Source organism: Micromonospora endolithica (assembly GCF_003626595.1).
Taxonomy (GTDB): domain Bacteria; phylum Actinomycetota; class Actinomycetes; order Mycobacteriales; family Micromonosporaceae; genus Micromonospora; species Micromonospora endolithica.
The window spans coordinates 228725-285917 of sequence record NZ_RBAK01000003.1 but is presented as its reverse complement, the minus strand read 5'-3'; the positions used below and the strand labels follow the sequence as shown (position 1 = coordinate 285917).

54 protein-coding genes and 1 pseudogene (2 of these 55 cut by a window edge) are annotated in these 57193 nt (G+C 71.9%); 25 read left to right on the top strand and 30 right to left on the bottom strand.

Features of this window, described 5'->3' with window-relative positions; all coding sequences use genetic code 11:
- The 6 genes from topA to D7223_RS10515 form a co-directional block, all read right to left on the bottom strand.
- Positions 1 to 564, bottom strand: partial view of a type I DNA topoisomerase gene (gene topA, locus D7223_RS10540; protein WP_120727624.1) — the beginning only. It extends 2283 nt beyond the left edge of the window; only the first 564 of its 2847 coding nucleotides appear in the window; it begins with the start codon at positions 562 to 564; its stop codon lies off the left edge, out of view.
- A 391-nt stretch (positions 565 to 955) separates the two neighbouring features.
- Complete coding sequence (locus D7223_RS10535) at positions 956 to 1744, bottom strand: hypothetical protein (protein ID WP_120727622.1); 789 nt, start codon at positions 1742 to 1744, stop codon at positions 956 to 958.
- The gene (locus D7223_RS10530; RefSeq protein WP_120727620.1) at positions 1735 to 2277 is read right to left on the bottom strand and encodes a hypothetical protein; all 543 of its coding nucleotides are present in this window, start codon (positions 2275 to 2277) and stop codon (positions 1735 to 1737) included. The genes D7223_RS10535 and D7223_RS10530 overlap by 10 nt, the downstream gene beginning before the upstream one ends.
- Positions 2278 to 2390: 113 nt before the next feature.
- Positions 2391 to 4745, bottom strand: a complete 2355-nt coding sequence (locus tag D7223_RS10525; RefSeq protein WP_120727618.1) for a sodium-translocating pyrophosphatase — start codon at positions 4743 to 4745, stop codon at positions 2391 to 2393.
- Between the two features lie 317 nt (positions 4746 to 5062).
- The gene (locus D7223_RS10520) at positions 5063 to 5497 is read right to left on the bottom strand and encodes an ATP-binding protein (RefSeq protein WP_186832293.1); all 435 of its coding nucleotides are present in this window, start codon (positions 5495 to 5497) and stop codon (positions 5063 to 5065) included.
- The gene (locus tag D7223_RS10515) at positions 5497 to 5853 is read right to left on the bottom strand and encodes an STAS domain-containing protein (protein ID WP_120727614.1); all 357 of its coding nucleotides are present in this window, start codon (positions 5851 to 5853) and stop codon (positions 5497 to 5499) included. Before D7223_RS10515 ends, D7223_RS10520 begins: the two co-directional genes overlap by 1 nt.
- A gap of 140 nt (positions 5854 to 5993) precedes the next feature.
- Here D7223_RS10515 and D7223_RS10510 point away from each other — a divergent pair, with 140 nt between their 5' ends.
- The 3 genes from D7223_RS10510 (at position 5994) to D7223_RS10500 (ending at position 9316) form a co-directional block, all read left to right on the top strand.
- Positions 5994 to 8324 carry a DEAD/DEAH box helicase gene (locus tag D7223_RS10510; protein WP_420330306.1) on the top strand — a complete coding sequence of 777 codons (2331 nt, stop codon included), beginning with the start codon at positions 5994 to 5996 and terminating at the stop codon, positions 8322 to 8324.
- A gap of 85 nt (positions 8325 to 8409) precedes the next feature.
- Complete coding sequence (locus tag D7223_RS10505) at positions 8410 to 8613, top strand: hypothetical protein (protein ID WP_120727611.1); 204 nt, start codon at positions 8410 to 8412, stop codon at positions 8611 to 8613.
- Positions 8614 to 8737: 124 nt separating this feature from the next.
- Positions 8738 to 9316, top strand: a complete 579-nt coding sequence (locus D7223_RS10500; protein ID WP_120727609.1) for an LURP-one-related family protein — start codon at positions 8738 to 8740, stop codon at positions 9314 to 9316.
- Positions 9317 to 9628: 312 nt separating this feature from the next.
- On the opposite strand, the gene D7223_RS10495 is transcribed toward D7223_RS10500, so the two are convergent.
- From D7223_RS10495 to ssd, 7 genes and pseudogenes are all read right to left on the bottom strand, one after another.
- Entirely contained in the window at positions 9629 to 10045 is a 417-nt protein-coding gene (locus D7223_RS10495) for an Rv3654c family TadE-like protein (RefSeq protein WP_120727607.1), read from the bottom strand.
- Positions 10042 to 10407: a TadE family type IV pilus minor pilin gene (locus D7223_RS10490; RefSeq protein ID WP_120727605.1), complete on the bottom strand. Its 366-nt coding sequence runs from the start codon at positions 10405 to 10407 to the stop codon at positions 10042 to 10044. Before D7223_RS10490 ends, D7223_RS10495 begins: the two co-directional genes overlap by 4 nt.
- Positions 10404 to 10532 (bottom strand): DUF4244 domain-containing protein, encoded by a 129-nt coding sequence (locus D7223_RS10485; protein ID WP_208418639.1) that lies wholly within the window; start codon positions 10530 to 10532, stop codon positions 10404 to 10406. Before D7223_RS10485 ends, D7223_RS10490 begins: the two co-directional genes overlap by 4 nt.
- Positions 10533 to 10594: 62 nt before the next feature.
- Positions 10595 to 11404 (bottom strand): type II secretion system F family protein, encoded by an 810-nt coding sequence (locus tag D7223_RS10480; RefSeq protein WP_120727601.1) that lies wholly within the window; start codon positions 11402 to 11404, stop codon positions 10595 to 10597.
- Positions 11404 to 12156 (bottom strand): annotated as a pseudogene (locus D7223_RS34110) (hypothetical protein); the annotation flags it as partial. The pseudogene D7223_RS34110 and the gene D7223_RS10480, both read right to left, overlap by 1 nt.
- A gap of 758 nt (positions 12157 to 12914) precedes the next feature.
- A complete protein-coding gene (locus D7223_RS10470) occupies positions 12915 to 14117 on the bottom strand; it encodes a TadA family conjugal transfer-associated ATPase (protein WP_272948684.1) in 1203 nt (400 codons plus the stop codon).
- The gene (gene ssd, locus D7223_RS10465; protein WP_120727599.1) at positions 14114 to 15214 is read right to left on the bottom strand and encodes a septum site-determining protein Ssd; all 1101 of its coding nucleotides are present in this window, start codon (positions 15212 to 15214) and stop codon (positions 14114 to 14116) included. Before ssd ends, D7223_RS10470 begins: the two co-directional genes overlap by 4 nt.
- 294 nt (positions 15215 to 15508) lie before the next feature.
- Between ssd and D7223_RS10460 the strand changes: the two genes are divergently transcribed.
- The 9 genes from D7223_RS10460 to D7223_RS10425 all read left to right on the top strand — a co-directional run bounded on the left by D7223_RS10460 (position 15509) and on the right by D7223_RS10425 (position 23556).
- Positions 15509 to 16291 (top strand): VHL beta domain-containing protein, encoded by a 783-nt coding sequence (locus D7223_RS10460; protein ID WP_147252614.1) that lies wholly within the window; start codon positions 15509 to 15511, stop codon positions 16289 to 16291.
- A gap of 183 nt (positions 16292 to 16474) precedes the next feature.
- Complete coding sequence (locus D7223_RS10455; RefSeq protein ID WP_158610855.1) at positions 16475 to 16993, top strand: acyl-CoA thioesterase/BAAT N-terminal domain-containing protein; 519 nt, start codon at positions 16475 to 16477, stop codon at positions 16991 to 16993.
- Positions 16990 to 17598, top strand: a complete 609-nt coding sequence (locus tag D7223_RS10450) for an acyl-CoA thioester hydrolase/BAAT C-terminal domain-containing protein (protein ID WP_158610854.1) — start codon at positions 16990 to 16992, stop codon at positions 17596 to 17598. The genes D7223_RS10455 and D7223_RS10450 overlap by 4 nt, the downstream gene beginning before the upstream one ends.
- A 73-nt stretch (positions 17599 to 17671) precedes the next feature.
- The gene (locus D7223_RS10445; RefSeq protein WP_147252616.1) at positions 17672 to 17971 is read left to right on the top strand and encodes a hypothetical protein; all 300 of its coding nucleotides are present in this window, start codon (positions 17672 to 17674) and stop codon (positions 17969 to 17971) included.
- Between the two features lie 372 nt (positions 17972 to 18343).
- Positions 18344 to 19045 carry a Crp/Fnr family transcriptional regulator gene (locus tag D7223_RS10440; protein WP_120727590.1) on the top strand — a complete coding sequence of 234 codons (702 nt, stop codon included), beginning with the start codon at positions 18344 to 18346 and terminating at the stop codon, positions 19043 to 19045.
- 90 nt (positions 19046 to 19135) lie between these two features.
- Complete coding sequence (locus D7223_RS10435; protein ID WP_120727588.1) at positions 19136 to 19786, top strand: hypothetical protein; 651 nt, start codon at positions 19136 to 19138, stop codon at positions 19784 to 19786.
- Positions 19787 to 20665: 879 nt separating this feature from the next.
- Positions 20666 to 21301, top strand: a complete 636-nt coding sequence (locus D7223_RS32465) for a hypothetical protein (protein ID WP_147252617.1) — start codon at positions 20666 to 20668, stop codon at positions 21299 to 21301.
- A 148-nt stretch (positions 21302 to 21449) separates the two neighbouring features.
- Positions 21450 to 22163, top strand: coding sequence for an adenylate/guanylate cyclase domain-containing protein (locus tag D7223_RS10430; RefSeq protein ID WP_120727586.1), 714 nt, complete (start codon positions 21450 to 21452; stop codon positions 22161 to 22163).
- 673 nt (positions 22164 to 22836) lie between these two features.
- Positions 22837 to 23556, top strand: coding sequence for a hypothetical protein (locus D7223_RS10425; protein ID WP_147252618.1), 720 nt, complete (start codon positions 22837 to 22839; stop codon positions 23554 to 23556).
- 154 nt (positions 23557 to 23710) lie between these two features.
- Here the strand turns inward: D7223_RS10425 and D7223_RS10420 are convergent, their stop codons facing one another.
- On the bottom strand, positions 23711 to 24187 hold the full coding sequence (locus D7223_RS10420) for a creatininase family protein (RefSeq protein WP_120727583.1): 477 nt from the start codon (positions 24185 to 24187) through the stop codon (positions 23711 to 23713).
- Positions 24188 to 24234: 47 nt separating this feature from the next.
- Here D7223_RS10420 and D7223_RS10415 point away from each other — a divergent pair, with 47 nt between their 5' ends.
- Positions 24235 to 24645 (top strand): tyrosine-type recombinase/integrase, encoded by a 411-nt coding sequence (locus D7223_RS10415; RefSeq protein ID WP_238161793.1) that lies wholly within the window; start codon positions 24235 to 24237, stop codon positions 24643 to 24645.
- A 355-nt stretch (positions 24646 to 25000) separates the two neighbouring features.
- Positions 25001 to 25807: an HAD family hydrolase gene (locus D7223_RS10410; RefSeq protein WP_120727581.1), complete on the top strand. Its 807-nt coding sequence runs from the start codon at positions 25001 to 25003 to the stop codon at positions 25805 to 25807.
- A gap of 95 nt (positions 25808 to 25902) precedes the next feature.
- On the opposite strand, the gene D7223_RS10405 is transcribed toward D7223_RS10410, so the two are convergent.
- Positions 25903 to 26649 (bottom strand): Fic family protein, encoded by a 747-nt coding sequence (locus tag D7223_RS10405; protein ID WP_120727579.1) that lies wholly within the window; start codon positions 26647 to 26649, stop codon positions 25903 to 25905.
- A gap of 219 nt (positions 26650 to 26868) precedes the next feature.
- On the opposite strand from D7223_RS10405, the gene acs reads away from it, so the two are divergent.
- From acs to D7223_RS10385, 4 genes are all read left to right on the top strand, one after another.
- On the top strand, positions 26869 to 28863 hold the full coding sequence (gene acs / locus D7223_RS10400) for an acetate--CoA ligase (protein ID WP_120727577.1): 1995 nt from the start codon (positions 26869 to 26871) through the stop codon (positions 28861 to 28863).
- A gap of 302 nt (positions 28864 to 29165) precedes the next feature.
- Entirely contained in the window at positions 29166 to 31625 is a 2460-nt protein-coding gene (locus D7223_RS10395) for an immune inhibitor A domain-containing protein (RefSeq protein WP_120727575.1), read from the top strand.
- Positions 31626 to 31745: 120 nt separating this feature from the next.
- Complete coding sequence (locus D7223_RS10390; RefSeq protein ID WP_120727573.1) at positions 31746 to 32243, top strand: hypothetical protein; 498 nt, start codon at positions 31746 to 31748, stop codon at positions 32241 to 32243.
- Positions 32244 to 32320: 77 nt separating this feature from the next.
- Positions 32321 to 33253, top strand: a complete 933-nt coding sequence (locus D7223_RS10385) for an alpha/beta fold hydrolase (protein WP_120727571.1) — start codon at positions 32321 to 32323, stop codon at positions 33251 to 33253.
- Position 33254: 1 nt separating this feature from the next.
- Here the strand turns inward: D7223_RS10385 and D7223_RS10380 are convergent, their stop codons facing one another.
- Positions 33255 to 33620 (bottom strand): hypothetical protein, encoded by a 366-nt coding sequence (locus tag D7223_RS10380; protein WP_120728162.1) that lies wholly within the window; start codon positions 33618 to 33620, stop codon positions 33255 to 33257.
- Positions 33610 to 36324 carry an SseB family protein gene (locus D7223_RS10375; protein ID WP_120728160.1) on the bottom strand — a complete coding sequence of 905 codons (2715 nt, stop codon included), beginning with the start codon at positions 36322 to 36324 and terminating at the stop codon, positions 33610 to 33612. The genes D7223_RS10380 and D7223_RS10375 overlap by 11 nt, the downstream gene beginning before the upstream one ends.
- Positions 36325 to 36475: 151 nt before the next feature.
- Here D7223_RS10375 and mycP point away from each other — a divergent pair, with 151 nt between their 5' ends.
- Positions 36476 to 37765 (top strand): type VII secretion-associated serine protease mycosin, encoded by a 1290-nt coding sequence (gene mycP / locus D7223_RS10370; RefSeq protein ID WP_120727569.1) that lies wholly within the window; start codon positions 36476 to 36478, stop codon positions 37763 to 37765.
- A gap of 165 nt (positions 37766 to 37930) precedes the next feature.
- Here the strand turns inward: mycP and D7223_RS10365 are convergent, their stop codons facing one another.
- Positions 37931 to 38224: a WXG100 family type VII secretion target gene (locus D7223_RS10365; protein WP_120727567.1), complete on the bottom strand. Its 294-nt coding sequence runs from the start codon at positions 38222 to 38224 to the stop codon at positions 37931 to 37933.
- A gap of 28 nt (positions 38225 to 38252) precedes the next feature.
- Positions 38253 to 38573 carry a WXG100 family type VII secretion target gene (locus tag D7223_RS10360; RefSeq protein ID WP_120727565.1) on the bottom strand — a complete coding sequence of 107 codons (321 nt, stop codon included), beginning with the start codon at positions 38571 to 38573 and terminating at the stop codon, positions 38253 to 38255.
- 254 nt (positions 38574 to 38827) lie between these two features.
- On the opposite strand from D7223_RS10360, the gene eccE reads away from it, so the two are divergent.
- From eccE to rarD, 4 genes are all read left to right on the top strand, one after another.
- On the top strand, positions 38828 to 40681 hold the full coding sequence (gene eccE, locus D7223_RS10355; protein WP_186832294.1) for a type VII secretion protein EccE: 1854 nt from the start codon (positions 38828 to 38830) through the stop codon (positions 40679 to 40681).
- A 48-nt stretch (positions 40682 to 40729) separates the two neighbouring features.
- The gene (locus tag D7223_RS10350; RefSeq protein WP_120727563.1) at positions 40730 to 41116 is read left to right on the top strand and encodes a phage holin family protein; all 387 of its coding nucleotides are present in this window, start codon (positions 40730 to 40732) and stop codon (positions 41114 to 41116) included.
- Positions 41117 to 41180: 64 nt separating this feature from the next.
- Positions 41181 to 41669 (top strand): GNAT family N-acetyltransferase, encoded by a 489-nt coding sequence (locus D7223_RS10345; protein ID WP_120727561.1) that lies wholly within the window; start codon positions 41181 to 41183, stop codon positions 41667 to 41669.
- Positions 41666 to 42595: an EamA family transporter RarD gene (rarD, locus tag D7223_RS10340; RefSeq protein WP_120727558.1), complete on the top strand. Its 930-nt coding sequence runs from the start codon at positions 41666 to 41668 to the stop codon at positions 42593 to 42595. The genes D7223_RS10345 and rarD overlap by 4 nt, the downstream gene beginning before the upstream one ends.
- A gap of 31 nt (positions 42596 to 42626) precedes the next feature.
- Here the strand turns inward: rarD and D7223_RS10335 are convergent, their stop codons facing one another.
- Entirely contained in the window at positions 42627 to 43322 is a 696-nt protein-coding gene (locus D7223_RS10335; protein WP_120727556.1) for a zf-HC2 domain-containing protein, read from the bottom strand.
- Positions 43319 to 43813, bottom strand: a complete 495-nt coding sequence (locus D7223_RS10330; RefSeq protein WP_238161836.1) for a sigma-70 family RNA polymerase sigma factor — start codon at positions 43811 to 43813, stop codon at positions 43319 to 43321. The genes D7223_RS10335 and D7223_RS10330 overlap by 4 nt, the downstream gene beginning before the upstream one ends.
- 251 nt (positions 43814 to 44064) lie before the next feature.
- On the opposite strand from D7223_RS10330, the gene D7223_RS10325 reads away from it, so the two are divergent.
- Complete coding sequence (locus D7223_RS10325; protein ID WP_120727552.1) at positions 44065 to 46185, top strand: PhoX family protein; 2121 nt, start codon at positions 44065 to 44067, stop codon at positions 46183 to 46185.
- A gap of 88 nt (positions 46186 to 46273) precedes the next feature.
- On the opposite strand, the gene D7223_RS10320 is transcribed toward D7223_RS10325, so the two are convergent.
- A complete protein-coding gene (locus tag D7223_RS10320; protein ID WP_120727550.1) occupies positions 46274 to 47056 on the bottom strand; it encodes an IclR family transcriptional regulator in 783 nt (260 codons plus the stop codon).
- Positions 47057 to 47210: 154 nt separating this feature from the next.
- Here D7223_RS10320 and D7223_RS10315 point away from each other — a divergent pair, with 154 nt between their 5' ends.
- Positions 47211 to 48386 (top strand): MFS transporter, encoded by a 1176-nt coding sequence (locus D7223_RS10315; RefSeq protein ID WP_120727548.1) that lies wholly within the window; start codon positions 47211 to 47213, stop codon positions 48384 to 48386.
- Positions 48387 to 48449: 63 nt separating this feature from the next.
- Here D7223_RS10315 and D7223_RS10310 read toward each other — a convergent pair whose 3' ends face one another.
- The 8 genes from D7223_RS10310 to nuoH form a co-directional block, all read right to left on the bottom strand.
- Positions 48450 to 49535 carry a polyprenyl synthetase family protein gene (locus tag D7223_RS10310; protein WP_120727546.1) on the bottom strand — a complete coding sequence of 362 codons (1086 nt, stop codon included), beginning with the start codon at positions 49533 to 49535 and terminating at the stop codon, positions 48450 to 48452.
- A 97-nt stretch (positions 49536 to 49632) separates the two neighbouring features.
- A complete protein-coding gene (gene nuoN / locus D7223_RS10305) occupies positions 49633 to 51186 on the bottom strand; it encodes an NADH-quinone oxidoreductase subunit NuoN (RefSeq protein ID WP_120727544.1) in 1554 nt (517 codons plus the stop codon).
- A 52-nt stretch (positions 51187 to 51238) separates the two neighbouring features.
- Positions 51239 to 52771 (bottom strand): NADH-quinone oxidoreductase subunit M, encoded by a 1533-nt coding sequence (locus tag D7223_RS10300; protein ID WP_120727542.1) that lies wholly within the window; start codon positions 52769 to 52771, stop codon positions 51239 to 51241.
- 64 nt (positions 52772 to 52835) lie between these two features.
- Positions 52836 to 54791, bottom strand: coding sequence for an NADH-quinone oxidoreductase subunit L (nuoL, locus tag D7223_RS10295; RefSeq protein ID WP_120728156.1), 1956 nt, complete (start codon positions 54789 to 54791; stop codon positions 52836 to 52838).
- Positions 54792 to 54805: 14 nt separating this feature from the next.
- Positions 54806 to 55105 (bottom strand): NADH-quinone oxidoreductase subunit NuoK, encoded by a 300-nt coding sequence (gene nuoK, locus D7223_RS10290; protein ID WP_030486270.1) that lies wholly within the window; start codon positions 55103 to 55105, stop codon positions 54806 to 54808.
- Complete coding sequence (locus tag D7223_RS10285) at positions 55102 to 55872, bottom strand: NADH-quinone oxidoreductase subunit J (RefSeq protein WP_120727540.1); 771 nt, start codon at positions 55870 to 55872, stop codon at positions 55102 to 55104. Before D7223_RS10285 ends, nuoK begins: the two co-directional genes overlap by 4 nt.
- On the bottom strand, positions 55869 to 56510 hold the full coding sequence (gene nuoI / locus D7223_RS10280; protein WP_120727538.1) for an NADH-quinone oxidoreductase subunit NuoI: 642 nt from the start codon (positions 56508 to 56510) through the stop codon (positions 55869 to 55871). Before nuoI ends, D7223_RS10285 begins: the two co-directional genes overlap by 4 nt.
- A 1-nt stretch (position 56511) precedes the next feature.
- Positions 56512 to 57193, bottom strand: the 3' portion of a protein-coding gene (nuoH, locus tag D7223_RS10275) for an NADH-quinone oxidoreductase subunit NuoH (RefSeq protein WP_120727536.1). 665 nt of this gene lie beyond the right edge of the window; only the last 682 of its 1347 coding nucleotides appear in the window; its start codon lies beyond the right edge, outside the window; its stop codon occupies positions 56512 to 56514.

Below are 57193 nucleotides of genomic sequence, written 5' to 3'. Positions count from 1 at the left end.
CACGGACTGGACGCGGCCCGCCGAGAGCTTCGGCATGACCTTCTTCCACAGCACCGGGGAGACCTCGTAGCCGTAGAGGCGGTCGAGGATGCGCCGGGCCTCCTGGGCGTCGACCAGGTCGCGGTCGATCTCCCGCGGGTTGGCCACCGCCGCCTGGATCGCCGGCTTGGTGATCTCGTGGAAGACCATCCGCTTGACCGGCACCTTGGGCTTGAGGGTCTCCACCAGGTGCCAGGCGATCGCCTCGCCCTCGCGGTCCTCGTCCGTGGCCAGGAAGATCTCGTCGACCTCCTTGGCCAGCTTCACCAGCTTGCTGATCTGCTGCCTGCGGTCGGCGGAGACCACGTAGAGGGCGTGGAAGCCGTTGTCGACGTCCACCCCGAGCCGGGCCCACGACTCGCCCTTGTACTTCGCCGGCACGTCGGCGGCGTTGCGGGGGAGGTCCCGGACGTGGCCGAAGCTGGCCTCCACGACGTACCCCGGGCCGAGGTAGCCCGAGATCGTCTTGGCCTTCGCCGGTGACTCGACGATGACCAGACGGGTGGTTCCAGCTTTGCTCGGCACGTCTCTCTCCGACCTCACTCCTGCTCTCGGCCGTCCGGTGTCCGGCTTCGGATCACCCCCGCCGGCGACCCGACTGGTCCCCGGCGGTCCGGACGTCCAACGTAACGCGCCGGCCGCGTTTCCGGTTTCGCGGGCGACAAACCGCCCCGGCGGGACGGTCGTCCGTCACTCCGGCCGCACGTGGGCCGGACCGGCCGGACGGCGCCACCGTACACCGCGACCGTTACCGGAGGCGGGACACTGTGCCGAAGGCGGGCCATCGGCCGAGGCGAATCCGGCCGTTCACCACCGTCGGTGTCCGCTACCGGACACCCCCACCACCACCGGCCGGCCACCCGGCGGGCGCGAGCCGACCCGCAGGTCGGGGTCGGGTCGGCAGCGGGCGGGCCGGTCAGGAGCGGGCGGGCCACGCGGCGGCGGGGGCCGCCGGCGGACGATCGCCGACGAGTTCGGCCAGGCGGGCGAGTTGGCGGCGACCGGTGACCCGGTAGACCGGGCCGTCCGGGCCGGCCTCGATGGTGGCGTCGGGCAGGCCGACGGCGGCGAGCGCCGCGCCAACCGGCTCCCAGCACTCCTGGTCGACGGGGCCGAGGCGGAGCAGGACGGCCGGCGGCTCGGGCGTGCCGGCCGCGGCCAGCCAGAGCCTCAGCCGCCGGCCGTTGAGGTGGAAGCCGGCGGGGGGCCGCAGCGCCGGGCCGCGCAGCCACGCCGCCGCGAGCGGTTTCAACAGCCGGGTGTACGACGTGCGTACGGCGTGTCGCGCGTCGTCGGTCGCCGCCCAGTTCGCCGAGATGCCCCGCTGGGCCAGTTCCCCGACGAGCACGTGTACCCGCCAGGCCCGGTCCAGCAGCACCGACAACCGGGCGGTACCCCCCATCACGGACATCTCGGCGGGCCCGACGAGCAGGCCGGCGAGATCGGCGAGGGACGGGTCGGCGGCATCCGCGCCGAAGAAGGCGAGCTGCCGGGCGGCGTCGTCGTCCGGCGGGGATGGTGGGCCGTCCCGCTCCGCCCCGACCACTCCGGCGGACCCGTCCGGCTCGTCGGGCGGGCGGTCGTCCCGCCCGGGCGACCGGGACCGGCGGGCGGTACGCGGCGACGGAGCCTCCGCCTCGGGTGCGGGGAACAGCACCGGGAGCGCATCGGCCTCCGGCTGCCCACCCGGACCGTTCAGCGGCACTCGGGCACCTCGGCGAAGGCTCGCTTCAGCTCCTCGGAGTTGAGCCGGGTGGTGTCCAGCGCACCGGCGTCGTACTCCTTGTTGAGGGTCTCCACCGCGGCCCGCACGCCGTCGTAGAAGGCGGCGGGCTGCCCGGTGCCGAGGCCGTCGATGGTGTCGCGGGCCCGGCCGTACGCGTCGCGCATCTTCGCCAGCGACGTCCGGAACCCCTCGGACACCTCGGCGCCGTGCTCGGTCTCCGGGACGCCGGCCCGCTCGACCTCGCGCCGGGCGGTCTCGCTGGCCTGCTCCGCGCCGCCGAAGAGCCGCACCAGGTTCTCCTTCGCCTGCGCGGGGGTGGTCTGCGCCGTCATCTGCTGTTCGGTGCTGCTGGTCAGCCGGCTGATCTCGGCCCGCCACGGGCTCAGCGCCGAGCAGACCGACGCCGCCCACGCCTGCGGGCTCGGACCCCCGCCGCAACCGGCGGCGAGCAGGACGACCGTGGCGAGGACCACCGTGAGCTTTCCGGCGGCTGACGCCCGGCACGTACGCATGCGTTGCAGCGTACGGCGTTCCCCCGACGGAGGCACCGGTCGGTTTGCCGGGCCTGGACGCACCGGTCCCCGGCCGGCGGGAGGGCCGACCGGGGACCGCTGTGTCGTACGGATCAGGCGTTGACCGTCTCCGGCCGCTGGTCCGGGCTACCCGCCCCGGAGCCGCTGTCGGAGTCGGACATCACCACGCCCTTGCGCTTGCTGAACACCACCGCCGCGACGACGATCAGCGTCGCCACCAGGGCGATCGTGATCCGCAGGCCGGTGTTCCGGTCGTCACCGACGCTCCAGGCCACCACGGCCGGGGCGATCAGCAGCGAGACCAGGTTCATCACCTTGAGCAGCGGGTTGATCGCCGGGCCGGCGGTGTCCTTGAACGGGTCACCGACGGTGTCACCGATGATCGTCGCCTCGTGCGACTCGGAGCCCTTGCCGCCGTACGCGCCGTCCTCGACGAGCTTCTTGGCGTTGTCCCAGGCACCACCGGAGTTGGCCAGGAAGACCGCCATCAGCGTGCCGGCCCCGATGGCACCGGCCAGGTACGCCGCCAGCGCGCCGGGACCGAGACCGAAGCCCACCGCGATCGGGGCGAGGATGGCCAGCAGACCGGGGGTCATCAGCTCGCGCTGCGCGTCCCGGGTGCAGATGTCGACGACCTTGCCGTACTCGGGCCGCTGGGTGCCGTCCATGATGCCGGGCAGCTCGCGGAACTGCCGGCGGACCTCCATCACGACCGCGCCGGCCGAACGGGACACCGCGTTGATGGCCAGCCCGGAGAAGAGGAAGACCACCGCCGCGCCGATGATGAGCCCGACCAGGTTGCGCGGGTTCGCCACGTTCAGCGAGTTGAGGATCTCGCCGCCCACGTCGCCCACCCCGGCGTCGGCGTACGCGGTGCGCAGCGTGTCGGTGTAGGAGCCGAACAGCGCGGTGGCGGCCAGGACGGCGGTGGCGATCGCGATGCCCTTGGTGATCGCCTTGGTGGTGTTGCCGACCGCGTCCAGCTCGGTCAGCGTGCGAGCGCCGTGCTCGTCGATGTCACCGGACATCTCGGCGATGCCCTGCGCGTTGTCCGAGATCGGGCCGAAGGTGTCCATCGCGACGATCACGCCGACGGTGGTGAGCAGGCCGATGCCGGCCAGCGCCACCGCGAACAGGGACAGCGTGATGGAGCTGCCACCGAGCAGGAACGCGCCGAACACGCCGGCGCCGATGAGCAGCGCCGAGTAGACCGCCGACTCCAGGCCGACGCTGATGCCGGCGAGGATGACGGTGGCCGCGCCGGTCTGCGAACTCTTGCCGATGTCCTGCACCGGCCGCCGGTTGGTCTCGGTGAAGTAGCCGGTCAGCGCCTGGATCGCGGCGGCCAGCACGATGCCGATGACGACCGCGCCGATCGCCACGACCCGCGGGTTCTGGTCGACGTCGGTGAGGCCGCCCTCCAACTCGGCGAAGGTGGCCGGCAGGTAGGCGAACGCGGCGATGGCCACCAGCACCGCGGAGAGCACCGCGGAGAGGTAGAAGGCCCGGTTGATCGCGGTCAGGGCGTTGCGGTCGGACGCGCGCAGCCGGGTGATGAAGACACCGATGATCGCGACGAGCACGCCGACGGTGGAGATGATCAGCGGGAAGACCAGGCCGTCCTCGCCGAACGCGGCGCGGCCCAGGATGAGGGCGGCGACCAGGGTGACCGCGTACGACTCGAACAGGTCGGCGGCCATGCCGGCGCAGTCGCCGACGTTGTCGCCCACGTTGTCGGCGATGGTGGCGGCGTTGCGCGGGTCGTCCTCGGGGATGCCCTGCTCGACCTTGCCGACCAGGTCCGCGCCGACGTCGGCGGCCTTGGTGAAGATGCCGCCGCCCACCCGCATGAACATGGCGAGCAGGGCGGCGCCGAAGCCGAAGCCCTCCAGCACGGTCGGCGCGTCGCCCTTGAAGAGGATGACGACCAGCGCCGCGCCGAAGAGGCCGAGCCCGACGGTGAGGAAGCCGACCACGCCACCGGTGCGGAAGGCGATCTTCATGGCCGCCTCCCGGCCGCCCTCGCGCTGCCGCGCCGCCGAGGCGACCCGCAGGTTGGCACGGGTGGCCAGCCACATGCCCGCACCTCCGATGAAGGCGCTGAACAGCGCGCCGACCACGAAGAACGCGGACCGGCCGATCTTCACGGCGATCTCGCTGCCGTCGGTGTCGTGCACCGGCAGCAGGAAGAGCAGGACCACCGCGACGACCACGAAGATCGCCAGGGTACGGAACTGTCGGAGCAGGTAGGCCGAGGCGCCCTCCTGGACGGCCCCGGAGATCTCCTGCATTTTGTTGGTGCCCTTGTCGGCTGCCAGCACGGTTCTCGTCAGTGCGGCGGCGAAGACGAGCGCCACCAGCGCGATCACCGCGGCGATGACGACGTACGTGACATTGTTCCCGGTAAGGGAGATCCCGCCGCTCTCGGCGGCCAAGGTGTCGGACATCTGTGTCCTCCTGTGCCGAACCTCGCACCGGCCGGTGGAGACGCACCGGTCGGGGCCTGGATACGGAGTCGCAAGTACGCACCGATCCGGCCCGACAGTCCAGCGACGAATACCCATTCCCGCTGGCCGCAGGGCGGATCACTTGCTGACAACCCGGGTACTGTAGCCCTCCACAGTGTTGGAGGTCACACCGAGGGGCCACCGTGTCCGGATGATCTCCGTCGCTGTGTTATGAGGAAAAATCTGATATAGGGACCCGTCCATGACAACGAGGCCGCGCCCCGGCCGGGGGACGCGGCCTGGGCCGGAGTGACGACTCAGCGGCCGACCGGCCACACCATCCGGACCTCGGTGCCGATGCCCTCGTCAACCGGGCGCACCTGGAGGTCCTCCACGAAACCGGCGAGCAGCGCGAAGCCCACGCCGGTGGTCAACGCGTCCTCGCTGAGCGACTCCTGCGCCAGCTCGTCCGGGGCCAGCGCGGTGAGGCCGATGCTCGCCTCGATCGGCGCCCGGTCCACGACCCGCACCGTGTACGCCCCCGAGTCGTTCATCTCCACCAGCACCGGTTCGGCCACGCCGTACTGCCGGTGCAGGGCGACCGCCCGGGTGCACGCCTCACCGATGGCCAGCCGTACCTCGTCGAGCAGGCCCTCCCGGACCCCGGCCCGCCGGGCGACCGCGACACCGACCAGGCGCGCGGTGCGGACGTGCACCGGGGCCGGGGAGAAGGACAGCCGGACCGTGGCCATCACGCGCCGGCGCCGGCCGGGTCGGCGCCCACCGCCGCGTCGACCGTCGGGTGCAGCGGGAAGACCTGGTCGAGCGCGGTGATGCGGAAGATCTTGAGCAGCGGCTCCTTGTCGCAGACCAGCGCGAACGAACCCCCCGCGGTACGCAGCCGCTTGAGCGCGCCGACCAGCACGCCGAGCCCGGTCGAGTCCAGGAAGTCCACCCGACCCAGGTCCACCACGACGTGCCGGGCACCACCGTCGATCAGTTCGAGGAGCCGTTCCCGAAGGCGAGGGGCCGTGTAGACGTCCACCTCACCGCCGACCTCAAGCACCGTGTGCTCACCCACGGTGCGGGTCGCCAGCGACAGCTCCATCGGTCCTCCCTCGCAAGCCCCGTAAACTCTCCTGGGCATCTAACCACTACCCCCGGCGCGGCCCTCGGTCACCGCAAGGCTCCCCCCTTACCCAGGCCCCCGCCTTTTCATCTCCGAACACCAGTGCGAGAGTGCAGGACGTGTCGTCTCCAGCCATCCTGACCACGGGTCCCGGGCGCACCCCCGCCGACCTGTTGGGGCGGCTGCGCGCCCGCGGCGACGGCGATCCGGTCACCCACGTCGAGCGGGTGCCGTCCCGCGTCGGCGTTCCCGCGCCCTGGCCGGACTGGGCCCCGGCGGAACTGCGCGCGGCGTTCGCCCGCCGTGGCGTGATCGCGCCGTGGCGGCACCAGGCCGAGGCGGCCGGCCTGGCGCACGACGGCCGGCACGTCGTGGTGGCCACCGGCACCGCGTCCGGCAAGTCGCTGGCGTACCAGTTGCCGGCGCTGGCCACCCTGCTCGCCGACCCGCGCGCCACCGTGTTGTACCTGGCGCCGACCAAGGCGCTCGCCGCCGACCAGCTGCGCGCCGTCGCCGCGCTGGAGCTGGAGGGCGTCCGCCCGGCCTGCTACGACGGGGACACCCCGCGCGCCGAGCGGGAGTGGATCCGGCGGCACAGCCGCTTCGTGCTGACCAACCCGGACATGCTGCACCACGGCATCCTGCCCGGGCACGCCCAGTGGTCCGGGTTCCTGCGCCGCCTCACCTACGTGGTGATCGACGAGTGCCACACCTACCGGGGCGTGTTCGGCTCACACGTCGCGCACGTGCTGCGCCGCCTGCGCCGGCAGTGCGCCCGCTTCGGCCGTACGCCCGTCTTCGTGCTGGCCTCGGCCACCTCGGGTGACCCGGCCGCGGCGGCCGGGCGGCTCACCGGTCTGCCCGTCACCGCCGTCACCGAGGACACCTCGCCGCGCGGCGGGGTGACCTTCGCGCTGTGGGAACCGCCGCTGCTGCCGCACTCCTCCCCCGCCGCGGCGGACGATCTCGTCCAGGCCCGCCGTTCCGCGCTGCGCGAGACGGCGGACCTGCTCGCCGACACCGTCGCCGAGGGGGTACGCACGATCGCGTTCGTCCGCTCCCGGCGCGGCGCCGAGGTGGTCGCCGCGAACGCGCGGCGGGCGCTCGACGAGGCGGTCCCCGGGCTCGGTGACCGGGTGGCCGCCTACCGGGCCGGCTACCTGCGCGAGGAACGGCGGGAGCTGGAACGGGCGCTGCTGCACGGCGACCTGCTGGGGCTGGCCTCCACCAACGCGCTGGAGCTGGGCGTCGACCTGATCGGCCTGGACGCGGTGCTGATCTGCGGTTACCCCGGCACCCGGGCGTCGCTGTGGCAGCAGGCCGGCCGGGCGGGGCGCTCCGGGCAGGAGGCGCTCGCCGTGCTGGTGGCCCGCGACGACCCGCTCGACACCTACCTGGTGCACCACCCGGAGGCGCTGTTCGGCCGGCCGGTGGAGGCGACCGTGCTCGACCCCGCCAACCCGTACGTGCTCGGCCCGCAACTCGCCTGCGCCGCCGTCGAGGCCCCGCTGACGCCGGCCGACCTGGCCCTGTTCGGCGAGGGCGCGAAGGAGGCGGTGGACGCCCTGGTCGAGGCGGGTGCGCTGCGGCAGCGGCCGACCGGCTGGTACTGGCGACACCGGGAACGCCCCGAGGTGGACCTGCGCGGCGAGGGCGGCGCGCCGGTCTGCGTGGTCGAGGCGGCCACCGGCCGGCTGCTCGGCACCGTCGACGGCGGCTCGTCGCACTTCCTGCTGCACACCGGCGCGGTCTACCTGCACCAGGGCGTGTCGTACGTGGTCGACTCGCTCGACCTGGCCGACGGATGCGCGTTGGTGCACGCCGAGGAGCCCGACTGGTCCACCCACGCCCGGGACGTCACCTCGCTGTCGGTGGTGTCGGTGCGCTCGTACACCGACGCCGGTCCGGTCGGCCTGTTCCTCGGTGACGTGGACGTGACCAGCCAGGTCGTGTCGTACCAGCGGCGGCGGATCGCCTCCGGGGAGGTGATCGACACCCGGCCGCTCGACCTGCCGGCCCGGGAACTGCGCACGGTGGCGGTCTGGTTCACCCTGTCCCCGGAGTCCCTGGCGCGTGCCGGCGTCGACGCCGCCGACGTGCCCGGTGCGCTGCACGCCGCCGAGCACGCCGCGATCGGGTTGCTGCCGCTGATGGCCACCTGCGACCGGTGGGACATCGGCGGGCTTTCCACCGCCGCGCACCCGGACACCGAGGCACCGACCGTGTTCGTCTACGACGGGCACCCGGGCGGAGCGGGTTTCGCCGAGCGGGCGTACGGGACGGCGGCCGGTTGGCTGCGGGCCACCCGGGACGCGATCGCGGAGTGCGGGTGCGAGTCCGGCTGCCCGTCCTGCGTCCAGTCCCCCAAGTGCGGCAACGGCAACAACCCGCTGTCCAAGGCGGACGCGGTCCGGGTGCTCGACGTGGTCCTGGCGAACCTTCCCCGCTGAAAATGTTTCAGTGCATGAAACCCGTTCCGGACGGGCATGATGGGAGCGCTTCCATAGACAGACATCTGCCTGCCGAGGAGGACTGGTGGCTGACACCATCGCCGAGACCGTCGACCTGCTCTACACGATCGACCAGGACACACTCACCCCCGACCAGCAGATCGCGCTCGGTGCCGCGCTGGCCGCGCTGGCCCAGGCGGAACGCCTGGAGCAGATAAACGAACGGCTGCGCAGCATCCACCAGGTACTCAACGGATGGGCAATGCGCGCCACCGTCGACACCCGCTGACCCCGCACCACCCACCCCACCCCCGAGCCTCGTCGATCTGGATCGACGGAGCGAGCGGGGTGGGAGGGTCGGGTGGAGTGGGTGGGCTGTGCGAGACTCCGCCCCACCTTCAGAAGGAGATTTCATGCAGCTCGAAGCCTTGCAGGCCCAGCAGCAGTTCCACATCCGCCAGCGGCTGCGGCTGATGGTCAACCAATACCAGGTCCACGCCGTCAACCCCGACGGCTCCGAGGGCGAGCTGCTGGCCTTCGCCCAGCAGAAGCGGCTCGCCTTCAAGGAGCAGGTGACGATTTACACCGACGAGTCGAAGCAGCACGCCCTGCTCGGCTTCAAGGCGCGGCAGCGCCTCGACCTCGGTGCCACGTACGACGTGACCGACCACGCCGGCAACCCGATCGGCCTGTTCCGCAAGGACTTCGCCCAGTCGCTGCTCCGGTCCACCTGGCACGTCGAGCAGTCCGGTCTGCCGCAGGTCACCGGGCAGGAGCGCAGCATGCCGGTGGCGTTGCTGCGCCGGTTCGTGGACTCGCTGTCCTGGCTGCCCTACCACTTCGACTTCGTCGCCGACGGCCAGCCGGTCTTCTCGGTGATCAAGAAGTGGGGCCTGCGCGACCGGTACGTCGTGCAGATCCACCAGCCGCAGGTCGACCGTCGCCTGGTCATCGCGATGGCCGTCGCCCTGGACGCGCTCCAGGGCCGCTGACCGTCCACCGCACCGCCGCCCCGCCCCGCCTACGCCGCCTCGGTGCCGCGCCGCCTCGGTGTCGCGCCGCCTCGGTGTCGCGCCGCCTCGGTGTCGCGCCGCCTCGGTGTCGCGCCGCCCCGGACCACTCCGGCGCGCACCGGGGCCCGGTGCCAACCGCCAGGGGCGGGGCGGGCCCGGCCGGTTGAACCGCACGCAGCCTGCTCGAACGTGGCCGAGCCGGGCTGGCACGGCCGGCTCGGCCGGGTGGGCCCGTACCCGGTGGGCCGGTCAGGCTCGTACCGGGTCGGCTGGCTCGGCCGGGTGGGTCGGTCAGGCTCGTACCGGGCCGGCGCGGGCGCTCGCTTCGGCTGTCCGGGTGAGGCCGGGCAGCGGGACCAGCGTCACCTCGACGCTCACCACCAGGTCCAGCCCGTCGAGCTGGCAGGCGACGAGCCGGCCGCCGTTGGCCGAGGCGATCCCGGCGGCCGACCCGCAGGCGGCCGCCTCGCCCCGGAGAGCGTCGGCCGCACCCGCGAGTGCGCCCAGGTCCGCCGCCACCGAGGCCTGCTGCCGGGCCAGCCGTGCGGCACCGATCGCCGCGCCGAAGCCGCCGAGCAGGACGAACACCAGCCCGAAGGCGAGCACCAGAAGGCTCGCCCCACCCCGGTCACCTGCCACCTTCTTGATCGTTGACGTTTCTCCGGTCCGGTCCACGGCGTGTCGGACAGCTGACGCGTCACCGATCATCGGGTTGGAGAGGCGCCGGGTTCGACGGCTGCCACCGCCGTCGCCTCGACGGTCAACCGGGGCAGGCGGGTACCGAGCGCGCGGACCGGCGCCCGGACCGTCACCTGGGCCCGCTCCCCGTTCACGTCGACCGACACCTCGCCGCCGGAGGGCAGCGTGCGACTTGCGGCGGCCACCGCGTCACCGCCACGCGCGGCAGCAAGCGCCGCCTCCCGGGCGGTGTGCAGGCAGCCGCCCTTCGTACCGACCGCGTCGACGGCGGTCAGACCGGTGAGCAGGAGCAGCAACAGCGCCGGCAGGCCGGCCGCCAACTCGGCGGTGAACGATCCCCGGTCGCGGCCGGCCCGCCGGCGCGCGGTCACTTCAGGGCCCGGTCGATGACGGCGGTCAGGGCCGACTGGACGTTGCCGGAGGTCAGCACCTTGAGCAGGATGCCGGCGAAGGCGACCGCGGCGAGGGTGCCGACCGCGTACTCGGCCGTGTTCATCCCGGCGTCCCCGCGCAGGCGGGCGATGAGTCTGCGCACGTACGTGTCCTTTCTCGAGTGGTTCAGAGGACGTCGCCGAGGACGGCGACGATCACCGGCACCAGGCCGGCGAGAATGAAGGCCGGCAGGAAGCAGAGCCCCAGCGGCAGCACGATGAGCACGCCGGCCCGGCGGGCCGCTGCCTCGGCGGCGGTGGACCGGTCGGCCCGGAGATCGTCGGCGACCCGTACCAACGCGCCGGCCAGGGCGGACCCGCTGTCCACCGAACGCCGGACGGCGGCGGTCAGCCGCTCGGCACCGGGTACCGGATCCAGCGGGGACCACGCCTCCGCGGGATCGGCACCGAGCCGGAGCAGGCGACCCACCCGACGCATCCGGCCACCGAGCGGCCCACCGAGCGCGTCGGCCACCGCTTGCACCGACCGGTCCACCGGTGCGCCCGCCCGCAGCGCCGCGGCGAGCAGATCCGCCGCGAGCGGGAGGTCCTCGGCCTCCCGCAGCCGCCGGTTCCGGGCGGCCGGCGACTCGATCCGGCGCAGCGCGCGGTCGAGCACCGCTGCCGTCGGGAGCCCGAGAACCGCACCGAGCCAGCCTCCGGCGACCACGGCCACGGCGAGGCCGGCGAGGAGGGCGGCCAGTCGTACGGCGTCGAGCCGACGCCCCGACGGTGGCGGCGGGGACGCACCGTCCGGTGCGCCAACGGTCTCTCCATCCCGAAGGCGCGAACGGTCGGGGGTCGGTACCCGGCCCGGCCCGCCGGGCAGCGCGGTGAGCCGGCGCAGCCGGCGGGCCGGGCGACGACGCAGTCCGACGAGTGCCACGACCAACGCCGCGCTGAGCAGCCCGCCGGAGAGCACCACGGTGCCGGACATCAGCGGACACCCCCGCCGCCGGGCCGGGTCAGCCGCTCGGTCCAGAACAGTCCGGTGACCTGGAGTGCGACCGCGGCCACAGCCGCCACGCCGCCGACCGGGGTGTGCAGGAGGACGGCCACCGGGTCCACCCCGATCCCGTAGCCGAGCCCCACGCCACCCAGCGGCAGGGCGGCGAGCAGCCAGGCGGTGGCCCGCGCACCTGCCGCCTGGGCGGCCGCGGCGGCCAGCCCCCGGTCGGTGCAGCGCGCGTCGTCCTCGATGCGCTCCACGAGTTCGGCCAGCGGCGCGCCGGTGCGTTCGGCCAGGTCGACTGCGGCACGGGTCAGCCGCTCGATCCGGTCCGGCCCGGCGGCGACGCCCGCCACGGCCGGCCCGCCGACGCCTGCCAGGGCCGGCACGGCGGCGCCCGCCACGGCCGGCCCGGCGGCGCCTCCCAGAGCCGGTCCGGAGGTGCCCGTCAGGGGCGGTCCGGAGGTGCCCGCCCGAGCCGGGACGGCGGTGCCCGACAGGGCCGGCACCGCGGTGTCCGCCACCGGTAGGCCGGCTCGCAGGTCGGCGGCGATCCCGCACAGCCGATCGAGTCGCTGCCGCCGCTCGCGGTCGGCCCGCCGGCCCGCCCGGCCGCGCAGGAGTCCCCGGACCCCGAGAACGCCGTACACGGCCCCGGCCACCGCACCCACCGGACCGCCCAGGAGCGCCCCCACCGACAGGCCGGCCAGCGCGACGAGGAGCAGGGTGCGCCGTGGTGAATCCTCGGCCCGGGCGAGAACCCCCGACAGCCGGGACCGACCGGCCCGTGGTTCCCCCTCGGAGGGTGCGTCCGGACGGCCCTGCCCGGACGCCGTCGGTGGGAGCGCGGTCGGCGGCTGCGGCCACCTTCTGGTGGCGGGCCAGCGCGACCGCGGCGAGCTGTCGACCGTAGTCCGACCGGTCGGAGTCGAGCCCGACCGGGACGGCGCCCCGTCGAAGGCGAGGGCGGCGGGTCCGGGTGGTCGTTGGCCGTCCCGCCGCCGAGGAGGGCCGGACGGGCCAGCCGGTCGTCCCGGCCCGGGGTGGCCGACGGGCCGGGGCCAGCGGACGGCGGCGTCGGCATCCCGCCCGAAGCGCGCCCGTCGAGCCGACGCGGGCCCGGCCGGGGCGGAGACCGGCGCGGTGTCCCGCGTGGTCGCCGAGACGGTGGCGGGTCGGCAGCAGGGTTCACCGCACCGTGGTGGGCCGACGGCCGGGACCGGGCCGGCGGGAGGACCCGGGGGCGGGGCCTCGTCGTCCGGGACCGTCGGGACCATGCCGGCCGACCACCGTTCGCCTGCCGGGGTCCGACGCAGCTCGTCGATCCACTCGACCAGCGGATCGTCCGCACCGGAGGCGGACGCAGCGGTCGCACCGGACCCGGATGAAGCAGTCGCGCCGGTGGCGGACGGGATGGCCGCGCGGATCCGACGCCGGACCGGCCAGCCGGCCAGCAGCGTCGCCGCCACGAGCAGCAGGGCGAGCGTGGACTGAGTCATCACTCGGGACCTGCCGATCCGGGCCACGGCGTGCACAGGATCGGCGGCACGGGAACCTCCCGTTCCCGCAGCAGCGCTCCGAGTGCGCGGGCGGCGAGGCCGAGGCCCCTGCCGCGTACCCAGGCGGGGACGGCGGTGACCAGCCGGTCCGTCCCCTCGGGCAGGAGCAGGCAGACCGACTCCAGGACCCTTCCCCCCGGCGAGCGGCGGACCTGAAGCACCACCTGGAGCGCGGCGGCGACCTGGGCATGCAGGGCCGCGCGGGGCAGCCCGCCGAGCAGTCCGAGTGCCTCCAGCCGGGCCGGTACGTCCGAGGGCGCATTCGCGTGCAGCGTCCCGGCACCGCCGTCGTGGCCGGTGTTCAGGGCGGCGAGAAGGTCGACCACCTCCGCGCCCCGGCACTCCCCGACCACCAACCGGTCGGGCCGCATCCGCAGCGCCTGCCGCACCAGGTCGGTGAGCCCCACCGCGCCGGAACCCTCCACGTTGGCGGTACGGGCCTGGAGCCCCACCACGTGTGGGTGCTGCGGTTGCAGCTCGGCGGCGTCCTCGACCAGCACGATCCGTTCCGTCGCCGGCACCAGCCCGAGCAACGTGTTGAGCAGTGTGGTCTTTCCCGAACCGGTGCCACCCACCACCAGGTACGCGAGCCGGGCCGCGACCACCGCGTCGAGCACCGGCGCCACCGGGCGGGGCACCGTGCCCCGTCCCACCAGTTCGTCGAGGGTGTACGGCCGCTGCCGGAACGTCCGCAGGGACAGGTACGGGCCGCCGGTGGCCACCGGGGGCAGCACGGCGTGCAGCCGGGTGCCGTCGGCGAGCCGGGCGTCGGCGTACGGCGACCCGTCGTCCAACCGTCGGCCGGCGGCTGCCGCCAGGCGCTGCGCGAGCCGGCGTACGTCGTCGGTGGTGCCGACCGGCACCGCGACCTGGTGCAGGCCCTGCCCCCGGTCGACCCAGACCCGGGTTCCGTTGACCAGTACGTCGGTCACCTCCGGGTCGGCCAGCAGCGGCGCGAGCGGTCCGGCGCCGACGAGTTCGTCGTGTACCTCTCCGGCCATCCGCAGGACGGTGGTGTCGCCGAGGACGGCGGCGGTCGGCTCGGCGCGTACGGCGGAGACGATCGCGGCCGGCGTCACCGGCCCGGGGGCGGCGGCCATCCGCTGGCGTACCCGGGCGGCCAGCGACTCGCCGCCGGTCACGCCGCACCCGCCGCGGTGGTCGCGCCCAGGTCGGCGAGGATGCGCCGGCACAGTGCGGCCAGTGGCCCCCGTCCGTCGGCGGTCGGCGCCGCACCGCGTTCCAGCTCCCGGCACAGCGCGGGTTCGGGGCGCAGCGTCCCGGCGAGCGGGAGCCCGAGTGCGCGGGCGACCTCGGCGGCCTTCAGCCGGCCCGGCGCCGGTCCACGGACGATCACCGCCAGGTCGGCGCAGTGCGGTGCGGCGGCCGCCACCACGCGGGCCGCGGCGGCGGTCGCCCGCAGTTCGGCGGGCACCACCACGAACGCCCGGTCCACGCTCTGCAGCGCGGTGACCGCCGCGTCGTCCAGCCGGCGGGGCAGGTCGACAACCACGAAGTCGCGCCCCCGCCGGGCGGCGGCCAGGGTGGCCGCCATCGCCTCGGCCGGCAGCGGCAGCGGGTCTCCCCGGTCCCAGGAGAGCATCACCAGGTCACCGCGCCGGGGCAGCGCGCGGACCAGGGCCGGCGCGTCGACCCGCCCCTCGGCGTCGGTCAGCGCCGGCCAGCGCAGCCCGTCCAGCTGTTCCCAGCCGAGCACCAGATCCAGGCCACCGCCGAGCGGGTCGGCGTCGACCAGGAGCGTCCGCAGCCGGGACCGGGCCGCGGTGACGGCGAGACCTCCGGCGAGGACGCTCGCGCCGGCGCCACCGCGTCCGCCGAGGACCGCCACCAGCCGGGCTTCGCCGGCCGAGTCGTCCGCGCCGCACTCGGCGAGCCGGTCGACGAGCCACGGTTCGGCGGCCGGCAGCACGGCCACGTGCTCGGCACCGACCAGGTCGGCGACCTCCCAGCCCGGGTCGAACTCCCCGGAGCGGCCGACCAGCACGAGCCGCGGCCGGTGCGGCAGCCGCGCACACAGACAGGGATGCGCCTGGTCACTGCCCAGGAGGACCAGCGGGGCCGCGGGCCAGCGGGAGCGGGCGCCCGCCGGGTCGGCGGCGACCTCGGCCTCGACGCCGCTGGCCGCGGCGAGCCGCAGCAGGTCGTCGAGCAGTTCTTCGTCGGAGGTGACGATCAGCGGCAGGCGCCGGGGCGGCGGAACGGAGGTACGGGGCGGCATCGCGGCCTCCAGCGGTCGACTCGGTTGCTGAGCCGCAACCCTGCTCGCCGACCGCGCCGCCCGACGCCCCGTCGGGCCCGCCTGTGGACAACCGAGCCGCCTGTGGACAACCACCAAAAAGGCTGATGATCTGCTATGCCGTGGGGTCCTCGACCGGCCGGACCGACGGTCTGATCAGGACGACCAGCCGGTGGTTCGGTGGCCGGCGGGCATTGACTGACGGCACGGTCCCGGGTCGATAATCAACGCCCCGTGCCGTCGTACGAACGGCACCGCCCGTGCCGGATCGGGGCCATGACTGACGCACCGGACTTCGACGACCGCCCGGCGGAGACGCCCGGCCTCCGGGTCGGCGGGTGGGTACCGCAGCCGCGCGACGACACCGGACCGCACGCCACACCGGCGACGCCGCAGAGCCGGCACCGCGCCGACACCGCCGCCCCGACCGCACCGCCGCGCCCGCCGGCTCCTTCGACTGAGCGACCCCGAGGCGCGTACGCGCTGGCAGCCGCCGCCGTCGCGGTCATCGCGCTCGCCGTGGCCGTGCTGGCGTACCCGATCGTCCGGTCGTCGCCACCGGTGGCCGCGCCCCCGGCGGCGGAGCCCGTCGCCCCGGTCGCCGGGCAGACCACGGCCGATCCGACGCCGGAGCCGGAGCGTTCCTTCTCGCCGGCGCCGGTGTCGCTGTCCACCCGGGCGTCGAAGCCGCCGCCGGCACCGACCCGCAAGGCGAAGCCGACCGTACGCCCGACGAGCGCCCGGCCCACGGCGCCGAAGTCTCCGCCGCTGCCGCCGGGCGAACTGGCTCCCCTGCCGGCGTCGCGGGAGCCGACGCTGCGGTCCCGCGGGGGCGGGCCGGAGACCTTCGTGGACTTCGTCAACGCCCGCCGCGCACCGGTCCACGTGCACTGGCTGAACTACGACGGCCGCCGCCAGCGGTACGCGGTACTGGAACCCGGACAGGGGTACCGACAGCACACCTACGTGGGGCATCCGTGGGTGGTGACCGAGGCGGACGGCCGCGCGCTGGTCTGCTTCCAGCCGGCGACCTCCGTACTCAAGGCGGTGGTGCGGTAGCCGGTCACCCGGCGGGCCGTGCGGGTCAGCGCGGCGCGCCGGCAGCCGCGAGAATCGGCGGATGACCGACCCGTCGATCGACCAGCGGTGACGCCTGTCCGGAGGAGGACGACCCTCCTCGGAGCCGCCGCGGGTCGGATCGCGACTCTCATCCTGCTGTTGCTCGTCGGCACGTCCTCCTGTGTGAGACCGGACCATCCGACGCGGATCGAGGTCGATCGGCCGAACGCGACGGCGGACACGCCGGTACGGATCCGGGTCACCGGTGCGGAACCCGGCGAGCGGGTGGTGGTCAGGGCCGAAGCGGTGGACCGCGCCGGGGTGACCTGGCGCTCGACCGCGTCCTTCGCCGCGGACGGTGGCGGCACCGTGGACCTCGGTGCCGACACGCCGGTGGACGGGTCCTACCGCGGAATGGACGCGATGGGGCTGTTCTGGTCGATGGAACCGGAGTCCGGCTCGGCGTCGACCGGCTTCGTCCCGCCCGATCCCACGGCCAGCAGGGATTTCGTCGTACGGCTCGACGCCGTGCCGGCCAGGAGCGGGCCGGCCGGAGCCCAGATCCGCCGGACCTGGCTGGTCCCCGGCGTCAGCGTCGCCACCCTGCGGCTCGATCGCGAGGCGTGGTCGGCGAGATGTACCGACCAGGTGGCGAGAGTCGGGGCGGGGTACTGCTGGTCGGCGGCTCGGAAGGGGGCGTGAGTACCCGGTTCCAGGCGGCCCTGCTGGCGTCCCGCGGGTTCACCGCGCTGGCCGTCGGCTACTTCGGGCTGCCGGGCCTGCCACCCACGCTCCACGACATCCCGATCGAATACTTCGCCACCGCCGCCCGGCTGCTGCCACCACCGGTCCGGGTCGTCGGATACTCGCGGGGCTCGGAGGCCGCGCTGCTGGTCGCGGCGCTGCATCCCGACCTGATCGGCGGCACCATCGTCTACGACCCGGCGAGCCGGGTGAACCCGGGCTTCCCCGGTGGGGGCGACGCATGGACCCACGGCGGGAGCGCCCAGACGGTGATCCCGCTCGCGAGCATCGAGGATCCCGTGCTGGCCATCGCGGGCACCGACGATCGCCTCTGGCCGTCGGCCGACGCGGCACTCACGCTGTGGCAGCGGATCGGAGCGGAGATTCGCCTGTACGACGGGGCCGGCCACGGCGTCGGCGCACCGCCCTACCTCACCCCGGCCACCGGCGCGTACCTCCATCCGCGCACCGGCGAGGTGTTCGACCGCGGCGGCACCCGGGAGGCGGACGCGAGGGCCCGCGCGGAGAGCTGGCCGGAACTGCTGGCCGCACTCGGCGCCTGAGAGGGGCGCGCCCGCCACCCCCGGATTGCCGATGAAATCCCCCGGGTAGGGGCACCTTGTGGACCTCCTAGACGTGTTCCAGGTGATGTTCGGCATCGTCGGCCTGGTGCTGACCGGCCATGGTGTTCGGCTACTGCTGACCCGCCGCATGTCGCCCTTCACCCGGAGGAGGTGGCTGGGGCCGGTCGACGCGGGGATGTACTTCCTGTGTGGTGGGCTTTTCTTTCTGTTGCTCTCCGTGGCTTATCTCGGCCGTCTCATCGGCACGTTCGGCCCGGCGACGATGTTGACGCTGACGGCGCTGGCGATCACGTTCCTGACGATCGGCCAGGTCCGGTACCGGCCACGTGACGGGTCCACGGACGTGAGGTAGTCAGGCGTTCCGTCCGAACCCGCACTCCGATGTTCAGCACCTCCTCGCCGCCGAGGGGGTGTACCCGGGAGACGCCCACCAGAGGCCGGAAAGGGACGACCCCCGTCGGGGGGATGCGGTCTCGTGTTGTTGGCCGTTACCAATCAGTCGCGGCCCGCGCCTACAAGCAAGCCCAGCGCGTGGTCGGTTGACGTATGACACCGACTCGCATCAACGCGCGCGCTGCCTTCTTGCTGCCTCGTCGGATCGACGTCTCGGGCAACGGCTCCCAATATCGGGCGACTGCAGGCAAGGGCCGCCTCCCCCCGGCCAACACTCGCGCAGCAGGGATGTGTCTAGTTCTTACCACTTAGACCACGTACACTTCCCGACGTGAACGCTCCAGCAGGTGATCAACTGCGCGCCGCCCTGAGCGCGGAAGAGATCGCTGAGCTGAACGAGCTTGGCATCCCGGTTACCTTCCAGCCCGGCGCGGTGATCTTCAAGGAAGGCGAGCGCTCCAACCACGCGGTGTTGATCAAACGCGGACATGTGAAGGTGGTATCCGCGACACACGCAGATCAAGAGCTGGTCCTCGCGATGAGAGGCCCGAACGAGGTCGTTGGGGAGATGGCCCCTCTTGATGGGAGACCGCGCTCGGCAACGGTGGTGGCTGCGACACCCGTGGAAGCCGCGATCGTCAGTGCTGAAGACTTCAACACTTTCTTGGATGCGCACCCCAGGGTGCTTCGCTTCTTGCTGACCCAGATTATGCAGAGGTTGCGAGAGGCCGATCATGGCCGCGTGGATCTTGCCACCCTTTCAGTGACTGCAAGAGTGGCTGCGTGCCTCTTGGAGCTCGGTGAGGTCGAAGCCGGCCAGGACGCAACCGAGGAGTCAGCCCCCGTCGTGGTGCGAGTCTCCCAGAACGACATATCCGCGTACGTGGGTGCCACCCGTGAGGCTGTCGCCAAGGCCATGGGCAGCCTGCGGAGGGACGGCTTGATCAAGACTGGCTACCGCCAAATTCGGGTCATCAACCGAGAGGCACTGGCAGCCCTCGCCCAAGATCATAATACGGGGCATGTGAAGTAGTACCCATGAGACTGGTACTACTTCACACTTCGACTGTGAAGTAGTACCATTGGTTCCTCGACGTCCGGTCGTGTCCGGAAGGAGGGACTCATGCAGGCAGCTGGCTTCACAGTGCAAACGCTGGACGTCGAGTCGATGTACCAGGCGGCAGATTTCACGATGCTCGCCCTGGACATCGAGGCGTTCCATGGGGCGGGCCGGGATCTTGCAGTCCGCAAGCGACTGAGGACTGCCATGAGGATGATCGTCGAGCGGTCACTGAAGGGCGTTCCGCTCCACAGCCGCTCTCAGGCGACCATCCTCGACAGGGGTGACGGGATGATGGTGCTCTTGCCGGCCTCCGTTACCCCGATCGATCTCCTCCTCCGGGTGGTCCCGCATCTTGCCGAGTGCTTAGACAGCTATAACGACGAGGCCGAGCCAACATCCGTCATGCGGTTACGGCTAGTGATCCACGCGGGACAGGCGATCTTCGATGATGGTGGGTTCATAGGCGACGAGCTCACCTACACATTTCGCCTGCTGGACTCAGAGATGATGCGACGACGCCTAGCGACAACGGCGCAACCCATCGCCCTTGCCGTATCGAGCAGGGTTCGACAGGAGGTGGAAGCAGCAACGCCAGCTCAGCAGGCGAGCATCCCGCAGCTTGGCTCCCTGGCATTCAAGAACAAGGAGACTGAAGGACTGGCTTGGACCGCGACCCTGGGTCGGTGTGTCCCACACGGGACCCCGGTGTGAGCGTCACTGAATGTGACTGAACTGCTCAGCTCAGCTGGAGAATGCGCGGCCCGCGTCATGCGACGACGCGGACCGCATCTAACTGATCTCCCACGAAAGGTCTCACTTCGATGGCTCAATCAGCTGCTACGGACAAGGATCCTAGCTCCGACTCGCCGCCGCCATTGGACGTTCGGCTGGTACTCCTACTCTGTCTCGCAGGTGGTGCAACATGGCTGGCGCTGGTCAACCCCGTTGCCGCAGCTGCCGTTGCCTTCGGCCTCACCGTCTTGTGGACCCTGCACAAGATGCTGCGGCGGTAGCCCTACAGGTCTCGTTCGCCGAGCTAGGGTATCCCTCCCACCTGCTGCCGGCCCGCTCCCTCGGGAGCGGGCCGCGCCCGTCGATGACTCGGAGGACTAAGCTGCCGAGTAAGCAGCATCGGTACAACAACTACAGGTAAGGAGGCGGTGGCTGGCCTGGTCGTGGGACCGACCACGCCCTGCCACCTGGGCAGGCGTCGTCGCCAGTGGCTGTCGTTAGTCGTACACGCTTGGCCTCGGACGGCCTGGTGACGGCCTGGGGACTAGTCCTCGTCGACGTGGACGCGATAGCACAGTCGGAAGGCATGCCACATGCGCTCCAGCAAGCGTGAGCAAGGGGCAGTTCGTGCCTATGTCCAGGACCAGACCCATGAAGAGGTTGTCCACCTTGAGAAGGCGGCGTCCGAGCTGGTGGGACCTATGCGGCACGACATCTGGGATGTGCACTGCACCGGTAGTCGCTGGTGGGTTGTCACGGAACCCACGCATCTGTATAGCCAAGCCGACTTCAAGAGCCGCGACGTTGTATTGACATTCCATGTCGGCTTGGCTATACGACTGTCATATCAGCAGGAACGTGAAGTTCCAGTCGCCGAATCTCATGCTGAGCTTCTACCGGGCTCATGGCGGCGTTGGCAGCAAGCATTTGATGCCTGCCTACGATAGCGGCGACGAGGCTGAGAACTTCCAAGCCGTCGGCATGCGGCTGCGGGAGTGCCTCGTCTCATTCATCGGCGAGACTACCGATGAGAGCCTGGTTCCGGACGCCACCTCACCGCCGAAGAAGGCGGATTTCAAGGGCTGGATGGAACACTTGGCGAACCGCCTTGCAGCGGGCGATTCGTCTGCAAAACTGCGATCTTATCTAAAGGCTATTTCGATAGAAACATGGTCGTACACCAACGGTCTAACGCATGCCAAGAACGCCGCTCGGATAGATGCGGAAATCGCACTCAAGATGGTGGAGCACCTGCTGGGCATGTTCAGCGCTGCTCGGTTGCGGCATGCTCGGCTAAGCGTTCGCTGCGATTCCTGCCAGTCCTACCGGGTGATCGCTGGCGTTTGCGAGCACTGCGGCTGGGTCGATGCTGAGTACGTACCACATCCCCAACGTGAGATCAGCGAAGACGAACGAGCGCGACGTCTGGCCGAACCATGTACGCCGAGTTCAGACATCTCGACCTTCATGACACCGAACGACTTCGGTGGTTGAGCCGCAACGAGTCGTCCCCTGCAACGCGGTTCGACAGAGTGTCGGATACCAGTCGCGCTGCTTGAAAGCCCACGATGCACCCACTAGCTTCCCACGGGCACGTTAAACAAAGCGTAATCCGCATCGCTGAAAGTAAGGGTGGAGCAAATTGGGCCTCGCCGACGATCTGAAAGAGTCTGTACGCCGACACGTCGAAGACGCGTGCACCATCATCCAAACCGACAAAATCCCGGAACGCCAAGATATTAAGCTTGCCGCCGAAGCTATTCAGATTGAAGCCACCGCACTGTCTATTGACATTCGACAGTTTTCAGGGCTAACCAACGCCTTCGGCCGCCAGGTTGTCGTCAAGATGCTCCGAGCATTCTTCGAAGGCTCAGTTAGAATCGTCGAAAGCTCAGCCGGAACTGTGGCAGATTTCAATGGCGACGGGATGATTGTCCTCTTCACCGGCGCGGACCGAACCGAACGGGCCTTTCAGGCGGCAAGCCAGATACGCTGGTTTCTTAGCGAGGTCCTACGGCCTCGTTTCGCAGGGTACTTCGAGTCCGACCAGGTACTTAAGGCTCGAATTGAAGAGTTCGATGCCGGTTGCGGTCTAGATGACGGGCTGGTACTTATTGGCCGCGTGGGCGCAGACGGTTTTAGCGACATAGCGTGGGTTGGCAGGTGCGTCAATACGGCGGCCAAAGCATGCAAACTTGCCGGATCATCTGCGCCGATCATCGCAACTCACGAGGTGTATGAGCGCTTGGACGCGTCCACCTTTGCGGGTGCAGTAAATTGGACGCCAATCGATCTAATAACGGTGGGTGGCGTCCAGCGGGAAGTGATTGCCACCAGTCACATCAGCGCTCCGTGACCGTCTTCTACGATCGCAGCTCTCGGTAAGCCTGCCATCCCGTCTGCCGTCGACCCGCACATCTGTGGAGCGGGCCGCCGCCCGGCCCGCCACAACAAGACGGCCTTGACGCACGGTCGGACGCTGGCGGGTCGGGCGGTGGTCTGCTCGGCTTGCCCGGGTCGATGGCAGACGGGATGGCCTACCGCGACCACCCACGGACCGACACGCGCCGACGGGGTTGCAACCATCTCGGAGCCCGAGCGCCCCCGCCGGAGGCGCAGTAACCGCGACCCCGCGACCGCCGCCAGCTCGCCGACGCGGCCGGCGTGCGCTTCCCTACGCCGCGCGGGCTCGTGGCCGCGCGGCCCGGCCGGCTGCCGGCCCACCACCCACCGGTCAACGCCCCTGTCGTTCTGCGGCGGCCCCTTGGGCTTCACGCTTCCGCGCCAGCCGCCGGGCGTGTTGCGTGGCCGGAGTCGGAGCGCCAGCGCAGCGACGGACGCGCGCCCAGGCGGCGGCGCGTGCGGCCCGTTGCGGGCCGCCTTGAAGACGTACAGAAAGTTTGAACCAACTTCGCCGGCAGCCCGGTGTCCGGTCACGGGACATGCTTGACACTCGCGTCCCACCACGTCCTTTACAAGATCCGTTCGGCCAGTCGATGACGGAGTGGGTCGGCGGAGATGATGTCGGCATGGACGCATGGGTAGACGGCGACCTGGCTGGCGAGTTCGAGCGGCAGCTTGATGACCTCCTGGCCGAGCTGAACTCAGACTGGGCAGAGCCCGAACTGCCGCCGAGGTTCGCGAGCAACGAGTCGTTCCGTCGCTACCACCGAAGGAATGGCAAGCGCTGGCAGCTTGCACGCGTTCTTCGAGAACGTCCTGACCTGGCGGCCACCCTGGCCGGCCAAGTCTTGGCCGCTGTGGTCTGCGACGAAGATGTGGCCGCCAATCGCCAACTCATCGAGCCGATGTTGACGGCGGTGGGCCGTCGCAGGGTCCAGGAGTACCTCATCTCGGTCGTCACCTCTGGACCGCTACTGCAACGCGTCTGCGCAGTCCGCGCCTGGTACTGGTCGCAGGCCGTGCTCGTGTACGAGTCGCCTGAAGCGCTGCCCAGCAGACAGCCCACGACGGGTAGCCAAGCCCAAGATGATGAGGTTGCCGACCTGCGCGCGTGGTATCGCGCAGCCTGTCTCACCGCCTTCGTCGAGTGCGACCACAACACCACACGGGAATGGCTCGCCCGAGGCTTCATTCTGGACGAGTCCTTCTATCCGTCGAACCTGCAAGGCAGGGTGGCTGCGGCCCGCGCTATCGCCGAATCCGACCCGGTCCGGTTCAAGGAACTCATCGTCAAGACCACCGACGGAACGAACCTCGCTGCCATCCGGCCCGCTGATGATCGCTGAATCCGGCGCAACCCGCCCGAACCTCGTGATCTCCGCGTAGCGTCCTGACGTCACATTTGAGGAGGCAACGAACCTAGGCTGTCAACCATCAGGTGGGACGGATCTGTCAAGCATGTGGTGGGACCAGACATCGCCGGCAGCCCGGCCGGCCCGGTCAGATGCCGAGGCTTCGCTGATGTTCGCCGAACGATCGTGTGAGGCTGCCGAGAGCGGCTTTGCCCTTCTCGGCGGTACCAAGTGACGATCGGCCAATGACGCCGCTGGTGGTGTAGGCCGCCATGCCGAGAGTGAGGAGGTGCGGCCGGTGGTTGGCCGTCCAGTCCGCGGTTTCGTTGCCCGCTCGGATCAACTCTGGGGCTACGTGCAGTAGTAGCGACGTCTCCAGCTCGCCCGCGTGCATGTCGTCGTGGCTGCTGGTTTCCATGTCGGCGTCGGTGCGGGCCGTGGTCCAGTCGTGCCCTTGCGGGTAGAGGCTCATCTTCGGCCCGTGGGCTGCCGTGTACTCCTGAACGACGTTCGACAGGACGTAGTTGCCGCCGTGTCCGTTGACGAGGACCAGGTGCTCGACGCCGGACCGAGTCAGCGAATCGGCAACATCGGTCACGATGGCGAAGAGGGTACGAGAGCTGATGCTGACGGTTCCTCGCCAGCTTGAGTGCTCGTGGGAGCAGGATTTGGTTGCCCTCGCTCGTCCGCGCCGGGCTGCTCGGCCAGGTCGTCAACACCGGCCCGCACCGGTACCGCGCGACGTGGCCGGACCGGGAGGGCGTCGAGTGGTCGGCAGAGTTCACGACCGAGCGGGAAGCGGTCGCCTGTGTGGCGGCCAAGGCCGTCGGCGGGATGCGGTTCCACGATCTGCGGCACGCCTACGCGACCTGGCTGGTCACCGACGGCGTGCCGATCAACCTGGTGCAGCGGGTCATGGGCCACGAGCAGGCGTCCACGACGCTCAATCGTTATACGCACACCCCGGACGACTACGCCGCCCGCGTCCTGGAGGCGTTCGACCGCTCCGCTGCCTCTGTGCTGCCTGCGACCGGGGAAACGCCCTCGGCAGACGGCTTCGATGGGGACGGAGACGACCTGTGACCTGCGACGCAGCACTGCTCCCGGAAAGGGACGACCCCCGTCGGGGGGAGACGGGGGTCGTCGGAGGTTCGGCTCCGGGGGGGTTGAGCCGAACCCACTCAGCGGTCACGGGGGGTGCGACCGCTGAGGGTCTGTCGGTTGTCCGAGATATGAACACTCGTCGTGGTGACAAGTCTGCCTGAGCAGACCTCACTACGTCGAGTGTTGTCACCTCTACTCCCTGCGAATTTGTGTTCGCAGAGTGTGACTGCCGTCACTATGCGCAGGGGCGTGAGAGGTCGGCCCGCAGGTCCGAGGGGGGTTGTCGACCCCGGGCACCCGCCGACGATAGACCATCGGGCTAGACTTTCGCGCCGTGGGCCGAAGTGCCGCTTTCTTCGATCTGGACAAGACCGTCATCGCCAAGTCGAGCGCCCTGGCGTTCGGTCGGCCGTTCTACCGGGACGGTCTGATCACCCGGCGTGACGTGGTCAAGTCGGCGTACGCGCAGCTGATGTTCCGGCTGGGCGGCACCGACGAGCAGACCATGGCCAGGACCCGGGACTACCTGGCCGCGCTCTGCAAGGGCTGGCCGGTGGAACAGGTCCGCCAGATCGTCGCGGAGACGCTCCACGAACTGATCAACCCCTACGTGTACGCCGAGGCCGCCGCCCTCATCGAGGAGCACCAGGCCGCCGGCCGCGACGTCGTCCTGGTGTCCGCCTCCGGCGAGGAGATGGTCCGCCCGATCGGCGTACTGCTGGGGGTCACCGACGTGATCGCCACCCGGATGGGCGTGGTGGACGGCCGCTACAGCGGCGAGGTGGAGTTCTACGCGGCCGGCCCGAGCAAGGTCGAGGCCGTCGGCGAGCTGGCCACCGAGCGGGGGTACGACCTGGCCACCTCGTACGCGTACTCCGACTCGTACAGCGACCGGCCGTTGCTGGAGTGCGTCGGCCACCCCACGGTGGTCAACCCGGACCGGCAGCTGCGCCGGCTCGCGGTCGAGAACGCGTGGCCGGTGCTGGAGTTCCGGCACCCGATTCCGCTGGGCCGCCGGTTGCGGGAACGCCCCGCCGTGCCGGTCGCCGCCGCCGCGCTCGGCGTCGGGGTCGGGGTGGTCATCGGCATCGCCTGGTACGGCCGGCACCGTCGTACCCGCGCCACCCCGGCCACCGCCTGACGCCGCTCAGCTCCGTCCCGCCCGCGCCCTCTTCCTCCCGGTGACGATCCCGCCGGCGAACCACAGCGACGCCACCCCCGTCGGCCCCGAGCGGGTCAGGCGGCGGCGAGCACCTCGTCGCCGATGACGGTGAGCTGGTCGGCGCCGACCTCCACCGCCGCCATGTAGTGCCGCAGCCAGGACCGCAGCCCGTCCGGGGTGCCGGTGGCGAAGGCGCCGGCCGACCCCACGTACTCCGGCTCGCGCTCGTGGTGACCGACGTCGACGGCGAGCAGGCCACGCGGGTCGAGGCCGCTGGCGAGCAGCACCAGCCGGGCGGCCCCCCGGGCCACCACGCCGGACGGGCCGGCGAAGGGCCGCAGGTTCAGCAGTTCGCCGTGCACCACCGCGGCGAGGACCAGCGGGGAGACCTCGGTGCCGCCGGCGACCAGGTTGACCAGCCCGTCGAGCCGGGCGGCGACCACCGGGTCGGCGACCGGCCGGCCCAGTTCCGCCTCGGTCACCACGTCCCGGGCGGCGAGCACGTGCAGCTTCGCCAGCGCCTGCCGGGGAGCCTTCGGCCACAGCTCGGACAACCCGGGCAGCGCGCCGGCGACCCGCAGCGCACCCTGCACCACCGGCTCGGTGACGGTGCCGGCGCGGACCGACTCGCGTTCGCCGGCGTACCCCTCCAGGGCGGCGCTGGCCACCGCGGACCGCAGGCTGACCTCGGCCGCGACCTGGCCGCCGTGCCGGCGCAGCGCGCGGTGTCCCAGCGCCTGGTCGAAGCGCTCGCGGGCCCGCTCCACGGCGGGGGCGACGTCGGCGAGAGTGAGCAGCGGGGCGAGCGGGTCGGCGGTCACCTCGTCACGCTAGCCACCGCCGCGGCTCCGTTGTTAAGAAGGGGCCCTTCCTATACACGAGACGTTAATAAGGGGCCCTTCCTTGCACTACAGCGCCGTCCGGCGCGTGCGGCGGGCCGCTCGGCGCGGTACCCGCGGCGTGCGGTCGCCGGTGCCCGGGGGCGCGGCTACCCTTCCCTGCAACGAGACGCGGGTCACCGAGCGACGAGGGAGCACGGCATGAGCGAGGCCTTGGCCAACCTGCTGAACGAGACACGCCAGTTCCCGCCGCCGGCCGAGCTTGCCGCGAACGCCAACGTCACCGGCGACGCGTACGCCGAGGCCGACGGCGACCGGCTGGCCTTCTGGGAGCGGCAGGCGGGCCGGCTGAGCTGGGCCAGGCAGTGGGACCAGGTGCTGGACTGGTCGAACCCGCCGTTCGCGAAGTGGTTCGTGGGCGGGCAGCTGAACGTCGCCTACAACTGCCTGGACCGGCACGTCGAGGCCGGCCGGGGCGACAAGGTGGCGATCCACTGGGAGGGCGAGCCGGGTGACACCCGGACCATCACGTACGCGGACCTGCACCGGGCGACCTGCCAGGCGGCGAACGCGCTGACCGACCTGGGGGTGACCGCCGGCGACCGGGTGGCCATCTACCTGCCGATGATCCCGGAGGCGGCGGTCGCGATGCTGGCGTGCGCCCGGATCGGCGCCACCCACAGCGTGGTCTTCGGCGGCTTCTCCGCCGACGCGCTGACCAACCGGATCCAGGACGCCAGTGCCAAGGTCGTGATCACCGCCGACGGGGGTTACCGGCGGGGCAAGCCGTCGGCGCTGAAGCCGACGGTGGACGAGGCGGTGGCGAACTGCCCGTCGATCGAGCACGTGCTGGTGGTCCGGCGGACCGGCGAGGAGGTCGCCTGGTCGGCGAAGGACCACTGGTGGCACGAGACGGTGGAGACCGCGTCGGCGGAGCACACGCCGGAGGCGTTCGACGCCGAGCACCCGCTGTTCATCCTCTACACCAGTGGCACCACGGCCCGGCCGAAGGGCATCCTGCACACCACCGGCGGTTACCTCACCCAGGCGTCGTACACCGCGCACGCGGTCTTCGACCTGAAGCCGGAGACCGACGTCTACTGGTGCACCGCCGACATCGGCTGGGTCACCGGGCACTCCTACATCGTGTACGGGCCGCTCTCCAACGGCGTCACCCAGGTCATGTACGAGGGCACCCCGGACACCCCGCACAAGGGCCGGTTCTGGGAGGTGGTCGACAAGTACAAGGTGAGCATCCTGTACACCGCGCCGACCCTGATCCGCACGATGATGAAGTGGGGCGAGGACATCCCGGCCGGGTTCGACCTGTCGTCGCTGCGGCTGCTGGGCAGCGTCGGTGAGCCGATCAACCCGGAGGCGTGGATGTGGTACCGGCAGCACGTGGGCCGGGACGCGCTGCCGATCGTGGACACCTGGTGGCAGACCGAGACCGGCGCGATCATGATTTCCCCGCTGCCCGGGGTCACCGCGGCCAAGCCGGGCAGCGCGATGACGCCGCTGCCGGGCATCGCCGCCGACGTGGTGGACGACACCGGCGCGTCGGTGCCCAACGGCGGTGGCGGTTACCTGGTGCTCACCGAGCCGTGGCCGTCGATGCTGCGCACGATCTGGGGCGACGACAACCGCTTCCTGGAGACGTACTGGTCGCGGTTCGGCGCGGGCGCCGGCGGCAGCGGGCAGGGCGAGTGGGTCTACTTCGCCGGTGACGGCGCGAAGAAGGACGACGACGGGCACGTCTGGCTGCTCGGCCGGGTCGACGACGTGATGCTGGTGTCCGGGCACAACATCTCCACCACCGAGGTGGAGTCGGCGCTGGTGTCGCACCCGTCGGTCGCCGAGGCGGCGGTGGTGGGCGCCACCGACCCGACCACCGGGCAGGCGATCGTCGCCTTCGCCATCCCGCGGGGCAGCGCCGACGTCGCCGGGGACGCGGGCGAGCGGTTGATCGCCGAGCTGCGCAACCACGTCGCCAAGGCGCTCGGCCCGATCGCCAAGCCCCGGCAGATCATGCTGGTGCCGGAGTTGCCGAAGACCCGCTCCGGGAAGATCATGCGCCGGTTGCTGCGGGACGTGGCGGAGAACCGGTCGCTGGGTGACGTCACCACCCTCCAGGACTCGTCGGTGATGGAGCTGATCTCCTCGGGAATGAGCGGCGGAAAGTCCGACGAGGACTGACGGCAGTCGTACCAACCGGTGGGTGGCGGTCCGCGCGGACCGCCACCCACCGTCGTTTTCCCGAGCTTTCCTACCCGTCGGTACGCGGATCCGCGCAGCTCACCGGCACTGAGGAAGCAAAGACGTATGACACTGAAAAGCGTTGCCAACAAAAACTTGCTACAAATCGACGCGGTTGTCTTCACACCCGTCACACCAGTGTCTATGTTCACCATGTGTCCCACTGGTGGGACCTTTCTGCCGGCCCCAACCCCCTCGGGCCGGTTCCCCAACACCGGAGGTACCACGTGCGCAAAGTCGCAGTGGGTCTGCTCGGGCTCTCGCTGACCGCGACCGGGCTGGCGGTCGGCCCGTCCGCCAGCGCCGCTCCGCAGCCGAAGTTGCCAACGACCGCGCCGGCGGTCGCCGAGCCAGCCCATGCCGACCACGACCTGCCCAACCCGCTGGAGGACAAGCGCCGCGCACTGCGCCAGGAGGGCCTGAGCAAGGTCCTCTCCGGCGAGGCCACCGCCAAGCGGGTCAACGGCAGCACCGTCGTCAAGGTCGGTGAGACCGCCGCCGCCGCGCCCGGCTCGACCAGCGCGACCGCCCGGGCTGCCCGCGGCAAGGGCGGCAAGAAGGACCAGTACGTCGAGCTGTCCCGGGAGAAGACCGACCAGATCTTCGTGATCCTGGCCGAGTTCGGCAACGAGCGGCACCCCGACTACCCGGACAAGGACCTCAACCCGGACTGGGCGGGTCCGAACCGGTTCGACGGTCCGCTGCACAACGAGATCCCGAAGCCGAACCGCGCGGTGGACAACTCCACCGTGTGGCAGGCGGACTACAGCCCGGAATACTTCCGCAAGCTCTACTTCGGCACCAAGCCGGGCGACGAGTCGGTGAAGCAGTACTACGAGGCCCAGTCGTCGGGTCGCTACAGCGTCGACGGCGTGGTCAGCAACTGGGTCAAGGTCAAGCACAACGAGGCCCGGTACGGCCGCTCGCTCGACCCGGTGGAGGAGCCGGAGCCGGGCGAGGAGCCGGACCCGAACGACGACCCCGCCGTCTGCTCCAGCAACGTCTGCCAGAACACCTGGGAGCTGGTCCGCGACGCCGCCAACCAGTGGGTCGCCGACCAGAAGGCCCAGGGTCGCACCGACGCCCAGATCGCCGCGGACGTCAAGGCGATGGACAAGTGGGACCGGTACGACTTCGACGGTGACGGCAACTTCAACGAGTCGGACGGCTACATCGACCACTTCCAGATCGTCCACTCCGGCGGCGACATGGCCGACGGTGACCCGAACCAGGGTGAGGACGCCATCTGGAGCCACCGGTGGTACGCCTTCGCCAACGACCAGGGCGTGACCGGACCGTCGGTCTTCCCGGCCGGTGGCACCCAGATCGGCAACACCGGCGTGTGGATCGGCGACTACACCATCCAGCCGGAGAACGGCGGACGGAGCGTCTTCTACCACGAGTACGCCCACGACCTGGGCCTGCCGGACGACTACAACGTCAACGTCAGCGCCGACAACAACAACGAGCACTGGACCCTGATGGCCCAGAGCCGGTTGAGCGGCAAGAACGACGGCGGCATCGGCGAGCGCGGCGGCGACCTCGGCGCGTGGAACAAGCTCCAGCTCGGCTGGCTCGACTACGAGGTGATCGTGGCCGGCCAGAAGCGCACCCTGGAACTCGGCCCGCAGGAGTACAACTCCGCCAAGCCGCAGGCCGCCGTGGTGGTGCTCCCCGAGCGGGAGTACACGTTCAACAACCCGAAGCCGGCCGAGGGCACCAAGCAGTTCTTCTCGGGCAACGCCGACGGTCTGAACAACACGATGACCCGGACCATCGACCTCACCGGGAAGTCGTCGGCGTCGCTGTCGATGAAGGGCAACTACAACATCGAGCGGGATTACGACTACCTCTACTTCGAGGGTTCGCTGGACGGCGGCGCGACCTGGTCGGTGCTGCCGGGCACGGTCAACGGCCAGCCGATCCCGCCGCTGTCCAACCAGGACCCGCGGCCGGCTCTCACCGGCAGCAGCGGCGGCAAGTGGGCGGACATCACCATCCCGATGGACTTCGCGGCGGGCAAGGTCGCGCAGTTCCGGATGCGGTACGCCACCGACGGCGGCGTGTCCTCGGGCGGCTTCTTCGGTGACGCGATCACCGTGACCGCCGACGGTCAGACCGTGCTCACCGAGGGTGCCGAGGCCGGTGCCCCCGGCTGGGAGCTCGACGGATGGGAGATCGTCGAGGAGACCTACACCCGGATGTTCGCGAACTACTACATCGCGGGCCACCGGTCGTACGTCTCGTACGACAAGTACCTGAAGACCGGCCCGTACTTCTTCGGCTACGCGAACACCCGGCCGGACTGGGTCGACCACTACGCGTACCAGGAGGGGCTGCTCATCTCCTACTGGAACCTGCGGTGGGCGGACAACGACACGGTCAACCACCCGGGTGAGGGTCGCAACCTCTACATCGACGCCCACCCGCGGCCGATCTACAACCTGACCGGCCAGCCGTGGCGGGCCCGGGTCCAGGTGTACGACGCTCCGTTCAGCCTGAAGAAGGCGGACTCGTTCACGCTGCACCTCAACAGCCAGCCGCAGTACATCCGCGGCCAGGCGGCGCAGCCGCTGTTCGACGACACCAAGAAGTACTGGTACTCGGAGCTGCCGAACCACGGCGTCAAGCTCCCGGCCACCGGCACCAAGATCAAGGTGCTGGAGCAGAAGGGCACCTCGGTCAAGGTGCGCTTCAGCTGACCCACTGATCAGCGCGAAACCGCGCGGTAGGCGATGCCCGGACGGGATTCCTGTCCGGGCATCGTCCTGTCCGGGCGTCGCCGGTGGGAACGCCACCGCCGCCGCACGCGTCTGACCGCCATGCGCGCCACCAGAAGCCTGCTACCCGTCGTGGCCGCCCTCGCCCTCGCCACGGCGGCGAGCGGCTGCCAGGGCGTCGAGGAGGAACCCACCGTGTCCGGTCCGCAGAGCCCCGCCCCCACCCCGCCCGGAGGCACCGAACCGCCGGCCGGACCCACCGCCACCCCGCCCGCCGGATCCGTGGCGCCGTCCGGGCGTACCGGGCCGTCGCTGTCGCCGACCCGCCCGCCCACGCCCGGCCCGCCGACCGCGCTGCCCAGCCGGCCGACCGACCTGCGCCGGGTCAACGCGCTCGCCGGTCGGATCACCCGGGGCGGCGACGGGCCGTGCTACGGCCTGGTCACCGACGACGGCCGGGAGTACGCCCTGCACGGCGTCGGCAAGGGCAGCTTCGCCACCGGCACCTGGGTCCAGGTGACCATCGGGCCGGCCGATCCCGCCGCCGACTGCGGATCCGGCACCCCGGCGACCCTCGTGAAGATCGCCCCGATCGGCTGAGCCGCACCCGGCGCGATTCCGGCCACCCCACGCACCGGCGGAGCAGCCGGCCGGCACCGGGGTCCTAGGCTGTCGGCATGACCGAGCAGCACAGCGGCGCCGTCGACGAGTCCTGCGTTCTCACCGACGGGCCGTGGACGCACCGCTTCGTCGGCGCCAACGGCAGCCGCTTCCACATCGTGGAGGCCGGCACCGGGCCGATGGTGCTGTTCCTGCACGGCTTCCCGGAACACTGGTGGGCCTGGCACGAGATGCTGCCGGCCGTCGCCGACGCCGGCTTCCGCGCCGTCGCCGTCGACCTGCGCGGCTACGGCGCGAGCGACAAGCCCCCGCGGGGGTACGACGGCTACACCCTCGCCGCCGACGTGGCCGGCCTGATCCGCGCCCTCGGGGAACGGTCCGCCACGGTGGTCGGCGCCGGAGCCGGCGGCCTGATCGCCTGGACCGTCGCCTCGTTCCACCCGTCGTTGGTCCGCCGGCTGGTGGTGCTCGGCGCACCGCACCCGCTGCGACTGCGGGCGGCGATCTTCGCCGACCCGCGCGGGCAGTTCGCCGCCTCCACCCCGGCCCTGCGCTTCCAGCTACCCCGCTACGAGCACGTCCTCACCCGGGACGGCGCGGCGGCGGTGGAGGACATCCTGCGCCGCTGGAGCGGTCCGGGCTGGGCCGACACACCGGAGTTCGCCGCGTACGCGGAGCGCTGCCGCGAGGCGATGCGGATCCCCCAGGCCGCCTTCTGCGCCCTGGAGGGCTACCGCTGGGCGTTCCGGTCGGTTCTGCGCCTGCACGGCTACCGGTTCGTCCGGCTGATGCAGAAGCCGCTGATCACACCGACCCTGCAACTGCACGGCGCGCTCGACGTCGCCGCCCTGCCCCGCACCGCGCAGGGCTCCGGTCGCTACGTCGTGGCGCCGTACGAGTGGCGCCTGCTCGACGGGGTGGGGCACTTCCCGCACGTGGAGGCCCGGGACGTGGTGCTCGGCGAGATCCTCCGCTGGACGAAGTCCTGACCTACACCCGCTGTTCGCGCAGGTCGGCGACCTCCGCCGCGGGCGCCCACCCCTGGTAGACGCCGAAGTCGAACACCTCCAGGCCGAGCGCCTGGGCCACCGGCCAGCGTCCGCCGGTGTATTCCACCCGCAGCCAGCCGTCGTGCTCGGCGAGCACGATGAACGGCTGCCCCTGCCAGGTGCAGGTCGTCCGCACGTACGCCAGATCCTCCACCTCGGCCAGCGGCAGGACCCGCACGTGCCGGCCCGGACGTACCTCCTCGAAGCCGTCACCGGCCTCCGGCTGGTAGAGCCGCACGACCTCGCCGTCCGGGCTGGCCTGGTATTCCCGCCCGCGCCACCGGGCCACGTAACCGTCACGCATCACCGGCACCGACCTCCCGCCACAGCAGCGCGTCGGTGTCCAGGACGGCGACCACCCGTTCGGTGCCGTCCCCGCCGACCCGCCAGAGCTGCGCCCCGTGCGGCAGTCGCGCACTGTCCACCTTGAACTCCGCCACCACGTCGCTGCTCTCACCCGGCGCGAACCCGTTGCCCCGGAACGGCGGGCGCTCGATGACCCAGCCCTCCATGGCCCGCATGGCGACCTCGTTCTGCCCCCCGTACGGGATCCGGTAGAGGCTCGGCCGGTGTGCCGGCCACCGCAGCACGTAGATCTCCTCGGCGTCCCGGCGGAAGGGCGACTCCGGGTAGCCGAGGCCGAGGGCGTCGTACAACTCGGCCGGGGTGGTCAGGTGGGCCAGCTCACCGGCCCGGTGCACGAAACCGGACACCCGGTCGTAGCCACGTTCCAGGTAGTACGCGAGCTGACTGGGGGCGACCGCCTTCTGCATCACCACGGGCCGCAACGGATCCGGCGCGGACGGGGCGTACCGGGTGCGGGCGGCCGGTTCCTCCGCCGGTTGCGGCTCCGGCTCGCCGCCGGTGTCGGTGCCGAGCCCGACCTCCGCGGCCCAGTTGGCCAGGCCGACGATCTGCTCGCCGGGCAGCTTCGCCCCGACCGGCGTACCCGGGTTGACCACGAACGACCAGGACTCGTCCGGCCACCGGTGGATGAGCTGGACGAACTTGACCGGCAGTGTCTCGACCGGCGCGTCGGTGTGGTCGGCGAGCCGCTCCGGTGACGTGTAGACCACCACGAAGGTCTCGCCGTCCGTCTCCTCGGTGCGCCAGACGAAGCCCGGTTCGCCGGGCCGGCTGCCCTTGGCCGAGTCGGGCGTCACCGGCAGCAGCACCCGGGCCAGCAGCAGCGTGGAGAGGAACGTGTCGGTGCTGCCGGTGCCGGTCGCGTCGAGCAGATCCTCCTCGACCTCGTTGGCGGGCAGGAAATCCGCCGCGGCGGGAGACCCGGGCGCGTCGATGGTGGCTGCGGCGGCCGGGACGGGATCGCCCGCCGTGGGCGTCGCCACCCAGGTGGGGTCGGCCGTCGGATCCACCCGGTCCGAGCCGGTGCCGGTCAGCGGGCCGGACGGACGGGCGGGCGGGGTGAACAGGTCCACCGCCGGGTCCGCCGCCGGCGGCGGGCCATCCCGTCCCGGTGCGGCCGGCGTGGTGTCGTCTCTCGCCGCCGGTGACCCGGCAACGGGCGGCGCCGGTCGGTCGGCGGGCGTCCGGTCGAAGAGCGAGCCGGGCAGGTCCGGCATGTCGCTCGGCGGCGGGGCGACGACGCGGGACTCGATGATCGTGCCCTCGATCACGATCGGGGTGAAGCCGCGCCGCGGTGCGGGGGGCGCCGAAACCGGCTCGGCGGCCGAGGGGGGAAGCTCCTCGACCGGATCGGGCTCCGTCGGGGCCGGTTGGCGGCGGGGGAGCGCCTGCGTACGCTCCGCGTCGGACTCCGCCGGGCGTCCCGCGTACGCCTCGTGCCGGGTCGGGTCCGGGACCCGGATCGGCCGGGTCGGCTCCTCGTCTCCGGGCCGCGTGGACAGCGCCTGGGTGGCGTCGGCGTCCCGTCGCCGGAAGCCCCGTGGGACCTCCTCGACCGGCGGGGCCGGGGGCGGGGCGGCGGCGGGCGCGGTGCTGCGGAACGCCTCGGTCGGCACCTCACCCGGGTCGCTCGCCGGGCGGCGGCGCGGGAAGGGCTGGCTGCCGCCGGCGAAGCGGGACGGCGGTGCCGCCCGCTCGCCGGCGCGGGTCACCGGGTCCCGGAGTGCCGACCGGCCGGACGCGGGCTCGAAGAAGGAACGGTTCGGTCGCTCGCCGCCGTCCGGACCCGGCCGGCCCTCGGCCGTGGTGCGGGCGGTGTCGCCACCCCCGGGCGGCGTGGCCGGCCACGGCGTCACCGGACGAGCGGCGGCCGTGTCCGCCGGGCGGGTGGTCGGTGCGTACGGCGGTGGCGCCAGTCGTTGCCCGCCCACCGCGTCGACGCGCGCCGCACCGCCCGGCGAACGATCGGTGGCGGGCGGTGCGACCGGCGGTCGGGGCGTCGGCCGGAGGGCGGCGTCGACGCGTTCCGGCATCGGGGCGGGGACGGGGGCACCGTTGGCGCTCGCCGCCCGCCCCCGCGACCCGGTGCCCGGCCCGGCCGATCCGACGCCCGGCGCAGTCGATCCAGCGGCCGGCGCGGTTGGCGCGGCGGCCGGCACGGCTGGTGCGGCGGCGTCGCGGGCGGCCGAGGTGGCTCGGGCCCGGGCGAGCGTCTCCGCGCGTTCCAGGCGGGCCCGTGCGCCCAGGGTGCGGCCCGGCAGCCGGACGTCACCCCGGGAGAGCTGCGCGACGAACCACGCCGGCAGGTAGCCCTCGATCGGCAGGCCCGGGTTGACCGCCAGCCACCACTCCTGGTCGGGCCACTCCTCGGCCAGGTCCGGGTAAGGGACGCGGCGGCTGGTGCCGGCGTTCTCCCCGAGGCAGGACCGCATGGTGGCGGCCGACGTGAAGGCCAGCACGTGCGTGCGGCCACCGGTGGTCCAGGTGCCCCAGCCGGGCGGCGGCTGGCCGGGCAGGGCCGGTGCGGAGACCGGCAGGAAGAGGTCCGTACGGGCCAGGACGCGGAAGTAGAGCTGCTGGTCATTCGCGTGCAACGCGTCGCGCATCGCCGCCTCGGCCTCCGTGGCCGGCTCCCATTCGGTCACGGCCACCTCTCCTTCCGAGAACAGCCACAGGCATCGCGTACAACCTACAAGGTCAGATCAAGATCACAATGTTTGGCCGGGCGCGGGACGCCCGGTTCGCCCGAAGGCGATAACATCCCGTTCCGGAGTCGACACGATACGGAGGCGGTCGATGTCCCGGTCCCCCGCCCACACCGTTCTGGTGGTCCTCGCGACGGCCCTCGCGGCGGTCGTTGCGGCGCTTCCGCCCTCCGGTCCGGCCGGCGGCGCCGGGTCGAACCCCGCCACCCGGACCGGACCGACACCGGACCGCCCCACCCTGGCCGGCGGGCGGGCGCCGGGTTGCGCGACACCCCTCGCCCCGTCCCGTCCGGTCACCGGGACCCCCTGGGCCCAGCAGCGGTACGCACCGGAACGGCTGGCGCCGCTGGCCACCGGAGCCGGGGTGACCGTGGCGGTCGTCGACTCCGGCGTGGACCGGGCGCACCCGCAGCTCGCCGGGCGGGTCCTCACCGGCGACGACCTGCTCGACCCGGGCGGCGACGGCACCCGGGACTGCGCCGGCCACGGCACCGGGGTGGCGAGCATCATCGCGGCCGCGCCCCGCCCGGGGGTGGCCTTCCGGGGGCTGGCGCCGGACGCCCGGATCCTCCCGGTGCGCGTCAGCGAGCAGCAGGTGGTCGACGGCCGGGAGTCGGGGCGTACGGTCAGCGCCGGCGACTTCGCCCGCGCGATCCGCTGGGCGGTGGACCGGGGCGCCGACGTGCTGAACCTGTCCGTCGTCCTGTACGCCGACGATCCGGCCGTGCGGGCCGCGATCGCGCACGCGGTGGACCGGGACGTGGTGGTGGTCGCCGCGGCGGGCAACCTGCACGAGAACGGGAACCCCCGCCCCTTCCCGGCCGCGTACGACGGGGTGCTGGGCGTCGGCGCGATCGGGGCGGACGGGGTCCGCTCACCCTTCTCGCAGACCGGCCCGTACGTCGACCTGGTGGCCCCGGGAGGCGACGTGCTGATGGCCGCCCCCCGACAGGGTCACCTGCGCGCCGAGGGGACCTCCTACGCGGTGCCCTTCGTCGCCGGCACGGCGGCGCTGCTGCGGGAGTACCGGCCGGAGCTGAACGCCGCCCAGGTGGCCCAACGGATCGTGGCCAGCACCGACCCGGCGCCGGGCGACCGGGCGGGCGGCGCGTACGGCGTGGGGGTGCTGAACCCGTACCGGGCGATCACCGACGTCGGGGGCGGAGCGCCCGGCGGGTTGCGGCCGGCCGCCGCACTGGCCGACGACCGCGCCGATCCGGCCGTGCTGGCTCGGCAGGCGCGACGCGCGACGGCCCGGCACCGGGCGCTGGCGCTGGCCGGGATCAGCGGCGCGCTGGTCGCGACGGCGGTGCTGTTGGCGCTCGTGGTGCCGCGCGGCGCCCGCCGCCGCTGGCGACCGCCCGGGACGGCCGGAACCTGACCCGCCGGCCCGGCGGACCGCCCGGCTCAGCCGACCGCCCGGCTCGGCCGACCGCCCGGCTCGGCCGACCGCCCGGTTCAGCGGACCGCCCGGCCCGGTCTGTGCCCGGCCGTGGTGCCGGGACGGTGGCGCCGGCCGGAGGGCCGACGCCACCGTGGACGGACGTCACTGGAACAGGCCGGCGTTCCGCTTCTCCGTGTCCAGGTAGTCGTTCGCGGAGTCGCCGACCGCCAGCTTGATGTCGCGCAGCATGGCCTGGAGGTCCTGCGACACCGACCGCCAGCGGGCCTGCCGCTGCTCGTACGCCTGACGGGCCTCGCCCGACCAGCTCGCCACGAGCGGGGCGGCGTCCCGTTCGAGTTGCCCGAGCTGCGAGTCGAGCGTGTTCAACGCCTTCTGGATGTCCGCGCCGGCCTGTTGCAGCGCGGCGAAGTTGACGACCAGCACACCGTGGTCCATCGGATGGCTCCTCCCCCTGATCGGCGAACTACAACGGCAGCTGGATGCCGCCACGGTTGGTGGTGGACACCCGGCTGGCGGCCTCCGTGTCCGAGACGTCGTATTTCTGGCCTGCGGTGCGAATGGCGGTGGCGGTCTCCCGCAGGGCCCGTTGCAGCGCGGCCTGGTCCTGCCTCCACTGCTGCTTCACCTGCTCGAAGGAACGCCCACCGGCACCGCGCCAGGCCTGCTGCAACACCTCCAGCTCGGCCATGAGGCTGGTCAGCATGGACTGCAACGACTGGTCCACCTGCTCGAACTTGGCGGCGGTCTGCTGCATCACCGCCGCTTCTGCCTGGGTCTGGGACACCCGGACGTCACCTCGTCTCTCGGGTCGTGGCTGGCCGTCGACACACCCGCTCCGGGGGCGCGTCGCTCGCGCCGCCCGGAGGGTCGAGCACGGCGGGCGCGGGTCAGCGGAGTTCGTCGCTGACGGTAGCGGCCCGATGGCAGTTCTGCTACCCCCTCCACTCCCCTGTGGACAACCGGGGTTCCCGACCCGTCGGGGCGCACCACTACTATGAGCGGCAGCCGCGTCGCGGCGAGTGATCTCCAGGAGGCGCCGTGCCGGCCACCACGACGGACCTCCGGCGGTTGTCCACCGGCGACCGTCCGGACCGCCCGGGCCCAGGCCCCGGGCCCGGCGCGACCGAGTCACCGGCCGCCCGGCGGGGGACCACCCGCCCCCGGGGGCACCCGCGGGTGCGCGCCGGTCAGGTCGTCGCCGCCCAGGTGGCGGTCGCCGTCCCGGTGGCGGCCGTCGGTCGGGGCGCGCTGTCGATGGCCGTCGCGCTGGCGGTGGTCCTGGTGACCCTGCCACTGGCCTGGGGCCGGCTGCGCGGTCGCTGGCTCTTCGAGTGGCTCGGCGCGGGCCTGGGCTATCTGACCCGTCGCCGCGCCCTGCCGGCGGACGCCGGATCGGCGGCACTGCTCGGGCTGGTCGCGCCGGACGCGGTGGTGCGCCCGGTCGAGCTGGCCGGCGGGTCCGCCGCCGTCCTCGACGACGCCACCGGCATGGTCGCGGTGCTGGAGCTGGGCGATCCGGCCGACCTGCTCGGCGACGGCGCGCGCCCGCTGCCCCTCCCGGCGGCGCTGCTGCCGGCCGCCGGCCCCGACGGTCCACCGGTCCGGGTTCAGCTCCTGCTCACCGGGGCGCCCGCCCCCGCCGTCGAGGCGACCGGAGCGGTCGCCACGTCGTACCGACAGCTCACCGACGGCCGGCTGCCCGGCCGGGAGCGGGCGGTGCTCGCCGTCCGGGTGCTCCGGGTCGACGGCACGACGGCCGACGACCTGCGCCGCGCCCTCTCCGGCACGCTGCGGCGGATCATCCGCCGACTCGGGCCGGTCGGCGCCCGCCCGCTGGGCGAGCGGGCTGCGCTGCGGGTGCTGGGCGAACTGGCCCACCACGACCAGCGGGCGGCGCTGGAGTCCTGGCAGGCGGTACGCACCGGTGACCTGTTGCAGACCACCTTCCGGCTGCAGCACTGGCCGGAACCAGAGGCGGAGGGCAGTCGGCGGCTGGTGTCCCGGCTGCTCGCGTTGCCGGCCACCGCCACCACGGTGTCGCTCGACGCGGGGTCGCACCCGGGCGCCGACCCCGCGTCGGCACCGACCAGGCTGACCGTACGCGTGGCCGCCCGTACCCCGGCGGAGCTGGCGGCGGCAGCCGGTGCGCTGCGCCGCGTGGTGTCCGGCGCGGGCGGCGAGGTACGGCGACTCGACGGCGAGCAGCTGACCGGTCTGGCCGCCACCCTGCCACTGGCGTTGCCCGGCACCGGCCCGGCCGGTCCGGCCACGATGGAGGTGACGGTGGGCGAGGCCGGGCTGATGCTCGGCGCCAACCGGCACGGCGGCGCGGTGACCGTGCGGCTCTTCCGTCCGGAGGGCACCCGGATCATGCTGGTCGGTGGCGTACGCGCCGCCCAACTGATCGTCCTGCGGGCGATGGCACTCGGTGCCCGGGTGCTGGTGCAGACCGGCCGGCCCGGCGCCTGGGAGCCGTTCGTCCGGGGGGTCGGCGCGCCGGGCGGCATGATCCCGCTGCTCCCGCCGGGTCGACCGCTCGGTGACGAGGTCGGCTCGCCACTGCGCCCGCTGCTGGTGGTGGTCGACGTGGGGCCGACGCCAGCGGACCCCGCGCCCGGTCCGCCGTGGCGGGCCACCCTGCTGCTCCGCGACGAACTCACCGCCACCGACGCCGACGCGCTCGGCCGGGCCGACCTGGCGGTGCTGCAACCCCTCGACCCGGCCGAGGCCGCGCTGGCCGGCACCGCCCTCGGCCTCGGCGACTCCGCGGGCTGGCTGACCCGGATCCGGGAGGACATGGTGGCCGTGGTCAACCGTCGGGCGCTGCGCTGGGCGCTGGTCTCCCCCACCCCGATCGAGGCGCAACTGGTCGGCTACCCGGGCCGGCGATGAACCGGCGGGGGTTCCCCGGCCGATCGGTCCGTGGCAGCATCTTCCGCCATGGGTTTCCTGAAAGGGCTGCTGATCCGGCTGGCCACGACGGCGTTGGCCTTCTGGCTGGCGACGCTGCTGATCCCCGGCATCACCCTCGACTCGTCCTCCACCACCGAGACCGTCACCACGCTGGTCCTGGTCGCGGTCATCTTCGGGGTGGTCAACGCCGTCCTCCAACCGATCATCAAGACCGTCGGCTGCGGCTTCTACCTGCTCACCCTCGGGCTGATCGCGCTGGTCGTCAACGGCCTGCTGTTCCTGCTGACCAGTTGGATCGCCGGTGAGGCCGGGCTGCCCTTCCACGTGGACGGCTTCTGGCCGGCGGCGGTCCTGGGCGCGCTGTTCGTCGGCATCGTGACCTGGATCCTCGGCGCCATCCTGGACCGCGACTGACCGGCGGCCACATTCCGGGAATTGGCCGCCGGGCGGCCCGGGGGGCGGGACTAGCGTCGGAGCGGTGTTCACACTGACCCGCGACGACGGCCACCTGCTCAGCACCGATCCGGCCCGGCTCGACCTGGACCGGGTGCACCACTGGCTCTCCACCGACGCGTACTGGGCCCTCGGGCGGGACCGGGAGACGGTCGCACGCGCGTTCGCCGGCTCGATCGGCTACGGCGTCTACCGGCCCGGCGACGGTCGGCAGGTCGCGGTGGCCCGGGTGGTCACCGACGGGGTCACCTTCGCCTGGCTCTGCGACGTCTACGTGGAGCGGGCCGCGCGCGGCACCGGGCTGGGCACCTGGCTGGCCGGCGCGGTCCGCGACCACCTGGCCGACCTGGGCGTACGCCGGATCCTGCTGGCCACCAACGACGCGCACGGGGTGTACGCGAAGGTCGGCTTCATCCCGGTGCGGGCGGAGCGGTGGATGGAGCTGGACCAGCGGGTGAGGCCGGTCACCGGCAAGGAGCAGGAGGCGGGCTGGCCCCTTACGGTGGAGACGTGACGCCACTTCGTCTCGGCTACCTCTACGGCATCGGCGCGTACCTGCTCTGGGGCTTCTTCCCGCTCTACCTGAAGCTGCTGCGCCCGGCCGGAGCGGTGGAGATCCTGGCCCACCGGATCGTCTGGTCGGTGGTGTTCGTGGCGCTGGTGCTCGGCGCGCTGCGCAACGTCGGGTTCCTGCGGGCGCTGGCCCGCCGGCCGCGCACCCTGGCCGGGATCGGCGTGGCCGCCGTGCTGATCGCCTTCAACTGGGGCACCTACATCTACGGCGTCACCTCCGACCGGGTGGTGGAGACGGCGCTCGGCTACTTCATCAACCCGCTGGTGGTGGTGCTGCTCGGCGTCTTCGTGCTGCGGGAGCGGCTGCGGCCCGCCCAGTGGGCGGCGCTGGGCGTCGGTGGGCTCGCGGTGGCCGTGCTGACCGCCGACTACGGTCGGCCGCCCTGGCTGGCGCTGGTCCTCGCGTTCAGCTTCGCCGGGTACGGGCTGGTCAAGAAGACGCTCGGGCTGCCCGCCGCCGAGGGACTGTTCGTCGAGTCGGCGGTGCTGGCGCTGCCCGCGCTGGGATACCTGGGCTGGCTGACCGCCGACGGTGCCGCCACCTTCGGGCAGGTGTCCGCCGCGCACACCGCCCTGCTGGTGTCGGCCGGCGCGGCGACCGCGATCCCGTTGCTGCTCTTCGCCGGCGCGGCCAACCGGCTGCCGCTGACCAACCTCGGCATGATCCAGTACCTGGCGCCGATCCTCCAGCTCGGCTGCGGCGTGCTGATCTTCCACGAACCGATGCCCCCGGCCCGGCTGGCCGGCTTCGCCCTGGTCTGGCTGGCCCTGGCCATCTTCACCGCCGACGCGATCCGCTCCGCCCGCCAGACCCGCACCCGTACCCGCACCGCCGCCACCCACCCCGAACCCGTCACGTCGATCTAGGACCAGGACGGCGGCGCGGAGGGGGTGGGCGTCAGCGGACGTTGTGGGCCAGGACGGGGGTGTTGTCGGAGCGGAGCAACTCCAGGCGGACCAGTTCTCCCCGGGTGAACCGGGTGGCGCCGCTGATCCGCAGGTCGTCGCCGGGGGCGGCGAGCCACGAGCCGATCTGCTCCGTCGCGCCGTCCGGGCCGTGCGCCACCAGCCGGAAGGTGTACGCCCGGCCGTGGCCGGCCGTCGCGTCGTAACCGCAGCGCATCCGCACCTCGGTGCCCCACCTCGTGTCGTGCAGGCCGACCTCGGCGTGCACCGGCACCTCTCCGGCGACCGGCCGCATGGCCACCATCCGGATGTCGGAACCGGGCGGGACGGCCGCCGGCCGGGGCAGCAGGGCGGCCGTGCCGAAGCCGACGATCAGGGCCAGTGCGGCGGCGACCAGGGAGGTCAGCGCGTACTGGCGACGGGTCGCCGACCGCTCGCGACGCCGGCGCTCGCGGGCGGCGTCGAGCAGCGCGGGCACCCGGTCGGCCTCCGCCGGGGACGGCAGGAACTGCTCCAGGCCGGCCGGGTCGAGCCGTCCCAGCAGGCCGGGCAGCACAGCGATCTCGGCGACCGCCTGCCGGCAGTCGGGGCACCCGGCCAGGTGCCGCTCGTACGCCGCCCGCTCGGCGGGAGCCAGCGCGCCCAGCACGTACGCGCCGTCGTCGTAGGCGAACTCGCACCGGCTCATCCGGTCACCCCCATCTCGGCCAGGACCAACCGCAGCGAGCGCAGGGCGTAGTGCGTCCGGGACTTGACCGTCCCCGGTGGCACCCCCAGCCGCGCAGCCGCCTCGGCCACCGAACGCCCCTGGTAGAAGCACTCCACCAGGACCTCACGATGGGTGGGGCTGAGTCGGTTCAACGCCTCGGCGACGGTCCATGCCTCCACGGCGCGCTCCGCTTCGTCGACGGTGTCCGGCGGCTCGGGCAACTCGTCGGTGAAGACCTCGCCGACCCGGGTGGAACGGCGGCGCCAGGCGTCGATGGCCAGGTTGCGGGCGGTGGTGAAGAGCCAGGCGCGGACCGAGCCGCGTCGCGGGTCCAGCGACTCGGGATGCCGCCAGGCCCGCAGCAGCGTCTCCTGCACCAGGTCCTCGGCCCGCTGCCGGTCGGAGTTGACCAGGCGCAGGGCGTGCGCGTACAGCGCCTCCGCGTGCTCGTCGTGCAGGGCGCGCAGCAGTTGGGCGTCGTGGTCGCTGATGGCGGGTCTCCTCGCAGTCGGCGCGAGTCCGGCGGTGCCTTCGCAGGGACATACGTGCCGACGGCGTCGATCGGTTCAGCCGCAGCTCACCCGGTTGTTCCCGGCGAGCTGTTCATGCCCGGTTCACATCGACGCCGACGGCTGCTCACCGGCCCCTCCTAGCGTCCGGCGGGTACGCACGTCAGTTGCTGATCCGACGTGCGCCGAACCCATCCAGGAGGCTCCTCCACATGAGCGACCGTCCTCGGCTGCTCCCGCTGCTGGGCTCCACCCGCCACGGCAGCCGTGACGCCATGACCTGTCTCTACCGGTGCGGCAACGCCTGCGACCACCCGGTGCCGAACACCTCCGACAACGCCTACTTCGGCGACGTCGTCAGCACCGAGGTCTCCCGGCGCGGTGTCGTCCGGGCCGGCGCGGTCGGCGCGCTGGTCCTCGGCTTCGGTGGCGCGGCGGCCGGCGCGCTGGCCGGCGCCGCCCCCGCCGCCGCCGCCCCCGAGGTGCCCGCGGACCTCGACGCGCTCGCCGTCGGTCGGCCGGAGAAGGGCGTCGGCAACGGCGCGCTGACCTTCAAGCCGGTCCCGCCGAACACGCTGGACAGCTTCATCGTCCCCAACGGCTACGACCACGCCGTCGTCATCAAGTGGGGCGACCCGGTGGTGCCGGGCGCGCCCGAGTTCGACCTGCACCGGCAGAGCGCCGCCGCCCAGGCGAAGCAGTTCGGCTACAACAACGACTTCGTCGGGATCATCCCGCTCAACCGCAGGCGCGCGCTGCTCGTGGTCAACCACGAATACACCAACGAGAACCTGATGTTCCCCGGCTTCACCAGCCAGGACGCCCTGTCGGTCGAGCAGCTGAAGATCGCCATGGCCGCGCACGGCATGTCCGTCGTGGAGCTGGAGCGGGTCGGCGGCACCGGGCAGTGGCGGCCGGTCGACTCCGGCCGCCGCCCGTACAACCGGCGGGTCACCGCCAACACCACGAAGTTCGAGCTGACCGGCCCGGCCGCCGGCTCGGCCTGGCTGCGGACCGCCGCGGACCCGAAGGGTCGTACGGTCGTCGGCACGCTGAACAACTGCGCCGGTGGTGTCACCCCGTGGGGCACCGTGCTCTCCGGCGAGGAGAACTTCAACCAGTACTTCGTCGGCGGCGACGCCGCCCCGGAGGACGCCAAGCCGAAGCTGGCCCGGTACGGCATCAGCACCAGCGCCCGCTACCCGAGCGGCAGCCGCAAGTGGGAGCGCGCCGACGAGCGCTTCGACCTGGCCAAGCACCCGAACGAGGCGAACCGCCACGGCTGGATCGTGGAGATCGACCCGCTGGACCCGGAGAGCCGCCCGCGCAAGCACACCGCGCTCGGCCGGTTCAAGCACGAGGGCGCCAACGTGATCGTCGCGAAGAGCGGACACGTGGTGGCGTACATGGGTGACGACGAGCGGTTCGACTACCTCTACAAGTTCGTCTCCGACAAGAAGTTCATGAAGGGCAACTCCTGGGTCGCCCGCCGGCACAACCTGACCCTGCTGGAGTCCGGCACCCTCTACGTCGCGAAGCTGGGCTTCACCAGTGCCGGTGAGATCGACGGGTCGGGCAAGCTGCCCACCGACGGCGCGTTCAACGGCACCGGCCAGTGGATCAAGCTGGTCAGCGGCAACCGCTCGTACGTCGAGGGGATGACCGCCGCGGACGTCCTGACCTTCACCCGGCTGGCCGGCGACAAGGTCGGCGCGACCAAGATGGACCGCCCGGAGGACGTCGAGCCGAGCCTGCTCACCGGCAAGGTGTACGTGGCGTTGACCAACAACTCCGCGCGGGGCACCGGCAGCAACCCGAAGGCCGACGAGGCGAACCCCCGCAACGCCAACAAGCACGGCCAGATCCTGGAGCTGGTCGAGCACCGGGGCGACAACACCGCCGACACCTTCACCTGGTCGCTGCCGATCGTGGCCGGCGATCCGGCCGACCCGTCGACCTACTTCGCCGGGTACGACAAGGCCAAGGTCTCCCCGATCTCCTGCCCGGACAACGTCGCCTTCGACGCCACCGGCAACCTCTGGATCTCCACCGACGGCAACGCGCTGGGCAGCAACGACGGCCTCTTCGCGACCGCGGTCGAGGGCCCGGAGCGGGGTCACCTGAAGCAGTTCCTGACCGTGCCCGTCGGTGCCGAGGCCTGCGGTCCCTTCATCACCGGAGACAACCGCTCGGTCTTCGTGGCCGTGCAGCACCCCGGTGAGCTGGACGGGGCGTCGGTCGAGAACCCGGCGTCGAACTGGCCGGACGGCGACTACGCCAAGCCGGCCGTGGTGATCACCTGGCGGCTGGACGGCGCGCCGATCGGCAGCTGAGCATCCCACCAGGCGGTCCGGCGCTGGACCGCCCGGAAGGCCCCTCTCCCGGCCGGGGAGAGGGGCCTCTCCGTGTCCGTGGGTGGAGCTAGTTGTCGGCGGCGATGCTGTCGGCGATCGTCCGGGCGGCGGTGAGCAACTTCGCCCGGACCACCCGGGCGGAGGTCATCATCTCGCCGGCCGGGAGCGCGCACGCCAGCACCACCCGGCGTTCCATGTCCTTGTCCGGGCTGACCAGGACGGCGGCGCAGGCGACGCCCTGCCGGAACTGGCCCAGCTCCAACTGCATTCCGCGCCGGTCGCCGGCGGCCAGGTCGGTCTCGAACGCCTCGGCGGCGGTCAGGGTGGCGGAGGTGAACGGTCGCATCCCGTACTCGCGCAGGTAGCGGGCGCGCTGATCGGTGGTGAGGGTGGCGAGCAGCGCCTTGCCCAACGCGGTCGCGTGCGCGCCCTCGTCGAAGCCGGGGACCAGATCCTCCAGGTACGGCGACCGGTGCCCCTCGGCGACCGCCGTTATCGCCACCTGCCCGCCGACGAACCGGCCCAGGAAGTGGCTGTAACCGGTGTCCACCGCCGCCCGCCGCAGGCACTCACCCACCGCGGGCGGCCCACGGAACGCGGTGACCAGTTCGCGGTAGCGGTCCGCCACCTCCAGACCCACGATGTAGGTGCCGTCCTCCCGACGGATCACGTAACCCTCGTAGGCCAGGGTGCGGACGAGGTGGTAGGTGGTGGCCACGGTCAGCTCGCACCGCCGCGCGATCTGCTTGACGGTCAGCCCCTTCGGGGCGCGACCGACCGACTCGAGCACTCTTAGCGCACGGGACACGCTGCGGATCAGATCCGAGGGTTCCGCCAGGGGGTCGCGCACAACCACCTCCGCCACCGGGGACTTACACCATATGAAATACATGCCCGACGCGAAATGCCTCTTCGGGTGGAGGATGCCAGATCGTCGTCCACGGGTTGTGCTGCGACGGCCACCCAGGGTCGCCGGAGAAGTTCTCACGTAGGTTTACCGGACCATGACCGACACCGCCCTCCGGTCCGGCACCGGCACCGTCCGCCCCGTGCGTTCGGTCGCCGGCGCGGTCGCCGTGACCATCGCCTGCGTACTCCCGGTCTTCCTGGTCGGCGGCCTGGCCGTGCAGATGGGCGCGGACCTCGGCTTCTCCCCCGCCGGCCTGGGCCTGCTGGTGGCGGTCTACTTCGGGGTGAGCGCCCTGGCCTCGGTGCCCTCCGGGGCGCTGACCGAGCGGTACGGACCCGCCGTGATGGCCCGCACCGGCATCCTGCTCTCCACCGCGGCGATGCTCGCGGTGGCGACGCTGGCCCGGTCGTACGCGGTGCTGGTCGCGCTGCTGGCGCTCGCCGGTGCCGCCAACGCCCTCGGCCAGCTCGCCAGCAACGCCGCCCTGGCCCGGCACGTGCCCGCACGGCGGCAGGGGTTGTCGTTCGGGGTGAAGCAGGCGGCGATCCCGGTGTCGACGCTCCTGGCCGGCCTCGCGGTGCCCACCATCGCGCTGACCGTCGGCTGGCGCTGGGCCTTCGTGGCGGCCGCCGGGGCGGCCGCGTCGACGCTGTTCGCCGTACCGCCGCGGGAAACCGGGCTCGACCGCCCGGCCGCCGCCACCCGCGGTGGCCGCGCCACGGCGGCCCTGGTGGTCGTCGGGGTGGCCGCGTCGCTGGCCGCCGCCGCCGCGAACGCCCTCGGGACCTTCGTGGTCGACGCCGCGGTCGACCGGGGTCTGGCACCCGGGCTCGCCGGACTGACCCTCACCCTGGGCAGCGCGGTCTGCGTCGCGGCCCGGGTCGGCGGGGGGTGGCTCGCCGACCGGCGGGCCACCGGACACGTCGCGGTCATCGCCGGCATGCTGGTGGTCGGCGCGGCCGGTCTCGGACTGCTCGCGGTGGCCGGGCCGGTACCGCTGGTGGCGGGCGTCGTGCTCGGCTTCGGGCTGGGTTGGGCCTGGCCCGGCCTGATGACGTTCGCGGTGGTCCGGCTGCACCCGCAGGCACCGGCCGCCGCCACCTCGATCACCCAGACCGGGGTGTACGCGGGCGGTTGCCTCGGTCCACTGACCCTGGGCACGATCGCCGGCCACGCCGGCTACCCGGCGATGTGGGCGAGCGCCGCCGTCTCCATGCTCGCCGCGGCGGCCCTGATGCTCACCGCCGCCCACCTCCTCCGAACCCGCTGACCGCCCCGGCCACCCGGCGCCGACCCTGGTGCGGCGGTCGATCCGGGGATCGACCCTGGGAGGTCAGCTGGTGCGGTCGGCGATGTAGTCGCAGAGGGATTCGAGGGCACGGCGGGCCGGCACGTCGGGGAGGGGAACGAGCTGGGCGCGGGCGTCCTCGGCGTAGCTGCGGACGGTCTCCCGGGCCCGCTTCAACGCCGGGCTCTCCCGCAGCAGGCCGAGCGCCTCGGTGTGCAGGTCGTCGTCGGTGATCGGGCCGGTGGCCAGGATCTCCCGCAGGCGCACCGACGACGCGTCGGCGTCGTCGGAGGCGAGCGCGTAGAGCACCGGAAGGGTGGGCACGCCCTCCCGCAGGTCGGTGCCGGGCGTCTTGCCGGACTGCATCGACTCCGAGGCGATGTCGAGCAGGTCGTCGGAGAGCTGGAACGCCACGCCGATCGTCTCGCCGTAGCCGGCGAGCGCCTCGGTGTGCCCCGGCGCGGCCCCACCGAACATGCCGCCGAAGCGGAGCGAGGTGGCGATCAACGAGCCGGTCTTCTCCGCGATCACGTTCAGGTAGTGCGCCACCGGGTCCTCACCCGGGCGGGGGCCGACGGTCTCGGCGATCTGACCGTGCACCAGGCGGGCGAAGGTGCGGGCCTGCAGGCGTACGGCCTCGGTGCCCAGGTCTGCCGCGATGTCGGCGGCACGGGCGAACAGGTAGTCGCCGACCAGGATGGCGACCGAGTTGGTCCACCGGGAGTTGGCACTGGGTGCGCCGCGCCGCACGGCGGCCTCGTCCATCACGTCGTCGTGGTAGAGGGTGGCCAGGTGGGTGAGTTCCATCACCACGGCCGCCGGTACGACCAGCCGGCCGGCCGGATCGCCGAAATGGGCGCCCAGCGCCACCAGCAACGGGCGGAACCGCTTCCCGCCGGCCTCCAACAGGTGCCGGGCCGCCTCGGTGACGAACGGGTCGGCACTGAAGACGCTGGCCCGCAGTTCGTCCTCCACGGAGGTCAGCAGACCCAGCACGGACGCCTCGACGCGCGGGTCGGCGAGGTGCAGGCCGAGCGCGCCGAACTGACTCGTGCCCAACCGGTTCCGGCGACCGCCGGAGCCGGTGGCACCTGAACGCTCGCCAGCCGGATTCACCACGTCCTCAACCATGCCACACCCGTTCGACCAGCCCTTCCCCCGGGCGGGGGAAACGGCGCGGGGGCCGGCACGCCGTGGCGTACCGGCCCCCGCGACGGAGGAGCGTCGGTCATCGGACGAATTCGGCGGCACCGGTGGTCAGGTCCAGCAGCGGGCCCGGGACGACACCGAGGACCAGGGTGGCGATCACGCCGATCATCAGGGCCGCCGAGGTCAGCCCGCCCGGCACGGTGACCGTCGGGGTGGACTCGCCCGGCTCGGAGAGCCACATCAGCACCACGACCCGCAGGTACGGGAAGGCGAGCACCATGCTGGTCAGCACGCCGGCGATCACCAGCCACGCCTGCCCGCCGTCGAGCGCCGGACCGAACACCGCGACCTTGCTCATGAAGCCGCTGGTCAGCGGGATTCCGGCGAACGCGAGCAGGATGAAGGTGAACACACCCGCGTAGAACGGCGACCGGCGACCCAGCCCGGCCCAGCGGGACAGGTGGGTGGCCTCCCCGTCGGCGTCCCGGACCAGCGTCACCACGGCGAACGCGGCGAGCACCGAGAAGCCGTACGCGACCAGGTAGAACATCGTGCCCGAGATGCCCTCGGAGTTCGGCGCGAGGACGCCGACCAGCAGATAACCGGCGTTGGCGATCGACGAGTAGGCGAGCAGCCGCTTGATGTCGGTCTGGGTGACCGCGAGGACCGCGCCGATCAGCATGGTCAGCACCGCGACCACGCCGAGCACCGGGGTGAAGTCCCAGCGGGCCCCGTCGAAGGCCACGTGGAAGACCCGCAGCAGGGCACCGAAGGCGGCGACCTTGGTGCAGGCGGCCATGAAGCCGGTGACCGGCGTCGGCGCGCCCTGGTAGACGTCCGGCGTCCACACGTGGAACGGCGCGGCGGCGGCCTTGAACAGCAGGCCGATGGAGAGCAGCGCCATGCCCCCGAAGAGCAGCACCGGGCTGGCCGGGGACTCGGCGACGGCGGCGTTCACGGTGGCGAAGTCCACGCCGGCCGGGCGGCCGGGAGTGCCGGCGGTGAAGCCGTAGATCAGCGCCACCCCGAACAGGAAGAACGCCGAGGCGTACGCGCCGAGCAGGAAGTACTTCATCGCCGCCTCCTGGCTCAGCAGGCGGCGGCGACGGGCCAGCGCGCAGAGCAGGTAGAGCGGGAGCGAGAAGACCTCCAGCGCGATGAACATGGTCAGCAGGTCGTTCGCCGCCACGAAGATCAGCATGCCGCCGATCGCGAAGGTGGTCAGCGGGTAGACCTCGGTCGTCCCGTTCTGCGCCTCGGCCTGCCGGCGGTCCTCGGCTGATTCGGCGGTGACCGCGGCCTGGGCCACGAAGTAGCCGCCCCGCTCCACCGTGCGATCACCGATCAGCAGCAGCGCCATCGCGGCGAGCACCAGGATCGCGCCCTGGAGGAAGAGGGTCGGCCCGTCGACCGCGATCGCCCCGCCGATGGTGATCAGCCGGTCGTCGGCGCCCAGCACCACGAAGGTCAGCGCGGCCAGCACCGCCAGCAGGGCCAGCGAGAGCTGGACGAGGTGCCGGTGCCGCCGGGGCACGAACGCCTCGACCAGGACGCCCAGCAACGCGGCGCCCAACATGATCAACGTCGGGGCGAGCGCCCCGTAGTCGATCGAGGGGAGTTGCAGCTCGTTCACTGTGCCGGCCTTTCGTTCGCGCCTGCGGGGCTCGTAAGCTCACTCCTCGCGCTCACCGGCTGGCCTCCTGCACGTTGCCGACCGACGGGGCCGGATCAGTCCGGTCGATGTCCTGCATGGTCGCCTGCACGGCCGGGTTGATCACGTCGATGACTGGCTTCGGGTAGAAGCCGAGCAGCACGATCAGCGCGATCAGCGGGGCGACCACGACCTTCTCGCGCAGGTTGAGGTCCCGGCGCATCCCCTCGACCTCCGTCAACGCCGGGTTGAGCGTGCCCTGCGTGGTCCGCTGCACCATCCACAGCACGTACGCGGCGGCCAGGACGATGCCGAGCGTGGCGATCACCGCGACCGGCTTGTTCACCGTGAACGTGCCGATCAGCACCAGGAACTCGGAGACGAACGGTGCCGTGCCGGGCAGTGCCAGCGAGGCCAGGCCGGCGAAGAAGAGCACCCCGGCCAGGACCGGCACCAGCTTGCCCGCGCCACCGAAGTCGCTGATCAGGGCGGAGCCACGCCGCGCGATCAGCATGCCCACCACCAGGAAGAGCAGGCCGGTGGCGAGACCGTGGTTGACCATGTAGAGCACCGCGCCGGTGCCCGCCTGGGTGGTGAAGGCGAAGATCCCGACGCCGATGAACCCGAAGTGCGCGATCGAGGTGTACGACACCAGCCGCTTGAGGTCGTTCTGACCGACCGCCAGCAACGCGGCGTAGATGATGCCGATCACGCCCAACGCCAGCGCCCACGGCGCGAACCACTTCGCCGCGTCCGGGAACAGCGGCAGGCAGTAGCGCAGGATGCCGAACGTGCCGACCTTGTCCAGGACCCCGACCAGCAGCGCGGCCGCGCCGGCCGGAGCCGCGCCACCGGCGTCCGGCAGCCAGGTGTGGAACGGGAAGAACGGCGCCTTGATCGCGAAGGCGAGGAAGAAGCCGAGGAACAGCCAGCGCTCGGTGCCGGTGGTGATGTCCACCTGCGACAGCGCCTGCCAGTCGAAGGTCTTCCCACCGACCACCCACAGGCCGATCACGGCGGCGAGCATGAACAGGCCGCCGACCAGCGAGTAGAGGAAGAACTTCACCGCCGCGTACTGCCGCTGGTGGCCGCCGTAGCTGCCGATGAGGAAGTACATCGGCACGAGCATGACCTCGAAGAACACGTAGAACAGGAAGACGTCGGCGGCGGCGAAGACGCCGATCATCGTGCACTCGAGGACCAGCAGCAGCGCGAAGTAGACCGGCACCGACCGCTTCGAGGCGTCGGCGTCGTGCCAGCTGGCCAGGATGACCAGCGGCACCAGCACCGCGATCAGCATCAACATGACCAGCGCGATGCCGTCGGCGGCGAAGGTGAAGTTGACGCCCCAGTTCGGGATCCACGGGTAGGACTCGCGGAACTGGAACCGGTCACCGCCGGTCTGCCAGGTCACCCACATGACCGCCGACAGCGCCAGCACCAGCACCGACCAGCCGAGCGCCACCTGCTTGGCCAGCTCGGGGCGGCTGCGCGGCAGGAAGACCACCACCAGGGCACCGACCAGCGGCGCCACGGTGAGCACCGAGAGGAACGGAAAGTCGGACATTATGCGGCCTTACCTCCGTCGTGGATGCGCGGTCCGCCGACGACGGCCGCCTGGAAGACCTCGATCACGCGAGCCACCCCGCCTCGACGGCCAGGAAGGCCGCCACCACCAGCAGTGCGCCGGCCAGGATCGAGGTGGCGTACGACCGGACGAAACCGGTCTGCAACCGCCGGAGCCGGCCGGACCCACCGCCGACACCGGCCGCCAGCCCGTTGACCAGCCCGTCCACGCCCCGGTTGTCGAGGTAGACCAGCGCCCGGGTGAGGAAGATGCCGGGCTTCTCGAAGATCGCCTCGTTGACGGCGTCGGTGTAGAGGTTGCGTCGGGCCGCGGTGACCAGGATCCCCGCCGGCTGCGGCGCGGTGGCCGTACCGGCGCGGAACAGGAACCACGCCAGACCGGCACCGGCCACGGTGATCAGCAGCGAGAGCGCGGTGATCACGGCGTGCGAGAGGACCGCCTCGTGCGGCTCCTCCTGCGCGCCCAGGCCGGCGGTCGCCTCCAGCCAGTCGGGCACTGAGGTGGACAGCAGGAAGCCGGCGCCGACCGAGCCGATCGCCAGCAGGACCAGCGGGATGGTCATCAGCGCGGGCGACTCGTGCGGGTGCTCGATGTCCTCGGTCCACCGCTTCGGGCCGTGGAAGGTGAGGACGAACAACCGGGTCATGTAGAAGGCGGTCAGCCCCGCGCCGAGCAGCGCGGCACCGCCGAAGAGCCAGGCGGTCCAGTCCTCCCGCTCGAAGGCGGCCACGATGATCGGCTCCTTGGAGAAGAAGCCGGAGAACGGGAACATGCCGATGATGGCGAGCCAGCCCATCATGAAGGTGATCCAGGTGATCTTCATGTACTTCGACAGCCCGCCGAAGCGGCGGATGTCCACCTGGTCCTTCATGCCGTGCATGACCGAGCCGGCGCCGAGGAACATGTTGGCCTTGAAGAACCCGTGCGCCAGCAGGTGCACGATCGCCAGCGCGTACGCCGCGCCGCCCAGGCCGACACCGAGGAACATGTAGCCGATCTGGCTGACGGTCGACCAGGCCAGCACCCGCTTGATGTCGTCCTTGGCGGCGCCGATGACGCAGCCGATCAGCAGGGTCAGCGCGCCGACGCTCACCACCACGAGCTGGAGCGTGGTGTTCGCCGAGAAGATCGGGTTGGAGCGGGCGATCAGGTAGACGCCGGCGGTGACCATGGTGGCCGCGTGGATGAGCGCCGACACGGGGGTCGGGCCCTCCATCGCGTCCGGCAGCCAGGCCTGGAGCGGGAACTGGCCGGACTTGCCGGCCGCGCCGAGCAGCAGCAGCAGGCCGAGCACCAGCACCGTGGTCGCGGTCAGCCCGCCGACGCCGGTGAAGACCTCGTCGTACTGGGTGGTGCCCAGGGTGGCGAACATGATGAAGATGCCGATCGCCAGGCCGGCGTCGCCGACCCGGTTCATCAGGAACGCCTTCTTGCCGGCCGTCGCGGCGCTCGGCCGGTCGGACCAGAAGGAGATCAGCAGGTACGACGCCAGACCGACGCCCTCCCAGCCGAAGTAGAGCATCACGTAGTTGTTGCCGAGCACCAGCAACAGCATCGCGGCGACGAACAGGTTGAAGTACGCGAAGAACCGCCGCCGCCCGGCGTCGTGCGCCATGTACTCCACCGCGTACAGGTGGATGAGGAAACCCACCCCGGTGATCAGCAGAACGAAGACCCCGGCGAGCGGGTCGAAGAGCAGACCGAAGTCCACCCGCAGGTCGCCGACGGTGATGAAGTCCCAGAGGCTCAGCTCGACGGACTTGTTCTCCAGCCCGCGCAGCTGGAGGAAGTAGGTCAGGCCGAGCACGAACGCGGCGCCGATGGCCGCCACCCCGAGCCAGTGCCCCCAGCGGTCGGCGCGCCGGCCGAGCAGGAGCAGGACCGCCGCGCTGAGCAGCGGGATCGCCACCAGCAACCAGACGCCGCCCAGGAGCCCGTCCGCCGTCGCGTACGTGACGGTCCCGGTCGGCTCGGCCGGGGCGTTCGCAAGAATGTGCACCACCGCAGGCCCCTCTAGTACTTCAGCAGGTTGGCGTCGTCGACGCTGGCAGAGCGCCGGGTCCGGAAGATCGACATGATGATGGCGAGACCGACCACGACCTCGGCCGCGGCCACCACCATCACGAAGAACGCCATGATCTGACCGTTGAGGTCACCGTTGATCCGGCTGAAGGTGACCAGCGTCAGGTTGGCGGCGTTGAGCATCAGCTCGACGCACATGAACAGCACGATCGCGTTGCGCCGGACGAGCACGCCGGCCGCGCCGATGGTGAACAGCACGGCGGCCAACACCAGGTAGTAGTCGGGTGTCACTTGTCCGTCCCCTTCAGGGAGGTCTCCTGCGCGGTCAGCTCCCGCACCGGCAGGATGTCCGAGGTGCCGCGGTCGGTCAGCCGGCCGTCGGGCAGGCGGGCCGGCGTGGCCACCGAGGACGAGGTGGCGAAAACGCCCGGGCCGGGCTTCGGGCCGGGGTAGTTGCCGGGGGCGAACCGCGCCTTCATGGTGGCGATCTGGTCCATCCGGTCCTCCTTGCGCCGCTCGATGTGCGCCAGCACCATCGCGCCGACCGCGGCGGTGATGAGCAGGGCCGAGGTCAGCTCGAAGGCGAGCACGTACTTGGTGAAGAGCAACCGCGCGATGCCCTGCACGTTGCCCTCGGCGTTGGCCTGCTCCAGGCCGACCGCCGCGCTGCCCTGCAGGCCGCGCCACAGACCGCCGCCGACCAGGCCGGCGAAGCCGAGTCCCAGCACGATCGCCGCGACCCGCTGGCCCCGCAGGGTCTCGATCAGCGAGTCGGAGGCGTCCCGGCCGACCAGCATCAGCACGAACAGGAACAGCATCATGATGGCGCCGGTGTAGACGATGATCTGCACCATGCCGATGAACGGCCCGGCCTGGAGCACGTAGAACACGCCCAGGCAGAGCATGGTCAGCACCAGCCAGAGGGCCGAGTGCACGGCGTTGCGGGCGGCGATCATCCCGATCGCGCCGAGCAGCGCCAGCGGGGCGAGGATCCAGAAGGTGACCTCCTCACCGCCGGACACCTCGCCCGCCGCGGCGAGCAACGTGGACGTGGTCATGCGTCGTCTCCCTTGGCGGCGGCGGCCCGCTGGGCCTGCTGCTCGGCACCGGGGAAGGTCACCCCGGGATGCTCCTCGACCTGGTAGTGGCCGGGGCCCATCGGGGACCGCTCCGCGCCGGCCGACGTGCCCGGGTTGGTCAGCGAACCGACGTAGTAGTCCTTCTCGCTGTCACCCAGGCGCATCGGGTGCGGCGGCTGCTCCATGCCGGGCAGCAGCGGCGCGAGCAGCTGCTCCTTGGTGAAGATCAGGTCCTGTCGGTTGTCCCGGGCCAGCTCGTACTCGTTGCTCATGGTCAGCGAGCGGGTCGGGCAGGCCTCGATGCACAGCCCGCAGAAGATGCACCGGGCGTAGTTGATCTGGTAGATGCTGGCGTACCGCTCCCCCGGGGAGAAACGCTGCTCCTCGGAGTTGTCGCCACCCTCCACGTAGATCGCGTCCGCCGGGCAGGCCCACGCGCACAGCTCGCAGCCGATGCACTTCTCCAGCCCGTCCGGGTGCCGGTTGAGGATGTGCCGCCCGTGGTAGCGCGGCGCCGACACCGGCGGCTTGAACGGGTAGTCGGTGGTGACGACCTTCCTGAACATGTGCGAGAAGGTGACACCGAATCCCTTGAACGTTCCGGTGATCGCGCCCACGTCACACCTCCTGAGAGTCCGGGGCGGCGGCGATGTTGGCCGGCTCCCGCTCGGCGACCACGCGCCGGGTGCGCGGGCTCGGTGGTACCTGCAGGTCCATCGGGGGCAGCGGGAAGCTGCCCTGCGGACGGTTGTCGACCTGCTCCTGCACGGTCGGCTTCGGCTCCGGCCGGCGGCTCGGCCAGAAGAGCGTGGCGAGCAGCAGGATGCCGGCCGGGATGCCGACCGCGATCAGCTTGCTCCGGGTGTCCCAGTCCTCGATCGAGCGCAGCCCACCGAGCACCAGGAGCCACACCAGGTTGATCGGGAGCAGCACCTTCCAGCCGAGGCGCATGAACTGGTCGTAGCGCATCCGGGGGAGCGTGCCCCTCAGCCAGACGAAGACGAACACCAGCGCGACGACCTTGCCGAAGAACCAGAGCAGCGGCCACCAACCGGAGTTGGCGCCCTCCCAGATGGTGATCGGCCACGGCGCCCGCCAGCCGCCGAGGAACAGCGTCACGGTGAAGGCCGACATGGTGACCATCGCGACGTACTCGGAGAGCATGATCAGCGCGAACTTCAACGAGCTGTACTCGGTCATGAAGCCGGCCACCAGCTCCGACTCCGCCTCGGGCAGGTCGAACGGCGCCCGGTTGGTCTCACCGACGATCGAGATGAAGAAGATGACGAAGCTCGGGAAG

What these genes read in the sequence shown, in the direction of transcription:
- D7223_RS10530 (WP_120727620.1), bottom strand. Translation starts at nt 2,277, where the DNA reads ATGCGTACGTGCCGGGCGTCAGCCGCCGGAAAGCTCACGGTGGTCCTC.
- D7223_RS10525 (WP_120727618.1), bottom strand. Translation starts at nt 4,745, where the DNA reads ATGTCCGACACCTTGGCCGCCGAGAGCGGCGGGATCTCCCTTACCGGG.
- D7223_RS10520 (WP_186832293.1), bottom strand. Translation starts at nt 5,497, where the DNA reads ATGGCCACGGTCCGGCTGTCCTTCTCCCCGGCCCCGGTGCACGTCCGC.
- D7223_RS10515 (WP_120727614.1), bottom strand. Translation starts at nt 5,853, where the DNA reads ATGGAGCTGTCGCTGGCGACCCGCACCGTGGGTGAGCACACGGTGCTT.
- D7223_RS10500 (WP_120727609.1), top strand. Translation starts at nt 8,738, where the DNA reads ATGCAGCTCGAAGCCTTGCAGGCCCAGCAGCAGTTCCACATCCGCCAG.
- D7223_RS10495 (WP_120727607.1), bottom strand. Translation starts at nt 10,045, where the DNA reads ATGATCGGTGACGCGTCAGCTGTCCGACACGCCGTGGACCGGACCGGA.
- D7223_RS10485 (WP_208418639.1), bottom strand. Translation starts at nt 10,532, where the DNA reads ATGAACACGGCCGAGTACGCGGTCGGCACCCTCGCCGCGGTCGCCTTC.
- D7223_RS10480 (WP_120727601.1), bottom strand. Translation starts at nt 11,404, where the DNA reads ATGTCCGGCACCGTGGTGCTCTCCGGCGGGCTGCTCAGCGCGGCGTTG.
- ssd (WP_120727599.1), bottom strand. Translation starts at nt 15,214, where the DNA reads ATGCCGCCCCGTACCTCCGTTCCGCCGCCCCGGCGCCTGCCGCTGATC.
- D7223_RS10460 (WP_147252614.1), top strand. Translation starts at nt 15,509, where the DNA reads ATGACTGACGCACCGGACTTCGACGACCGCCCGGCGGAGACGCCCGGC.
- D7223_RS10435 (WP_120727588.1), top strand. Translation starts at nt 19,136, where the DNA reads ATGCAGGCAGCTGGCTTCACAGTGCAAACGCTGGACGTCGAGTCGATG.
- D7223_RS10425 (WP_147252618.1), top strand. Translation starts at nt 22,837, where the DNA reads ATGGACGCATGGGTAGACGGCGACCTGGCTGGCGAGTTCGAGCGGCAG.
- acs (WP_120727577.1), top strand. Translation starts at nt 26,869, where the DNA reads ATGAGCGAGGCCTTGGCCAACCTGCTGAACGAGACACGCCAGTTCCCG.
- D7223_RS10390 (WP_120727573.1), top strand. Translation starts at nt 31,746, where the DNA reads ATGCGCGCCACCAGAAGCCTGCTACCCGTCGTGGCCGCCCTCGCCCTC.
- D7223_RS10385 (WP_120727571.1), top strand. Translation starts at nt 32,321, where the DNA reads ATGACCGAGCAGCACAGCGGCGCCGTCGACGAGTCCTGCGTTCTCACC.
- mycP (WP_120727569.1), top strand. Translation starts at nt 36,476, where the DNA reads ATGTCCCGGTCCCCCGCCCACACCGTTCTGGTGGTCCTCGCGACGGCC.
- D7223_RS10365 (WP_120727567.1), bottom strand. Translation starts at nt 38,224, where the DNA reads ATGGACCACGGTGTGCTGGTCGTCAACTTCGCCGCGCTGCAACAGGCC.
- D7223_RS10350 (WP_120727563.1), top strand. Translation starts at nt 40,730, where the DNA reads ATGGGTTTCCTGAAAGGGCTGCTGATCCGGCTGGCCACGACGGCGTTG.
- D7223_RS10335 (WP_120727556.1), bottom strand. Translation starts at nt 43,322, where the DNA reads ATGAGCCGGTGCGAGTTCGCCTACGACGACGGCGCGTACGTGCTGGGC.
- D7223_RS10325 (WP_120727552.1), top strand. Translation starts at nt 44,065, where the DNA reads ATGAGCGACCGTCCTCGGCTGCTCCCGCTGCTGGGCTCCACCCGCCAC.
- D7223_RS10315 (WP_120727548.1), top strand. Translation starts at nt 47,211, where the DNA reads ATGACCGACACCGCCCTCCGGTCCGGCACCGGCACCGTCCGCCCCGTG.
- D7223_RS10310 (WP_120727546.1), bottom strand. Translation starts at nt 49,535, where the DNA reads ATGGTTGAGGACGTGGTGAATCCGGCTGGCGAGCGTTCAGGTGCCACC.
- D7223_RS10300 (WP_120727542.1), bottom strand. Translation starts at nt 52,771, where the DNA reads ATGTCCGACTTTCCGTTCCTCTCGGTGCTCACCGTGGCGCCGCTGGTC.
- D7223_RS10285 (WP_120727540.1), bottom strand. Translation starts at nt 55,872, where the DNA reads ATGACCACGTCCACGTTGCTCGCCGCGGCGGGCGAGGTGTCCGGCGGT.